This is a genomic window from Streptomyces sp. NPDC056224 (assembly GCF_042267665.1).
Lineage (GTDB): Bacteria > Actinomycetota > Actinomycetes > Streptomycetales > Streptomycetaceae > Streptomyces.
The window spans coordinates 1-55,699 of record NZ_JBHJTK010000039.1 but is presented as its reverse complement, the minus strand read 5'-3'; the positions used below and the strand labels follow the sequence as shown (position 1 = coordinate 55,699).

The 55,699-nt window shown below is 72.1% G+C and carries 52 protein-coding genes and 1 pseudogene (1 of these 53 cut by a window edge); 29 read left to right on the top strand and 24 right to left on the bottom strand.

All coding sequences use genetic code 11. The annotated features are described in order from the left end of the window. Positions 1-1,402, top strand: the 3' portion of a protein-coding gene (locus ACFCZ1_RS30905) for a M4 family metallopeptidase (protein WP_376681578.1). Its footprint begins 101 nt before the window's first position; 1,402 of the gene's 1,503 nt are visible here — the last part of the coding sequence; its start codon lies off the left edge, out of view; its stop codon occupies positions 1,400-1,402. Between the two features lie 73 nt (positions 1,403-1,475). Here ACFCZ1_RS30905 and ACFCZ1_RS30900 read toward each other — a convergent pair whose 3' ends face one another. From ACFCZ1_RS30900 to ACFCZ1_RS30880, 5 genes are read right to left on the bottom strand one after another with little or no spacing between them, the layout of a single operon-like run. Beyond that, positions 1,476-2,816, bottom strand: coding sequence for a lysine N(6)-hydroxylase/L-ornithine N(5)-oxygenase family protein (locus ACFCZ1_RS30900; protein ID WP_376681565.1), 1,341 nt, complete (start codon positions 2,814-2,816; stop codon positions 1,476-1,478). Beyond that, complete coding sequence (locus ACFCZ1_RS30895; RefSeq protein ID WP_376681564.1) at positions 2,813-3,427, bottom strand: GNAT family N-acetyltransferase; 615 nt, start codon at positions 3,425-3,427, stop codon at positions 2,813-2,815. Before ACFCZ1_RS30895 ends, ACFCZ1_RS30900 begins: the two co-directional genes overlap by 4 nt. Next, the gene (locus tag ACFCZ1_RS30890) at positions 3,424-5,256 is read right to left on the bottom strand and encodes an IucA/IucC family protein (protein ID WP_376681563.1); all 1,833 of its coding nucleotides are present in this window, start codon (positions 5,254-5,256) and stop codon (positions 3,424-3,426) included. Before ACFCZ1_RS30890 ends, ACFCZ1_RS30895 begins: the two co-directional genes overlap by 4 nt. Then, on the bottom strand, positions 5,253-6,809 hold the full coding sequence (locus ACFCZ1_RS30885) for a pyridoxal phosphate-dependent decarboxylase family protein (RefSeq protein ID WP_376681562.1): 1,557 nt from the start codon (positions 6,807-6,809) through the stop codon (positions 5,253-5,255). The genes ACFCZ1_RS30890 and ACFCZ1_RS30885 overlap by 4 nt, the downstream gene beginning before the upstream one ends. A 12-nt stretch (positions 6,810-6,821) precedes the next feature. Continuing rightward, positions 6,822-8,633 (bottom strand): IucA/IucC family protein, encoded by a 1,812-nt coding sequence (locus ACFCZ1_RS30880; RefSeq protein ID WP_376681561.1) that lies wholly within the window; start codon positions 8,631-8,633, stop codon positions 6,822-6,824. Positions 8,634-8,831: 198 nt separating this feature from the next. Here ACFCZ1_RS30880 and ACFCZ1_RS30875 point away from each other — a divergent pair, with 198 nt between their 5' ends. Further along, positions 8,832-10,370 (top strand): MFS transporter, encoded by a 1,539-nt coding sequence (locus ACFCZ1_RS30875; protein ID WP_376681560.1) that lies wholly within the window; start codon positions 8,832-8,834, stop codon positions 10,368-10,370. Here ACFCZ1_RS30875 and ACFCZ1_RS30870 read toward each other — a convergent pair. The 3 genes from ACFCZ1_RS30870 to ACFCZ1_RS30860 are packed head-to-tail and all read right to left on the bottom strand — an operon-like array spanning position 10,358 to position 14,292. Beyond that, positions 10,358-12,454 (bottom strand): iron ABC transporter permease, encoded by a 2,097-nt coding sequence (locus ACFCZ1_RS30870; protein WP_376681559.1) that lies wholly within the window; start codon positions 12,452-12,454, stop codon positions 10,358-10,360. The two genes, ACFCZ1_RS30875 and ACFCZ1_RS30870, sit on opposite strands and share 13 nt — an antisense overlap. Next, positions 12,454-13,449: an ABC transporter substrate-binding protein gene (locus tag ACFCZ1_RS30865; RefSeq protein ID WP_376681558.1), complete on the bottom strand. Its 996-nt coding sequence runs from the start codon at positions 13,447-13,449 to the stop codon at positions 12,454-12,456. Before ACFCZ1_RS30865 ends, ACFCZ1_RS30870 begins: the two co-directional genes overlap by 1 nt. 24 nt (positions 13,450-13,473) lie before the next feature. Beyond that, on the bottom strand, positions 13,474-14,292 hold the full coding sequence (locus tag ACFCZ1_RS30860; protein WP_376681557.1) for an ABC transporter ATP-binding protein: 819 nt from the start codon (positions 14,290-14,292) through the stop codon (positions 13,474-13,476). A 340-nt stretch (positions 14,293-14,632) separates the two neighbouring features. Here ACFCZ1_RS30860 and ACFCZ1_RS30855 point away from each other — a divergent pair, with 340 nt between their 5' ends. Then, positions 14,633-14,992, top strand: a complete 360-nt coding sequence (locus tag ACFCZ1_RS30855; RefSeq protein WP_376681556.1) for an SAV_915 family protein — start codon at positions 14,633-14,635, stop codon at positions 14,990-14,992. Positions 14,993-15,004: 12 nt separating this feature from the next. Further along, on the top strand, positions 15,005-16,339 hold the full coding sequence (lysA, locus tag ACFCZ1_RS30850; RefSeq protein WP_376681555.1) for a diaminopimelate decarboxylase: 1,335 nt from the start codon (positions 15,005-15,007) through the stop codon (positions 16,337-16,339). A gap of 147 nt (positions 16,340-16,486) precedes the next feature. On the opposite strand, the gene ACFCZ1_RS30845 is transcribed toward lysA, so the two are convergent. Then, positions 16,487-17,251 (bottom strand): alpha/beta fold hydrolase, encoded by a 765-nt coding sequence (locus ACFCZ1_RS30845; protein ID WP_376681554.1) that lies wholly within the window; start codon positions 17,249-17,251, stop codon positions 16,487-16,489. A 439-nt stretch (positions 17,252-17,690) separates the two neighbouring features. On the opposite strand from ACFCZ1_RS30845, the gene ACFCZ1_RS30840 reads away from it, so the two are divergent. Then, positions 17,691-18,086: a C40 family peptidase gene (locus tag ACFCZ1_RS30840; protein WP_376681553.1), complete on the top strand. Its 396-nt coding sequence runs from the start codon at positions 17,691-17,693 to the stop codon at positions 18,084-18,086. Between the two features lie 101 nt (positions 18,087-18,187). On the opposite strand, the gene ACFCZ1_RS30835 is transcribed toward ACFCZ1_RS30840, so the two are convergent. Next, positions 18,188-18,424: a chaplin gene (locus tag ACFCZ1_RS30835; RefSeq protein ID WP_376681552.1), complete on the bottom strand. Its 237-nt coding sequence runs from the start codon at positions 18,422-18,424 to the stop codon at positions 18,188-18,190. Between the two features lie 513 nt (positions 18,425-18,937). Here ACFCZ1_RS30835 and ACFCZ1_RS30830 point away from each other — a divergent pair. The 7 genes from ACFCZ1_RS30830 to ACFCZ1_RS30800 all read left to right on the top strand — a co-directional run bounded on the left by ACFCZ1_RS30830 (position 18,938) and on the right by ACFCZ1_RS30800 (position 28,369). Continuing rightward, complete coding sequence (locus ACFCZ1_RS30830; RefSeq protein ID WP_376681551.1) at positions 18,938-19,144, top strand: hypothetical protein; 207 nt, start codon at positions 18,938-18,940, stop codon at positions 19,142-19,144. A 415-nt stretch (positions 19,145-19,559) separates the two neighbouring features. After that, positions 19,560-20,843 carry a ClC family H(+)/Cl(-) exchange transporter gene (locus ACFCZ1_RS30825; RefSeq protein WP_376681550.1) on the top strand — a complete coding sequence of 428 codons (1,284 nt, stop codon included), beginning with the start codon at positions 19,560-19,562 and terminating at the stop codon, positions 20,841-20,843. Positions 20,844-21,013: 170 nt separating this feature from the next. After that, entirely contained in the window at positions 21,014-22,498 is a 1,485-nt protein-coding gene (locus tag ACFCZ1_RS30820; RefSeq protein WP_376681549.1) for an aldehyde dehydrogenase family protein, read from the top strand. Positions 22,499-22,517: 19 nt separating this feature from the next. Then, positions 22,518-24,113 (top strand): GMC family oxidoreductase, encoded by a 1,596-nt coding sequence (locus ACFCZ1_RS30815; RefSeq protein WP_376681548.1) that lies wholly within the window; start codon positions 22,518-22,520, stop codon positions 24,111-24,113. 56 nt (positions 24,114-24,169) lie between these two features. Further along, positions 24,170-25,222 (top strand): glycine betaine/L-proline ABC transporter ATP-binding protein, encoded by a 1,053-nt coding sequence (locus tag ACFCZ1_RS30810; protein ID WP_376681577.1) that lies wholly within the window; start codon positions 24,170-24,172, stop codon positions 25,220-25,222. A gap of 52 nt (positions 25,223-25,274) precedes the next feature. Continuing rightward, positions 25,275-27,359 (top strand): ABC transporter permease subunit, encoded by a 2,085-nt coding sequence (locus tag ACFCZ1_RS30805; protein WP_376681547.1) that lies wholly within the window; start codon positions 25,275-25,277, stop codon positions 27,357-27,359. A gap of 128 nt (positions 27,360-27,487) precedes the next feature. Further along, positions 27,488-28,369 (top strand): ABC transporter substrate-binding protein, encoded by an 882-nt coding sequence (locus ACFCZ1_RS30800; protein ID WP_376681576.1) that lies wholly within the window; start codon positions 27,488-27,490, stop codon positions 28,367-28,369. An 85-nt stretch (positions 28,370-28,454) separates the two neighbouring features. On the opposite strand, the gene ACFCZ1_RS30795 is transcribed toward ACFCZ1_RS30800, so the two are convergent. Next, positions 28,455-29,669, bottom strand: coding sequence for a S8 family serine peptidase (locus ACFCZ1_RS30795; RefSeq protein ID WP_376681546.1), 1,215 nt, complete (start codon positions 29,667-29,669; stop codon positions 28,455-28,457). Between the two features lie 342 nt (positions 29,670-30,011). Then, entirely contained in the window at positions 30,012-31,457 is a 1,446-nt protein-coding gene (locus tag ACFCZ1_RS30790; protein WP_376681545.1) for a glyceraldehyde-3-phosphate dehydrogenase, read from the bottom strand. 236 nt (positions 31,458-31,693) lie between these two features. Here ACFCZ1_RS30790 and ACFCZ1_RS30785 point away from each other — a divergent pair, with 236 nt between their 5' ends. The 9 genes from ACFCZ1_RS30785 to ACFCZ1_RS30745 all read left to right on the top strand — a co-directional run bounded on the left by ACFCZ1_RS30785 (position 31,694) and on the right by ACFCZ1_RS30745 (position 40,353). Further along, positions 31,694-33,850 (top strand): SpoIIE family protein phosphatase, encoded by a 2,157-nt coding sequence (locus tag ACFCZ1_RS30785; protein WP_376681544.1) that lies wholly within the window; start codon positions 31,694-31,696, stop codon positions 33,848-33,850. Between the two features lie 115 nt (positions 33,851-33,965). Further along, the gene (locus tag ACFCZ1_RS30780; RefSeq protein WP_376681543.1) at positions 33,966-34,241 is read left to right on the top strand and encodes an isoamylase early set domain-containing protein; all 276 of its coding nucleotides are present in this window, start codon (positions 33,966-33,968) and stop codon (positions 34,239-34,241) included. 86 nt (positions 34,242-34,327) lie between these two features. Then, positions 34,328-34,774, top strand: coding sequence for a hypothetical protein (locus ACFCZ1_RS30775; RefSeq protein ID WP_376681542.1), 447 nt, complete (start codon positions 34,328-34,330; stop codon positions 34,772-34,774). 146 nt (positions 34,775-34,920) lie between these two features. Further along, entirely contained in the window at positions 34,921-35,136 is a 216-nt protein-coding gene (locus ACFCZ1_RS30770; RefSeq protein ID WP_376681541.1) for a hypothetical protein, read from the top strand. Further along, on the top strand, positions 35,133-36,434 hold the full coding sequence (locus ACFCZ1_RS30765; RefSeq protein ID WP_376681540.1) for a hypothetical protein: 1,302 nt from the start codon (positions 35,133-35,135) through the stop codon (positions 36,432-36,434). Before ACFCZ1_RS30770 ends, ACFCZ1_RS30765 begins: the two co-directional genes overlap by 4 nt. 216 nt (positions 36,435-36,650) lie before the next feature. Continuing rightward, entirely contained in the window at positions 36,651-37,484 is an 834-nt protein-coding gene (locus ACFCZ1_RS30760; protein WP_376681539.1) for a class II glutamine amidotransferase, read from the top strand. 87 nt (positions 37,485-37,571) lie between these two features. Then, complete coding sequence (locus ACFCZ1_RS30755; protein ID WP_376681538.1) at positions 37,572-37,991, top strand: SHOCT domain-containing protein; 420 nt, start codon at positions 37,572-37,574, stop codon at positions 37,989-37,991. Between the two features lie 83 nt (positions 37,992-38,074). Continuing rightward, the gene (locus tag ACFCZ1_RS30750; RefSeq protein WP_376681537.1) at positions 38,075-39,919 is read left to right on the top strand and encodes a glycoside hydrolase family 15 protein; all 1,845 of its coding nucleotides are present in this window, start codon (positions 38,075-38,077) and stop codon (positions 39,917-39,919) included. Then, positions 39,916-40,353, top strand: a complete 438-nt coding sequence (locus ACFCZ1_RS30745) for a DUF6325 family protein (RefSeq protein WP_376681536.1) — start codon at positions 39,916-39,918, stop codon at positions 40,351-40,353. The genes ACFCZ1_RS30750 and ACFCZ1_RS30745 overlap by 4 nt, the downstream gene beginning before the upstream one ends. A 111-nt stretch (positions 40,354-40,464) precedes the next feature. Here the strand turns inward: ACFCZ1_RS30745 and ACFCZ1_RS30740 are convergent, their stop codons facing one another. The 4 genes from ACFCZ1_RS30740 to ACFCZ1_RS30725 all read right to left on the bottom strand — a co-directional run bounded on the left by ACFCZ1_RS30740 (position 40,465) and on the right by ACFCZ1_RS30725 (position 43,785). Then, a complete protein-coding gene (locus ACFCZ1_RS30740; protein ID WP_376681535.1) occupies positions 40,465-40,755 on the bottom strand; it encodes an SHOCT domain-containing protein in 291 nt (96 codons plus the stop codon). 221 nt (positions 40,756-40,976) lie between these two features. Continuing rightward, positions 40,977-41,360, bottom strand: a complete 384-nt coding sequence (locus tag ACFCZ1_RS30735; protein ID WP_376681575.1) for an ArsR/SmtB family transcription factor — start codon at positions 41,358-41,360, stop codon at positions 40,977-40,979. 187 nt (positions 41,361-41,547) lie between these two features. Beyond that, positions 41,548-41,922 carry a hypothetical protein gene (locus ACFCZ1_RS30730; RefSeq protein ID WP_376681534.1) on the bottom strand — a complete coding sequence of 125 codons (375 nt, stop codon included), beginning with the start codon at positions 41,920-41,922 and terminating at the stop codon, positions 41,548-41,550. A gap of 144 nt (positions 41,923-42,066) precedes the next feature. Beyond that, complete coding sequence (locus tag ACFCZ1_RS30725) at positions 42,067-43,785, bottom strand: alpha/beta fold hydrolase (protein WP_376681533.1); 1,719 nt, start codon at positions 43,783-43,785, stop codon at positions 42,067-42,069. A 364-nt stretch (positions 43,786-44,149) separates the two neighbouring features. On the opposite strand from ACFCZ1_RS30725, the gene abc-f reads away from it, so the two are divergent. The 4 genes from abc-f (at position 44,150) to ACFCZ1_RS30705 (ending at position 48,611) form a co-directional block, all read left to right on the top strand. Next, a complete protein-coding gene (abc-f, locus tag ACFCZ1_RS30720; RefSeq protein WP_376681532.1) occupies positions 44,150-45,832 on the top strand; it encodes a ribosomal protection-like ABC-F family protein in 1,683 nt (560 codons plus the stop codon). Between the two features lie 115 nt (positions 45,833-45,947). After that, positions 45,948-46,745, top strand: coding sequence for a VOC family protein (locus ACFCZ1_RS30715; RefSeq protein WP_376681531.1), 798 nt, complete (start codon positions 45,948-45,950; stop codon positions 46,743-46,745). A gap of 94 nt (positions 46,746-46,839) precedes the next feature. Then, positions 46,840-48,117 (top strand): molybdopterin-dependent oxidoreductase, encoded by a 1,278-nt coding sequence (locus ACFCZ1_RS30710; RefSeq protein ID WP_376681574.1) that lies wholly within the window; start codon positions 46,840-46,842, stop codon positions 48,115-48,117. Next, on the top strand, positions 48,114-48,611 hold the full coding sequence (locus ACFCZ1_RS30705; RefSeq protein WP_376681530.1) for a hypothetical protein: 498 nt from the start codon (positions 48,114-48,116) through the stop codon (positions 48,609-48,611). Before ACFCZ1_RS30710 ends, ACFCZ1_RS30705 begins: the two co-directional genes overlap by 4 nt. 352 nt (positions 48,612-48,963) lie before the next feature. Here ACFCZ1_RS30705 and ACFCZ1_RS30700 read toward each other — a convergent pair whose 3' ends face one another. Beyond that, complete coding sequence (locus ACFCZ1_RS30700; RefSeq protein WP_376681529.1) at positions 48,964-49,365, bottom strand: SsgA family sporulation/cell division regulator; 402 nt, start codon at positions 49,363-49,365, stop codon at positions 48,964-48,966. Positions 49,366-49,730: 365 nt separating this feature from the next. Between ACFCZ1_RS30700 and ACFCZ1_RS30695 the strand changes: the two genes are divergently transcribed. Beyond that, entirely contained in the window at positions 49,731-50,138 is a 408-nt protein-coding gene (locus ACFCZ1_RS30695; protein ID WP_376681573.1) for a hypothetical protein, read from the top strand. Between the two features lie 27 nt (positions 50,139-50,165). On the opposite strand, the pseudogene ACFCZ1_RS30690 reads toward ACFCZ1_RS30695, so the two are convergent. Then, positions 50,166-50,325, bottom strand: a pseudogene (locus ACFCZ1_RS30690) (IS110 family transposase); the annotation flags it as partial. Between the two features lie 156 nt (positions 50,326-50,481). Then, positions 50,482-50,676, bottom strand: coding sequence for a hypothetical protein (locus ACFCZ1_RS30685; protein WP_376681528.1), 195 nt, complete (start codon positions 50,674-50,676; stop codon positions 50,482-50,484). Between the two features lie 207 nt (positions 50,677-50,883). Between ACFCZ1_RS30685 and ACFCZ1_RS30680 the strand changes: the two genes are divergently transcribed. Further along, the gene (locus ACFCZ1_RS30680) at positions 50,884-51,159 is read left to right on the top strand and encodes an isoamylase early set domain-containing protein (protein WP_376681527.1); all 276 of its coding nucleotides are present in this window, start codon (positions 50,884-50,886) and stop codon (positions 51,157-51,159) included. A 176-nt stretch (positions 51,160-51,335) separates the two neighbouring features. On the opposite strand, the gene ACFCZ1_RS30675 is transcribed toward ACFCZ1_RS30680, so the two are convergent. The 5 genes from ACFCZ1_RS30675 to corA form a co-directional block, all read right to left on the bottom strand. Continuing rightward, the gene (locus ACFCZ1_RS30675) at positions 51,336-51,602 is read right to left on the bottom strand and encodes a DUF4235 domain-containing protein (protein WP_376681526.1); all 267 of its coding nucleotides are present in this window, start codon (positions 51,600-51,602) and stop codon (positions 51,336-51,338) included. Further along, positions 51,599-51,973, bottom strand: coding sequence for a DUF3618 domain-containing protein (locus tag ACFCZ1_RS30670; RefSeq protein WP_376681525.1), 375 nt, complete (start codon positions 51,971-51,973; stop codon positions 51,599-51,601). Before ACFCZ1_RS30670 ends, ACFCZ1_RS30675 begins: the two co-directional genes overlap by 4 nt. Beyond that, the gene (locus tag ACFCZ1_RS30665) at positions 51,970-52,392 is read right to left on the bottom strand and encodes a phage holin family protein (protein WP_376681524.1); all 423 of its coding nucleotides are present in this window, start codon (positions 52,390-52,392) and stop codon (positions 51,970-51,972) included. The genes ACFCZ1_RS30670 and ACFCZ1_RS30665 overlap by 4 nt, the downstream gene beginning before the upstream one ends. 175 nt (positions 52,393-52,567) lie before the next feature. Continuing rightward, the gene (locus tag ACFCZ1_RS30660; RefSeq protein ID WP_376681523.1) at positions 52,568-53,614 is read right to left on the bottom strand and encodes a YihY/virulence factor BrkB family protein; all 1,047 of its coding nucleotides are present in this window, start codon (positions 53,612-53,614) and stop codon (positions 52,568-52,570) included. A 92-nt stretch (positions 53,615-53,706) separates the two neighbouring features. Beyond that, on the bottom strand, positions 53,707-54,702 hold the full coding sequence (corA, locus tag ACFCZ1_RS30655) for a magnesium/cobalt transporter CorA (protein WP_376681522.1): 996 nt from the start codon (positions 54,700-54,702) through the stop codon (positions 53,707-53,709). Positions 54,703-54,925: 223 nt separating this feature from the next. Between corA and ACFCZ1_RS30650 the strand changes: the two genes are divergently transcribed. Both ACFCZ1_RS30650 and ACFCZ1_RS30645 read left to right on the top strand, forming a co-directional pair. Further along, the gene (locus ACFCZ1_RS30650; protein WP_376681521.1) at positions 54,926-55,087 is read left to right on the top strand and encodes a hydrophobic protein; all 162 of its coding nucleotides are present in this window, start codon (positions 54,926-54,928) and stop codon (positions 55,085-55,087) included. 198 nt (positions 55,088-55,285) lie between these two features. After that, a complete protein-coding gene (locus tag ACFCZ1_RS30645) occupies positions 55,286-55,654 on the top strand; it encodes a PRC-barrel domain-containing protein (RefSeq protein ID WP_376681520.1) in 369 nt (122 codons plus the stop codon). Positions 55,655-55,699: the final 45 nt, after the last annotated feature.

Sequence of the window (55,699 nt, the reverse complement as noted above, 5' to 3'; positions counted from 1 at the left end):
GATCTCGGCGGCCCAGAGCACGGCGGCCGACACCGCGCGGGCCATCGGCCTGGCGGACGAGGAGCGCCTCGTGGCCCGCGATGTGATCAAGGACGCCGACGGCACGGTGCACACGCGCTACGAGCGCACCTACTCCGGGCTGCCGGTCCTCGGCGGCGATCTGGTGGTCCACCAGAAGAAGGACGGCAGCCGCAAGACCACCAAGGGCATCGAGGCCCGAATAGCCCCGGCCGCCGCCCGCGCCTCCCTGAAGGCAGCGCCCGCCGGCGCCCGTCAGGTCGTCTGGGCCGCGAGCGGCAACCCGGTCTTCGCGTACGAGGCCGTCGTCACCGGCACCCAGCCCGACGGCACGCCCAGCGAGCGCCACGTCATCACGGACGCCGCCACCGGCGCCGAGCTGTACTCCTACGAGGCCATCGACACCGGCACCGGCACGAGCCAGTACTCCGGCAGCGTCACGGTCGGCTCCACGCCGAGCGGCTCGGGGTACAGCCTGACCGACGGCGGCCGCGGCGGCCACAAGACCTACGACCTGAACGGCGGCACCACCGGCACCGGAAGCCTCTTCACCGACGCCGACGACCAGTGGGGCGACGGACTGGTGTCGAACCGCCAGACCGCCGCGGTCGACGCCCACTACGGCGCTGCCGTGACCTGGGACTTCTACAAGTCCGAGCTCGGCCGCAACGGCATCGCCGGGGACGGCAAGGCCGCGTACTCCCGCGTTCACTACGGCAACGCCTACGTCAATGCCTTCTGGTCCGACAGCTGCTTCTGCATGACCTACGGCGACGGCGCCGCCAACCAGAAGCCGCTCACCTCCCTGGACGTCGCGGGCCACGAGATGAGCCACGGCCTCACCGCCTCCACGGCGAAGCTGAACTACAGCCGCGAGTCGGGCGGTCTCAACGAGGCCACCAGCGACATCTTCGGCACCTCGGTGGAGTTCTTCGCGAACAACTCCGCCGACGCCGGTGACTACCTCATCGGCGAGAAGATCGACATCCGCGGCAACGGCACGCCGCTGCGCTACATGGACAAGCCCAGCAAGGACGGCGCCTCGGCCGACTACTGGTCCAAGAGCGTGGGCCGGCTCGACGTGCACAACTCCTCGGGCGTCGGGAACCACTTCTTCTACCTGCTGTCCGAGGGCAGCGGCGCGAAGACGGTCAACGGCGTCTCCTACGATTCGCCCACGTACGACGGCTCGACGGTCACCGGCATCGGCCGGACCAAGGCCTACAAGATCTGGTACAAGGCGCTCTCGACCTACATGACGTCCACCACCACCTACGCGGGGGCGCGGACCGCGACCCTGCAGGCGACGGCCGACCTGTACGGCTCGACCGGCGTCGAGTACCAGCAGGTGGCGGCCGCCTGGAAGGCCGTCAACGTCAACTGACGCACACCGTCGGCCACCGCCCCGGACTGCCACTGCGGCGTCCGGGGCGGTGGCGCGCCCGCTCCGGGCGCGTTCAGCGCGCCTCGTCCGGCCCCGCCCGGAGCGTCCGTCGCGGGGCCTCGAACGTCGTGAACGCGCTCCGTTTCGGCAGCCGGTAGACCTCCCGGCCCGTGATCGCGTTCAGGATCGTGGCGTTGCGCACCGCGCCGATGTCCAGGTTGGGCGAGGAGACGCCGTGGCTGTGGGTCCCGGCGTTGGCCACGAAGACGCGGCCGGTCACCCCCTCCGCGAGCTCTACGGAGTGGTCCAGGCGTACCCGGTGGCGCCCGCGCCCGTCCCGTAGCAGCAGGTCCTCGACCGGTTTCAGGAACGCGGGCGGGCGACTGCGGTAGCCGGTGGCGGCCACCACGAGGTCGGTGGTGTGCTCGAAGGCCAGGCCCGTGTCGCGGTGCCGACAGGTCAGCACCGCCCGGCCCGCCGGATCCGTGGCGGCCGACTCCACCGTGATGCCGAACCGCAGTTCCGCCTCGGCCAGCCCGTGCTCCAGCTGGCGGCGGTAGAGCAGTTCGTGGATCTCTTCGAGGGTGTCGGTGGAGATCCCCTTGTAGAACTGCCACTGCTCGCGGGTCAGCCGGTCCCGGACCTCCTCCGGCAGGGAGTGGAAGTACTCCATGTACGCCGGGGTGGTCATCTCCAGGACCATCTTGGTGTAGTCCAGCGGGGCGAAGGAGGACGTGCGCGTCAGCCAGCTCACCGCCGGTCCACCCGCGAGGTTGCGCCCCAGCAGGTCGGCCGTGACCTCGGCCCCGGACTGGCCCGAACCGATCACCGTGACCTTCGCGGCGCCGTCCACGTCGGACCCCCGGTACAGGTAGTCGGCGGTGTGCAGCAGCCGTTCGGGCGGCAGGCCCGTCAGGGCGTCCGGCACGTACGGGGCGGTGCCGGTGCCCAGGACGAGGTTGCGGGCGCGCAGCCGCAGGCGGGTGCCGTCGCCGCGCACGGCGTGCACGGTGAAGGTCTCGGCGGCGTCGTCCCAGTGGACCTCCACGGCGCGGTGCGAGAAGCGCACCGAGGTGAGTCTCGCCGCCGCCCAGCGCAGGTAGTCCTCGTACTCGCGGCGGGAGGGGAAGAAGTTCTCGCGCACGGTGAAGGTGTAGAGCCGGTCCATGTCGTGGAGGTAGGTGAGGAACGACAGGGGATGGCCCGGCGCGACCAGGGTGACGAGGTCGGCCAGGAAGTTCACCTGCATCGAGGCGTCGCCGAACATCATCCCCCGGTGCCAGGTGAGCTCGGGCTGCTCCTCCAGTACGACCAGGTCCAGGCCGTCCACGGTCGAGGCGAGGGCGGCGAGGCCCAGGTTGAAGGGGCCGCAGCCGACGGCCACCACGTCGTGCTCGCCGGTGGGTGCGCTCATCGGGGCATGTCCTCCTCCCGGCGCGGGCGCACGAGCAGGGCGGCGGTCTTGTCGGGGAGGGTGACCTCCCCGGCGTGGCGGAATCCGGCCGCGGCGAACGCCTTCAGCGAGGGGGCGTTGGTCACGTCCGGCTCGGCGACCACCCGCGTGCACGCGGGGTCGGCGGTGAGCAGGCACTCGGCGAGCTCGCGCAGCAGTGTCCGGCCCAGACCGTGGCCGGTGCGGCTCGCCTCGCCGATGGCGATGTGCAGGCCCAGGTCGTGGGGCAGGTGCGGGTAGTGGGCGGCGAGGCGGTCCCGTGCCACCCGGTACACCTCGACGTACGCGAACGGCCGGCCGTCCCGTCCGATCAGGACGGGCAGGACGGCGTCGCCCGCGAGGTGTCCCGCCAGCTCCTGCTCCCAGCGTTCGCGGGGCCATGCCTGGTGCCAGAAGGCCTCGACGTGCGGGGACCGCATCCAGCCCCGCACGAGGTCCGGATCGCTTCCCCGGGCCTGCGCCACCCGTGCCGACCAGGGATCGCCCAGGCGCGGGAGCGGCGGCCCGGGGACGGCGGCGCCTACGGCGCCGGGCTGGTCCTCGTCCTGGCGTAACGGCTGCGCCGGGGTCATGCCGTGGCCTCCTGGAGGGGGTTGGGTGCGTCGAGGTACACGGACTGGGCGTCGAGGGGGGCGAGGACCTCGTCGATGCCGTGCAGCCGCGTGAGCAGGTTGGCCTTGCAGGGCAGGGTGTCGGCCTCCAGCCAGCGGCGGGCGAGGCGGTCGCCGTCGGGTCCGGCCGCGGCGAGGGCGGGCAGCGCGGCGCGCAGCCGGCCGGCGAGTACGGCGAGCAGCTCGCGCTCGTCGGCGAGAGCGTCGACGGCGAGGCAGCCGATGACCGACAGGGCCTGGTTGCGCAGCAGGTAGTACGACAGCCGGTCGTCGACGAGGGCGTCGTCGACGACGGCCAGGGTGGACGAGCCGGCGCCGAGCCGCCCGAGCAGACCGGGCAGATAGGAGGCGGCCAGGTAGTAGCCCTGGTTGTCGCGGAAGGCGGCGCCGGTCACCCGGCCCCGGCCGTCCAGCCGGACGAGGGTGTTCTGCTGGTGGGCCTCCAGGCCGATCCCGGTGGCGGCGTACAGGTGCAGCATGGGGACCAGTACCCGGTCGGTGTAATCGGCGGTCCACCGCTCGGCGGCTCCGGGGCCGAGGCCGGACACGAGCTCTCCCAGCCTGCTGCGGCCCAGACCCGGGCGGGGTGCGACCAGGCCGACCAGGCAGCGCAGGTCCGCGATGCCGCGGGGCACTTCGCGTACGGCGACGTCGAGGCCGGTCACCTCGGGCCCGTCCGGGCGCCCCGGCTCGTCCACCGCGAGCCAGGCGGGGTCCCGGGTGATGGTGAAGCCGGGGTGGGCGCGGAAGGTGCCGTCCGCGTACCCGGCGTCGAGGAGCCGGTTGACCTCCGGGCCGCGGCGCAGCTCCGTACGGGTGGACTCGCGGCGGGAGTTGGTCAGGCGCAGGCCGAGCGAGAGCTTGAGCATCACCGCGGTGTCCGGCCGGTACACGGTGCGCACGCTGGAGGTCGGCCACCACTCGGGACCCAGTTCGCCGAGCGGTTCGAGCGCGCCGGAGGCGATGAGGGCGGCGGTGCGCGGGCGGTGCGGCAGGTCGCGGGCCTGCCACGGGTGGGCGGGGACCAGGACCCGGCCGTCGTCCAGGCGGCGCCCGGCCAGGTCGGCGAGGAGGGCGACGGTGTCCTGTCCGCCCAGGGACGGGGCCTTGTCCACCGCGTCGTGCGAGACCACCGACTCGTCGGCGGCGAACCAGTGGAGCCGGAAGGAGCCGCGCAGCTCGGGCGAGAAGGCGGCCGCGTCGTTGTCCGAGATGCCGTCGCGGCTCTTGGGTGCGGGGTGGTTCAAGTGGCCGAGCAACAGGGCCTGTTCGGAGTCGAGGAAGCCGTCCACCCCGGCGGGCGGCTGCGGGTGCGCACGCCGGTCGGAGATGAAGGAGGCGACGCGGCGTACGGATTCGGCGGTGCGTTCCACCAGGTCGGCGACCTCACCGGCCGGGACGCCGCCCGGGCCGGCCGCGCCGCGTGCGGCCGCCTCGGTGGAGAGCAGGGCGACGGCGGTGACGGGATCGGCGCCCGCGCCGAGCGGGCCGCCGGGTCCCTCCAGGCGGACGGGGGCGAAGCGGTGCCGGCCGGTCGGCGAGCGGTGGGTCACCTCGGTGACGAGTGCCAGTCCGCAGGCGGGGAGTTCGACCCGCAGCGGGCCGGCGGCGACCGGTGTTCCGGTCTCCAGCAGCCAGCAGCGCAACAGGGCCTCGATGTGGGCGTGTTCGGCGGCGCGGCGGGCGTCGGGTCCGTGCAGCGGATCGGCGGGGGCGGCCGGGGCGGCCGCCGGGACAGGGGCGGAGGCGGGGACGGGGGCGGGGGCGGAAGCCGCGGCGGTGGTGCTCATGCGGCGCTCTCCTCTAGGAGTCGTTCACAGGTGCGGCCGGCGTCGAGGACGAGGTCCACGAGGCCGTCGATGTCGTCCGTGGTGGCAGTGGGGTTGAGCAGGGTGAACTTCAGGCACACCCGCGCCGGGGAGCCCGGTCCGTTGGTGCGGACCTCGGTGCGCCCGATGAGGGCGCTGCCCGTTTCCAGGAGCCGTCTGCGCAGGTCGCCGTTGAGGCGGTCGGCGGCGCCGGGGTCGGGGTCGGCGCCCCGGTAGCGGAAGACGACGGTGGTCAGTTCGGCGGGCGAGACCAGGTCGAGTCCCGGTTCGGCGAGGATGCGTCGCTCGGCGTGCCGGGCGAGGCCGTGGCAAACGTCGACCATGCGGCCCATTCCGCTCCGGCCGTACGCCAGCAGGGTGGCGGCCGCCTTCACGGCGTCGGGCCTGCGGGTGGTCTGCAGGCTGCGGCCGAGCAGGCCGTCGTAGCCCGCGTCGCAGTCGTCGGCCGGATTGAGGTAGGCGACCTCCCGGTCGAGGGCGGTGAAGGCGGTCGTGTCGGACACGAGCAGCGCGCTGGTGGCGGCGGGCTGCCAGCCGATCTTGTGCAGGTCGAGGGTGACGGAGTCGGCCAGTTCCAGTCCGGCCAGGCGGCAGGCCAGCCGCTCGGAGAACAGGGCGCCGAATCCGTACGCGGCGTCCACGTGCATCCAGACGCCGTGCCCCGCGGCGATCTCGGCGAGCTCCGGTAGCGGGTCCACGGATCCGAAGTCCGTGGTGCCGGCGGTCGCGACGACCGCGAGCGGCGTGCGGCCGGGGCCGAGTCCGTCCAGGGCGGCGGCCAGCGCCGCGGGCCGCATCCGCCGGCGCCCGTCGGTGGGTACCGGGTGTACGGCCCGCTCGCCCAGCCCGAGGGCCGCGCAGGCCCGTTGCACCGAGAAGTGGGCGAGCTCCGAGCACAGGACGACCGGTCCGGGCAGGGCGGCCACCCCGTCCTCCCGGACGTCGACACCGAGCCGGAGGGCGGCGGCGTCCCTGGCCAGCAGCAGGCCCAGCAGGTTGGACAGCGAGCCGCCGGGGGTGAGGACGCCGTCGGCCCGCTCCCCCAGTCCGGCGAGGCGGGTCAGGACGCCGATCAGCCAGCGTTCGACGGCCAGGGCCGACGGGCCGGAATCGTACGTGTCCAGCGAGGCGTTGGCCGCGCTCGCCAGGGTGTCCGCGGCGACCGCGACCGCCAGCGGGGGCGGCTGCAGGTGGGCCGCGGCCCGGGGGTGGGCAAGATCGATGCCGTGCTCGGCCAGCACGGTGGCCAGCAGCCGGAGTGCGGCTTCGGCGCCGAGCCCCTCGGTGGGAAGCCGGGCCGGTCCCAGTGTCCGGGCCGCCGCCGCGAGGACGTCGCGGGGGTTGCCGGCCGGTACCGGTCCGGCGGGACGGCGGGATGCGCGCAGGGTGTCGACCGCGTCGGCCAGCGCGGCGGAGACCTCGGCCAGGCCCTCACGGGACCCGGCGAGCAGGGAGGGCGGGAAGGAGGGGCGCAGGGGGAACGGCGCGGGTGGAGCCTCGGTGAGCGGGATCACGCCGTGGCCTCCTCAGGCTTCTGCCAGCGGGTTGGGGTGCGTGCCGTTCGGGAACAGCGCATGGCGCAGGGCGCGGTCGCCGTACCGGGTGACCACGATGCGGTCGCGGTTGAGGCCGTACCGGGGGATCTGGGGGGTGAGCAGGTCGTACTCGGCGAACCGGTCGGCCAGTTCGGGGAAGCGGCTCTGGAAGTCGAGGACGGTCTGGCGGACCGTGCGCCAGAACGTCCGCTCCGGCACGCCGAGCTGTTCGGCGCAGAGCGGGGCGAGGTAGCGGAAGTGGCCGACGAAGATCTGGTCCATGACGTGCTGCTTGATGACGGAGGGGTGCTTGCGGGGCAGGACGTGGTCGTGGCCGTCCGGCTCCGGTCCGCGTTCGGGCACGTCGGTGAAGGACACGCACACGTCGTCGACGAAGTCCTTCAGGTACAGGCGGACCGGGACGTCGTTCTCGTCGTAGCCGATCAGCGTGTTCTGGCCGTGCGGGTTGAAGGTGACTCCGTACCGGTAGAGCACGTGCAGGATCGGGACGAGCAGCGTGTCGAAGAGCCGGCGCAGCCATTCCTGCGGTGGGAGGCCGCAGGCGCGGACGAGTTCGGCCACGAACGCGTCGCCGTGCTGGTCGACGTGGAGCAGCGAGGCGAAGGTGCGGACCCGCTCGCCCGGGTCCTTGCGGACGCCGACCGGCTCGCGCCAGATGCAGCCCAGGGTCTCCAGGTGCTGGTAGGGCGCGCCCGCCAGCGTGGACAGGTAGGGGTGGCGGACGGTGACGGAGGCGACCTCGCCGAGGAAGACGGTCCGGCACTCGCGGCTGAGGAACGCGTCCCGCTCCACGAGTCCGCGCAGCCACTGGGTGACGACGGGGGCGCCCATGGTGCAGTGCGGCGGGATACCGCGCCAGACGAGGGTGTTGAGGATCTTCAGCGGGAGTTTGACGTCGTACCGGTCGGGGGTGGTGGTGTTGGCCATGGTGCGGATGGACTGGCCCGGCAGGTACGTGTCCGTGCTGTCGCCCAGCGGGATGACGCGGCGCTGCGCCACGTCGGCCGCGTGCAGGATCTGGACGGCGTGGTCCCACTGCCAGGGGTGCACGGGCATCCACACGTAGCCGTGCGGGTCGACTCCGGCCGTCTCCAGGACCGCCGTGAAGCGGGTGCGCGTCTCCTCGTCCAGCTCGCGGGCCAGGACCTCCTGTTCGGACAGCTCCGACGTGCCGCGGAACTCGGCGAGACCGCGGTGCACGGCCAGCCACCGGAGCCTGAGCGGCCGGGCCGACTCGGGGGCGTATGCCCGTACGTCGGTGGCCGAGAAGCCGATGCGGCCCTTGTTCGCGACGAGGAGGTTGTGCCCCGTCATCCGGCACTCCAGCTCGGTGTGGCCGAGGGTGCGCAGCTCGGCCACGGTCTCGCCGCCGTGCGTGATGCGCGCGGCGTCGACCGCGAGCGTGGCGGACAGCTCGGTGAAGTAGGTGGCGATCGTGGAGGCGTCGCTGCCCAGGGTCGATGCCGCTTCGAGGAGGAACTGCTGGGCGTCCCAGGCCGGTTCGGCCACCGTGTTGCCGAGCATGCTGGTGGCGGTGCGGGTGATCGAGCCCGCGTCCACCCGCAGCCACCCGAACGCACCGGGCGTGGCGCTGAACGCGTAGGTGGTACCGCTGTCGAGATCGACGCGGTAGCCGCCGTCTCCGGTTTCCCGCGCCTTGAGCATGTCCTCGAAACACCACTCGCCCAGCGCCTTGGCGAGGAGCCGGCGGTTGGCTTCCCGCCAGGCCTCGGGGGCCACTTCGGCGAGGGCGGGGACGGGATGGTCGGGGGGGATGGGCATCAAAGGACTCCGTGGTCGCTGTATCGACTCGCCCGGGCAAGCGAGACCCGGGGCAGGGGTCAGATTAGGTAAGCCTCACCTAACCAACAAGCTCAGTATCCGGCCATAGCGCACGCGTGACGTATCGTCAGCAAGTCAATTAGGTTAGCCTAACCAAACTCTGCATATTTTCAGGATCCTTCTTCGAGGTGATCAGCGGTGCCCTCCTGCCGTCGCACTCCCCGATGGACATTCGCCCTGGTCAGTGCCGGTGGCGTGGTCATGACCCTGGACGTGACCGTCGTCAACGTCGCCATCTCGGACATCGCCCGGGAGCTGGATGCCGGGCTCGGCCGGGTGCAGTGGACGGTGTCGGCGTACTCGCTGGCCTTCGGGGCCCTGCTGCTCACCGCGGGGGCGCTCTCCGACCGCGTGGGGCGGCGGACCGTGTTCGCCGCCGGAATGGCCCTGTTCACCCTCGCCTCGGCCGGATGCGGACTGGCGCCCGGCGCCGGCACGCTCATCGCCGCCCGGGCGGCCCAAGGCCTGGGCGGCGCGCTGGTGTTCGCACCGACGCTCGCACTGCTGGCGGCCGCGTACGAAGGCGTCCGCCGCCAGCGCGCGATCGCCGCGTTCGCGGCGGTCGCCTCCGCCGCGGGGGCACTGGGGCCGGTGGTGGGCGGTCTGTTCGTGCAGACGCTCGGGTGGCGGTGGATCTTCCTCGTCAACGTCCCGATCGGGGTGCTCGTCGTGGCGGGCGCGCTGGCCCGTATGCCGGAGTCCGCCGCGCCGCGTGCGACGCGCAGGCGCCTGGATCCGGTGGGCGCGGTACTCGGGGTGGCCACGCTCCTGGCTCTGCACTATCCCCTGGTCACCGGACCGGAGGCGGGCTGGACGGCGCCGCAGGTGCTCGGCTGCGCCTCGCTCGGCGTCGTGCTCGCCGGCGCCCTGGTCGCCAGCCAGCGCCGTGGCGACGGGCTGATCGACATGGCGCTGCTGCGGATCCGCGCCTTCTCCGGGGCGGCCGTACTGGGATTCCTCGCCCGGATGTCCGGTCTGGGGGTACTCGCCTTCACCACGCTCTGGCTGCGGAGCGCCCATGGCCTGTCGGCACTCGAAGTCGGCCTGTACCTGCTGCCGCTGACGGGCAGCCTGCTGATGACGGGCCTGTTCGTCGTGCGGCTGCAGAAGGCCTTCGCTCCCGGACAGCTGGTCGCCGCGGGCTTCGCCCTCCAGGGGCTCGGCCTCCTCGTGCTCGCCGTCGCCGCGGGGGCGGACGCCGGGCCGGCCACGACGGCCGGCGGACTGGTGCTGCTCGGCGTCGGCGGGGCGGTCATCTTCCCGCCGCTGATGGGGGTGGCGGTGGGCGCGGTGCCCGCCGAGCGGGCCGGGATGGCGTCCGGACTGACCAACGCCTGCTACCCGCTCGGCACCGCGGCCGGCGTCGCCGTCTTCGGGGCCCTGTTCTCGGCCCGTCTGGAGTCCGGGCTGGGGAGCGGCCCGTGGTCCGGGCCGGTGGCCGGTCCCGACGGCCCCGTACCGTTGCGGGCGGCCGTGGAGACCGGGCGGTTCGAACTCCTCGAACCCGCCCTGCGGCCGCTCGCCCGGTCGGCCTTCTCCGGCGCCTTCACCGTCGTCTGCCTGGCCTCCGCCCTCGTCTGCCTGCTCGGCGTGCTCGCGGCGCGCACGCTCGGGGCCGAGTCCCGCGGCCTCGGCTCCTGCGGGCGCCGCTCGCCCTCGGCGGCTCAGACCTCCTGAGTCCGGCGCAGCAGCCACACCAGGTACGGGGCGCCTACCAGCGCGGTGACGATCCCCACGGGAATCTCGGTCGGCGCGAGCAGCCAGCGGCCGAGCGCGTCCGAGGAGACGACCAGGACGGCGCCCAGCACCGCCGCCATCGGCACCATCCGCGCCGTGCTGTTGCCGACGATGCGCCGGGCCAGGTGAGGGGCGACCAGCCCGACGAAACCCACCGCTCCCACCGCCGCGGCCGTTCCGGAAGCCAGTACGGCTCCCGCGCCCAGCACGAGCAACCGGGCCCGCCCCAGGTCCAGACCCAGCGCGCGCGGCAGTTCGTCACCGAGGGCCAGCAGGTTCACCGGCCTCGCCGCGATCACCAGCAGCACCGCGACCAGCGCCGGCAGGGCGAGCCAGCCGAGGGCGGTGACGTCACGGGCGTAGGTACTGCCGGCGAGCCAGCCGAGCGCGGCCGAGATGTTCATCTGGGCCCCGACCACCATGATGTTGACCAGGGCCATCGAGGTGGCGGCGGCCCCGAGCCCGACCAGGACCACGCGGGTCGGGTCCAGACCGGCGCGTCCCCCCTCCCCGCTCCCCCGGGCGACGAGGAGCACGAGGGCGAGCATCAGCACTCCCCCGGTTCCCGCGGCGGCGGGCAGGGCGGCCGCCGGCGCCGAGGGCACGACGAGGATGACCAGGACGGCGCCGAGGGAGGCCCCGCCGGTGACGCCGACGAGCCCGGGCTCGGCGAGGGGGTTGCGCACGACCGCCTGCACGGCCGCACCCGCCACCGCCAGGCAGGCACCCGCCAGGGCTGCCACCAGCACGCGCGGCAGCCGGTACGAGACCACCGCTTCGGTGATCTGGCCGGCCGATCCGGACAGGGCCGCGCCGAGCTCGCTCCAGCCGATCTCGACGTCGCCGACCCGCAGGGACAGCGCCATCGCGACCCCCAGCGCGACCAGTCCGCTCCCGATCGCCACGGTGCAGGCGGGGGTCCGGCGGCCGTCCGGGACCGTGACCGCGGCGCCGGTGTCGGCGTCGCCCGTGCTCACGCGGCGCGCGAGCAGCATGAAGACCGGGCCTCCGAGCAGCGCGGTCACCACCCCGACCGGGATCTCCGAGGTGTAGACGGCGGACGGCGGCACGGCCAGTTGCGCGGCCGCGTCCGCCGCCAGCAGCACCGTGGCCGCCAGCACCGCCGCCATCGGGATGAGCAGCGCGTGCCTGCGGATCCCCAGCTGCCGCACCATGACGGGCGCGATGAGTCCGGCGAAGCCGATCGGTCCGGCCAGCGACACCGCGGACGCGGACAGCAGTACGGCGACGAGGAAGGCGGCGGGACGGATCCGCTCCACCCGCACGCCCATCGCCTCGGCCGTCTCGTCGCCCAGCGCCAGCAGGTCCAGCGGGCGGGCCAGCAGCGGCGCCGTCAGCGCGCCCAGGGCGACGACCGCGCCGAGCGTCAGCGGCCGTGCGAGCCCGGACTGCATCAGGGTGCCGTTGCCCCAGAAGAACAGTCCGCGGGTCGCCTGGAGGTCGAGCATCTGCAGGAACTCGGCGGCCGCCGTCCCGGCGAGGGCGACGGTCGCCCCGGCGAGCAGGACCCGTCCCGGTGTGAGCACCCCCCTGCTGCTGAGCAGATGGACGAGGGCGACCGCGAGGAGGCCGCCGAGGAAGGCGGCGGCTCCGGCGGGCAGCGGGCCCAGGCTCACCCCGGTGAACGCCACCAGCACGACGGCGAAGTAGGCACCGGCGTTGACGCCCAGGGTGTCGGGCGCGGCCAGCGGATTGCGGGTCGCGCCCTGGACGAGGACCCCGGAGACACCGAGCGCGACGCCGACGACCAGGCCGGTCAGTGTGCGCGGCAGACGGCTGCCGACCAGGACGTCACGGGTGCGGGGCTCGCCGTGGCCCGCGAGCAGGTCCACGATGTCGCCGATGCCCACCCCGGAGGCCCCCAGGCCGAGGTGGACGACGGTGACCAGGCACAGGGCGAGTGACAGGGCGCAGCCCACGAGCACGGCGCGCGGGCTGCGGGCGGGCGCACGTGCGGGGGCGAGCGGACGGGCAGGGCCGAGTGTGCGGGCGGGGGAGGTCATCAGACCTTCAGAGCCTTGCCGGTCTCGTCGAGGATGTGCAGCGCCGACAGCGGGCCGCCGAAGAGCCAGGTCCCTGGGTCGAGCGGGAGGACCTTGTCGTTCTTCACGAACTCCAGCCCCTTCCACACCGCGTTGCCCGCGAGGTCGCCGGTGAACGGGTCGTCCTTCCGGCTGGCGACGTACAGGAAGGTCGCGTCCTGCTCGGCCCTGGTCAGGCCCTCGACGCCGACGGTGGTCATGCCCCACGCGTCGGGCTCGCCCTTCCAGCCGTTCTTCAGTCCCGCGAGGTTCAGCACCTGGGGCGCGATGGCGTCGTCGGTGAGCATCCGGATCGAGGCGGTGCCGTTGGCCGTGAAACCCTGCGCGAGGGCGTACTTGAGGCCGCCCTTGCCCGCCTTGTCCAGCCGCCCCTTGAGGTCGGCGGCCTTGGCGTCGATCTGCCGGGTGACCTCGGCCGCCTCGTCCGCCTTGCCCAGCGCCTTGGCCAGTTCGGTGAAGTTCTTCTTCATCGTGTCGAGTTGGGGCCTGGTCGTGTAGGTGAACGACACGACCGGGGCGATGTCCTGGAGCGCCTTGAGGTTCGCCTTCGAGCGGTCGTCGTCGATCACGATGAGATCGGGCTGGAGCGCCCGGATCTTCTCCAGGCTCGGCTCGTTGCGGCTGCCGACGTCGGTGACGGATTCCGCGAGGCCGGCGCCCTGCGCGGTGATCCAGGTGCCGTAGCCCTTGTTGTCGGCGTTGCCCACCGGGGTGACGCCGAGGGCGATCAGCTCCTCGGCGTACGTCCACTCCAGCGTCACCACTTTCGTCGCGGGCCCGGCCAGGGCGACCTGGCCCCGCGCCGTGTCGACGGTGATCCCGCCGATCGCCGGCTCGGCCCCGGCCGGCTTGCCGCCCGCCGCGTCACCGGCCGTACCGGAACCGCAGCCGGTGGCCGACAGCATGAGCGCCGCGGCCGTACCGCCCGTCGCGAGGGCGCGCAGGATCCTCTGCATGGTGGACTCTCCTTGTGTGCGGGTTCAGGACGACGTGGCGGCGGACCCGGCGCCGGCGTTCGCGCCGCCTCCGGCGCCGGGGCGCTGCGGGAAGCAGGCGAGGTAGCCGGTCCGCGGATCGCGGACGACGGTGACGTGCAGGCCGAAGGCGTGGTGGATGACGTCCGGGGTCAGGACGTCGTCCGGCGCCCCGGACGCGGCGACCGTCCCGTCCGCGACGACGACCACCTCGTCCGCGTAGGCCGCCGCCTGCATCAGGTCGTGCAGCACCACCCCGCAGGCGATGCCGTGTTCCCGGGCCAGTCGCCGTACCACGTCGAGCACTTCGAACTGGTGGCGCATGTCGAGGTAGGTGGTGGGCTCGTCCAGCAGCAGGACCCCCGCGCGCTGCGCCAGCACCATGGCCAGCCAGGCCCGTTGGCGCTCACCGCCCGACAACTCGTCGAGCCGCCGTTCCATCAGGGGGGCCGCGTCGGTGACGTCGAGCGCCCACGCGATGGATTCGGCGTCCTCGCCGGTGTGCCGGGCGAGCGCTCCGCGATGGGCGTACCGGCCGTGGCGCACGAGCTCACGTACCGTCACGCCGGCCGGGGTGTGCGAGGTCTGCGGGAGGAACGCGAGGCGCTGGGACAGCGTGCGCCGGGCGAGCCGGCGAAGGGGTTCGCCGTCGATGCGCACGTCGCCGCCGAGCGGCGGCAGGAGACCGGCGACCGTGCGCAACAGGGTCGATTTGCCACAGCCGTTGGGGCCGACCAGCACGGTGATCGCGCCGGCCCGCAGCGACAGGTCCACCTGTTTCAGGACCGGGCGCCCCGCGTGCCCGACGTCCAGATCGTCCGCCACCAGACGGACGTCACCTAAGGACACCACTTGCCTCCCGATCGCCGATCCGACCGCGTCACCATACAACTTAGGTAAGGCACACCTAAAAGGAATGGTCCCGGCCGGACGCCTTGTGATCAGGTCGAGATGTCACGCACCACCACGCGCCCCCCTGGCCGCACTCACGCCCCCTTGCGCGGGCGTCAACGATGCGTCAGGACTCGGCCAGTCGCCGTATGGGGCGTGTTACCGGGTGACCGCGGACGCGCGGATACCGGGATAACTTCGACTATGCGTCCCGGACCGCCTCCCCGCGCCCGGGGCACCAGTCGCCACTCGTGGTTCCTCAGGGAGGGCCCCCATGTGTTTATTCCTGTACGACGACGACCCCGAGCCCGAAGAACGGACCCCGGCCGGGCCCCTTTACGTGCCTGCCCGGCCGGGAGGAGCGCACCTGGTGGTGCAGTTGTTCCGCACCCCGCTGGGAACGCGCACCGCCGTCGGCTTCACGAGCCCCGACCGGCTCACCGCCGCGCTCGGCGCGGACCAGCCCTGGATCCGGCTCTCCGAGGCCGCCCTCCGGGCGATGGCCGAACCGCTCGGCGTGCGCCTGCTGACCGTCGACCCGGCCCTCACCGCTCCCCCGGTCGCCGCGGCGACCGCCATCGCGGTCGGCGCACCGGTCCCGCAGGCACCCGAGACCACGGCCCGGACGGCCTGAAGGGGATCACACATGACCATCGCCGTCCTCTCCGAGATGCCGGCCGGTGCCGGTGAACTGTCCGTCTGGCCCGCATCCACGACCCCGCTCCCGCACGGCGGCCTGGCCGTCGGCGGAGTCGCCCTCACCGAGATCGCCGACCGGTTCGACACACCGGCCTACGTACTGGACGAGGGTGAGGTGCGCGGGCGCTGCCGGACCTACCGGGCCGCCTTCCCCGACGCCGAGGTGCTGTACGCCGCCAAGGCGTTCCTGTCGCGCGCCATGGTGCGCTGGGTCCAGGAGGAAGGGCTGGGCCTGGACGTGTGCTCGGCCGGAGAGCTGGAGCTCGCCGTCACCGCCGGTTTCCCGCCCGAGCGCATCGTGCTGCACGGCAACGCCAAATCGCCCCGCGACCTGGAGGCGGCGCTCCGCCTCGGCGTGGGGCGGATCGTCATCGACAGTCCGTCCGAGATCGCCAGGATCGCGGCCGCCGTAGGCCTGGGCGGGCACCAGAAGGTCATGGTGCGGGTGGTACCGGGAGTCTCGGCCGGTGGCCACGACAAGATCCGCACCGGTACGGACGACCAGAAGTTCGGCCTTTCCCTCACCGACGGGGGCGCGCAGCACGCCGTCAAGCGGATCCTCGGCCAGCCGCAGCTCGAACTGACCGGCCTGCACTGTCACATCGGCTCGCAGATCACCGACGTCAAGCCCTACCAGGTGGCCCTGCGCCGGATGGTGGGGCTGATGGCGCGCATCCGCGACACGCACGGGATCTGCCTGCCCGAGCTGGACATGGGCGGCGGCCACGGCGTGGCCTACCGGGCGGGCGAGCCCGTCCTCGACGTCACCGCGCTCGCCGGAAGGCTGCGTACCGAGCTCGTCAGGGGCTGCGCCGCCGCAGGACTGGCCGTCCCCCGGCTCCTCATCGAGCCCGGGCGGGCCGTGGCCGGTCCGGCCGGAGTCGCGCTGTACCGGGTGCTCGCCGTCAAGCACACCGGCGAGAGGGTCTTCGTCGCCGTCGACGGCGGGATGAGCGACAACCCCCGGCCCGCCCTGTACGGGGTGCGCTACGCGCCCCGCCTGATCGGCCGCGGCTCGACGGCCACGCCGTGCACGGCCACCGTCGTCGGCCGGCACTGCGAGGCCGGCGACATCCTCGCCGCCGACGTGGAACTGCCCGGCGACATCCACCCGGGCGATCTGCTCGCCGTACCGGTGGCGGGCGCCTACCAGCTGTCGATGGCGTCCGGCTACAACCTCGTGGGCCGCCCCGCGGTCATCGCGGTCCACGAGGGCACGGCCCGGCTCATCGTCCGGCGCGAGACGCTGGAGGACTTGCGCAGCCGGGACGTCGGCGACTGAGACGCGGTCCGCGGCGGGCTCCCCGAGCCCGCCGCGGCCGTGCGGACACGCGGACACGCGGACACACGGACACACGAGCGGGGACCGGTCGCGATCCGGTTCGGCCCCGCCGATCGGTTCGGCCCCGCCGATCCCTCGCTCCGGTCCTCAGCGGCCGAGGAACTCCTCCACGAGCGCGGCGAGCGCCTCGGGGCTCTCCTCCGGCGCGTAGTGGCCCGCGTCCGGGAGCACTTCGAGCTCGGCTTTGGGGTACCACCGCAGCCAGGTGGCCCGCATGGCCTCGGCTCCCAGCGCCGGGTCGTTCGCACCGGCGACGAGGAGGACGGGGACGGGGTTTCCCTTCACGTGTTCGTGGAAGTCGTCACGGGCCCAGGAGTCCAGGTACGCGCGGAAGGCCGTCGCCGAGGAGTTGCCCACCGAGCGGCCCACCATCGCGTCCAGCCAGGCGTCGTCGCGCATTCCGCCGGTGGTGTTGTCGATGATCGCCCTGCGGTTGCCGGGGTTCTTCGCCGCTCCGGCGAACAGCTCCCACGTCTCCCCTTCGAGCGGGAAGCCGGACGCGGGCACGGGCGAGACGGCGATGATCGAGCGGACGCGCGCCGGCGCGTCCAGCAGCATCAGCTGGGCCGCCTTGGCGCCCATGGAGTGGCCGATGACGGAGAAGGTCTCCCAGCCCAGGTGGTCGGCCACGGCGAGGGCGTCCCCGGCGACCTCCTCCATGGTGAAGGCGCCCTCGGTGTCGATGGCCTCTCCGTAGCCCCGGCAGTCCAGGAAGGCGTACCCGAACGCGTCGTCGTCCAGGTACGCGCGCACGGGGTCGAAGCTCGACCGGTCACCGAACCAGTTGTGGAGCACGAGCGCGCGCCGGGAGCCGCTGCCCTGCACCTCGTGCGGAAGTACCTGTCCAGTCACAACGTCCCCTGCTCGTGAGGTGGTCGCCCGGTCGGGATGCCGGAGGTCACAGGCGATCGAGTCTGGCGATGTCCGCCGGGCCCGGTCAACCGCACCACGCGAACTACCCGGCGCCGCACCGCACGTCGGACCCGTCTGCCGGATATGTTTTCCATAATTTCGCGGATTTGTTGCAGAACCGATACAACTCAACCCATGTCGCGAGTGAATTGCGGGCGGCATCGGAGAAAACTTGTCGGCCGTCACCCGCCAGGAACTGCGTCACCGAAAGCAGGACTTCGACGTATTCGACCGACCGTCATCTGCACCCGAACGCGGAGGTATCTCGATGTCCGTCTCAAGGACCGGCTCCCGTAAGGCCCGACAGGTTCAGAACCCTGCTCGCCGCGCCACAAGGTTCCCCCTCCCCCGCGCTTTCCTGCTCCTCTTCCTCCTGACCATGGCCACGTCGGCCGGCCCCGCCTCGCCCGCCGACGCGGCCGCTCCGTACGGGGTCAGGGCATTGGCCGTGGCCGCTTCCAAAGAGGGTGCCCCGTATGCCCGCGGCGCCACCGGGCCCAAACGGTTCGACTGTTCGGGCCTGACGCTCTATTCATTCAGGAAAGCCGGCAGACGACTTCCGCGCACCGCGGACCAGCAGTACGAGCACACCTCGCACATTTCCCGGCGAAACCGCACGCCCGGCGATCTGGTGTTCTTCCCCAGGGGCTCGACCATGGAACACGTTGGCATTTACGCCGGTAACGACAAGATCTGGCACGCCCCCCGCCCGGGCACCCGCGTACGGCTCGAAAGGATCTGGAGCGGGAACGTCCGCTACGCCCGGGCCTCTTGATCCCGCAGGGAGGAGTGGCCGCGGTCAAGGCCGCGGCCCGATACGACTTCGTCCCGCCCCGGCTGCGAGCGCCGGGACGGGACGAGTGGGGATCAGGAACCTCAGGTGTTGACGCAGACGTTGCCGGCGGCCGGGTTCAGCGCACCGATCACGTTCACGCTGTTACCGCAGACGTTGATCGGGATGTGAATCGGGATCTGGATCAGGTTGCCCGACAGGACACCGGGCGAGCCCGCCGCGATCCCGTGAGCCTCGGCGTCCGCCGAGGCCGAGGACGCACCGCCGAGGACCGCCAGACCGACCGCCAGGGCAAGGCCCGCACTCTTCCACACACGCATCACGTGTACATCTCCTCGCAACTGTCAGCGACACCGCGGTGCCGCACAGCCCCGGCTGGGGCCGACACAGTCTCTTCGGCAGCCGAGTGCCCCACCGACTGGCTCCGACCGCCCGGTTCCCTCGAAGGAGTGCCCTTCCCGCCTCTGATCGGCCGTACCGAACCCCTCCACCGCCCGGGTCCGCCGCGGCCGCCCCGACTGACCGCCCGTGGTTCGCCCGTGGTTCGCCCGCACTTCGGCCCGCGCTTCGGCCGCGCTCGTGTCCCGTATCGCCGGACAGGGCCGCCCCGCCCCCTTGGCCTGATGGCCGAGCCCAACTCCCCTCATTTCAGGGAGTATCCGGCGCGAGGGGCCAGGCCAGACATGAGCTCCATCCCCGACCGGTACACGCGCCCGAGCAGCACGGCGCCCGGATCAACCTCCGGGTCCGCGCGGGCGGCCTGGGCGGACCGCTGACACGTCTGCCCGGAGACCCGCGCGGCCGAGGAAGACGTACGCCGGTTCGACCGCGGGATGCTCCCCGATTCCGTACGCACGGAGTTCGAGGCCCTGCGCGACGCCCCGCCGCTGCCGCCGCCCAGGAAGGGTGGGCACGCGATGTACCGGCCCGCCGCCTTCAAGCCCTACCCGTACGGCGCCGAGTACCTGCTCGGACGCCCCGTGGAGGGCGACTGGCTCGGCCCCGGCCTGCCCCCGCCCTCGGAAGGGGGGACGACATGACCGGTCAGGGTGGGGCGGACGCCGGACGGGAGCTGGGGGGGGCGCCCGGCGGGGGCGACGCGTTCCGTCGGCCGGCGCGCGCCGGTCCAGGCCGGCACCTCGCCGGTTTCCGGCTGCGGCTGCGCCGGCCCCCTGCGCGCTGCCGTGGCGGAAGTCCCGGAGCGGCGCGCGGAGTCGGGCGGTGCCCGGGCGGAGGCCGTCGGCGTGTACCGGCGCCTCTCGGACGCGGACCGGCGGCAGGCCGGGGCGCCGATCGGCCGGAAGGCGCTGAACGGTCCGGCCGGTTCCGGTCCGCCGCCGCCCGTTGGCCCAGTCGGGGCCGGTTTCGGCGCGGCTGCGCCGACGTCCGAAACGGCCCGGCGGCGGCGGGCCACGCTCTGACCGACGCGAACCACGGCTCGGTGGAGGTCTGTGCATGCCCGGTGCTCTCCGTGGCGGGCCGGCCGCCTACCTCGTCGCGGCGGTCGCGGGCTGCCTCGTCGGGCTGGTCGGGGCCGGTTTCCGCTGGTGCCTCGTACGGGCCCAGGAGCTGCACGCCTCACTGCTGAGCGCCTCGGAGCGCCTGGGCGGGCCCGGCTGGCTGATCCCGGTCCTGACCACGGCGGCGGGGGCCGCCGTCGCGTGCGCGGTGGCGCTGCGGGTGCCGCTGGCCGCCGGCAGCGGCATCCAGGACGTCGAGGCCGTGTGGCGCGGCGAGCGGGAGCCCCGGCCCCTGTGGCTCCTGCCGGCCAAGTTCGTGGGCGGCGTGATCGCCATGGGTTCGGGCCTGGTGCTCGGCCGGGAGGGCCCGACGGTGCACATGGGCGCGGCGATCGGGGCGGAGGCGGGGCGGCGCACGCGGATGAGCCCGGGGGACGTCACACTGCTGCACACCTCACTCGCCGGTGCCGGGCTCGCGGTGGCCTTCACCGCGCCCCTCAGCGGGGTGGTGTTCGTGTGCGAGGAAGTGACCAAGGCGGTCAGCACGCGCGTGGTCCTGCTCACGCTCGTCGGGACCGCCACGGCCGTCGGATGCTCCGAGCTCATCGTGGGCGACCGGCCCGTCTTCCGGGTCCCGGGCACCGTGGCCGGCCCGCCGTTCGCGCTGCTGCCCGCCGTCCTCCTGTTCGGCGCGGCCACGGGCGTCCTGGGCGTGGCGTACAACCGGCTCGTCGTCGGCTGCCTGGAGCTCACCGATCGCGTCACCCGGGTGGGGCCGGTGGCCCGGGCGGCCCTGATCGGGGCCGTCGTGGGGCTCCTGCTCGGCATCGACCCGCTGCTGGCCGGCGGCGGGGACGAACTGAGCGTACGCCTGCTGGGCGGCGACATGCCCGTGGGCGCCGTACTGGCGGGGTACCTCGCCGTACGGTTCCTGGCGGGCCCGCTCAGCTACTCGGCCGGCACCCCGGGCGGGCTGTTCGCTCCCCTGCTGGCGCTGGGCGCCCTGTGGGGGGCTCTCGTACACGGCCTCGCGCTGCCCGTCCTCCCGGGCGACGGCTCCGGGGCCGTGCCGTTCGCGATCGTGGGCATGGCCGCGTTGTTCTCCGCGGTGGTCCGCGCGCCCGTGACGGGCATCACGCTCGTCGTCGAGATGACGGGGACCACCTCGCTGCTCGTTCCGCTGCTCGCCGCGTGCTTCGCCGCGACGCTGACCGCCGACCGGATGGGGAGCATGCCCATCTACGACAGCCTGCGCCTGCGCATGGCGAAATCGGTCTGAGGCGCACGGCGTCCACCGTTCCCCAAGCCCCATGTGGCCCGCGGGTCCTGCGTGACTCCGGTCACTTCAAGTGACGGTAGGGACATGACTTCCGGGACGGGGGGCAAGCGCGGTGATTGCCAGCTCGCCGCGGGTTCACCGCGGTGTCGAAACCGGAGGTACAGCGCGTCGTGTCGGAGCAAAAGACCATCTACACAGCCGGGACTTGGCGGTCCGCGGCATCGGGAGCCACCAGGGAAATCCTGGATCCCGTGGACGCCACCGTCCTCGCCGTGGTCGCGGAGGGCGCCACCGCCGACACCAACACGGCGGTCGGCGCCGCACGGGCCGCGTTCGACGGCGGGCCCTGGCCGGGCACCCCGGTCGCCGATCGTGCGGCACTGCTGCGCCGTACGGCCGACCTGCTCCAGCGCGACCGTGAGCGCATCGGCCTCCTGGAGAGCCGGGACGCGGGCAAGACCCTCGAAGAGGGCCGCGTGGACGTGGACTGCGTCGGCGACGCCTTCCGCTACTTCGCCGACCTCGTCACGCAGCAGAGCGCGGGCCGGGTCGTGGACGCCGGATCCCCCGACATCCGCAGCGTCGTGGTGCACGAGCCGGTCGGGGTGTGCGCCCTGATCACCCCGTGGAACTACCCCTTGCTCCAGGCCAGCTGGAAGATCGCCCCGGCCCTGGCGGCGGGCAACACCTTCGTGATCAAGCCGAGCGAGCTCACCCCGCTGACCACGGTGGCCCTCATCGAGCTGCTGGCCGAGGCGGGCCTGCCGGCCGGGGTCGCCAATCTGGTCACCGGGGCCGGCGATCCGGTCGGCGCCCGCCTCGCCGCCCATCCCGACGTCGACCTGGTCTCCTTCACCGGCGGACTGGCCAGCGGCACGAAGGTCATGCGCGCGGCCGCCGATACGGTCAAGAAGGTCGCCCTCGAACTCGGCGGCAAGAACCCCAATGTCGTCTTCGCCGACGCCTGCGCCACCGAGGACGGCTTCGACACCGCCGTCGACCAGGCCCTCAACGCGGCCTTCATGCACAGCGGCCAGGTGTGCTCGGCCGGCTCGCGCCTGATCCTCGAGGAGTCCCTGCGCGAGCGCTTCGTCGCCGAACTCGCCCGCCGCGCCGAGAAGATCCGCATCGGCCGCGGCACCGACCCGGGCATCGAATGCGGCCCCCTGGTCTCCGCCGCCCAGCTGGCGCGGACCGAGTCGTACGTCGCCTCCGCGCTCGCCGAGGGCGCCGTACTGCGCGCCGGGGGCGAACGGCCCGCAGGCCCGGGCTACTTCTACCGGCCCACCGTCCTCGACCGCTGCCACCGCGGCATGCGCGTCGTGCGCGAGGAGGTCTTCGGTCCGGTCCTGACCGTGGAGACCTTCCGCACGGAGGAACAGGCCGTCGCGCTCGCCAACGACACCGAATACGGCCTCGCGGGCGCCGTCTGGTCGTCGGACCGGGACCGCGCCCGCCGGGTGGCCGGCCGGCTGCGCCACGGCACCGTCTGGATCAACGACTTCCACCCCTACCTGCCGCAGGCCGAGTGGGGTGGCTTCGGGAAGTCCGGCATCGGCCGCGAGCTCGGCCCGTCGGGCCTGGCCGAGTACCAGGAGACCAAGCACGTGTACGAGAACCTCGCTCCGCGCCCCGTGCGCTGGTTCGCGGGCTGACGGGGGGGGCAGGAGAGACATGACCACGACCACCACGCACCACGACGAGCGCGAACACGAGCACGAGCACGACCGGAATCAGAACCACGGCCACGGCCTGGAATTCGACTACGTCATCGTCGGCGGCGGCACCGCCGGCTCGGTGATCGCCTCCCGCCTGACCGAGGACCCCGACGTCACCGTCGCCGTCATCGAGGGCGGACCGAGCGACGTCGACCGCCCCGACGTGCTCACCCTGCGCCGCTGGATGGGCCTGCTCGGCGGTGAGCTCGACTACGACTACCCCACCACCGAGCAGCCTCGCGGCAACTCGCACATCCGCCACAGCCGGGCCCGCGTCCTGGGCGGCTGCTCCTCGCACAACACCCTGATCTCCTTCAAGCCGCTCCCCTCCGACTGGGACGAATGGTCGCAGGCGGGCGCCGAGGGCTGGCACGCGGCCGCCATGGACCCGTACTTCGAGCGGCTCCTCAACAACATCGTTCCGGTCGGCGAGGCGGACCGCAACGCCATCGCCCGCGACTTCGTGGACGCGGCCCGGGGCGCGCTGGGGGTGCCCCTCGTCGAGGGCTTCAACCGCAAGCCCTTCCACGAGGGCGTCGGGTTCTTCGACCTCGCCTACCACCCCGAGGACAACAAGCGCTCGTCGGCCTCGGTCGCCTACCTCCACCCGGTGATGGACGAACGGCCCAACCTGCGGATCCTGCTGGAGACCTGGGCGTACCGCCTGGAGCTGGAGGGCACCCGGGCGCGCGGGGTCCGCGTCCGCGCCGCGGACGGCACGCGGTCGCTGGTCCGCGCCCGTCGCGAGGTGCTGGTGTGCGCGGGCGCCGTGGACACCCCGCGCCTGCTGCTGCACTCCGGCATCGGTCCCGCCGCGGACCTGGAGGCGCTCGGCATCCCCGTCGTCCACGACCTGCCGGGGGTCGGCGAAAATCTGCTCGACCACCCGGAGTCCGTGATCGTCTGGGAGACGGACGGTCCGATCCCCGAGAACTCGGCGATGGACAGCGACGCGGGACTGTTCGTCCGGCGCGACCCGGACTCCCCCGGGCCCGACCTGATGTTCCACTTCTACCAGATCCCGTTCACCGACAACCCGGAGCGCCTCGGCTACGAACGCCCCGCGCACGGCGTCTCGTTGACCCCCAACATCCCCAAGCCGCGCAGCCGCGGACGTCTCTACCTCACGAGCGCCGATCCCGAGGTCAAGCCCGCCCTCGACTTCCGCTACTTCACGGACGAGGACGACTACGACGCCAGGACGCTGGTGGACGGCATCAGACTGGCCCGCGAGATCGCCGCGACCGAGCCGCTGGCCGGATGGCTGGGGCGCGAGGTGTGCCCGGGCCCGGAGATCACGGACGACGAGGCGCTGAGCGCGTACGCCCGCTCGGTGGCGCACACCGTCTACCACCCGGCGGGCACCTGCAAGATGGGCGCCGCCGACGACGAACGGGCAGTAGTGGGACCTGACTTGAAGGTACGCGGCCTCGACGGCATCCGCATCGCGGACGCCTCCGTCTTCCCGACGATGCCCGCCGTGAACCCGATGATCGGCGTGCTGATGGTCGGCGAGAAGGCCGCCGAGCTGCTGGGCGGTGAGGTCCGGTGACCGCGGTTCATACCGGCTCCGCCGTTCCCGGTGCGGGCGGCGGCCCCGACGCCGGCGTGCCTCCCGTGTTCTCCGTCCAGGGCCTGTGGAAGGTCTTCGGTCCGTCGCGCAAGGCCGCCCGCGTGCCGGGCTCCGACCACGCCGCGCTGCCGGCCGCCGAACTGCGGGAGCGGACGGGGTGCACCGCCGCCGTCCGCGACGTCTCGTTCGACGTCCGCAAGGGGGAGGTCTTCGTCGTCATGGGCCTGTCCGGCTCGGGCAAGTCCACCCTGGTGCGTTGCCTGACCCGGCTGATCGAACCCACCGCCGGGTCCCTCGCCATCGACGGTGAGGACGTCCTCGCCATGGACGCGGCCCGGCTGCGCGAGCTGCGCCGCCACCGTGCCGCCATGGTCTTCCAGCACTTCGGACTGCTGCCGCACCGCACCGTGCTGGACAACGTCGCCTACGGTCTGGAGATCCAGGGCATGAGCCGGCCCGACCGGCGCGCCAAGGCCGCCGAGATGATCACCAAGGTCGGTCTCGAAGGCCTTGGGGACCGCCGTCCCGGCCAGCTGTCCGGCGGTCAGCAGCAGCGGGTCGGTCTCGCGCGCGCCCTGGCCGCCGATCCGGAAGTGCTCCTGTTCGACGAGCCGTTCAGCGCGCTCGATCCGCTGATCCGCCGCGAGATGCAGGACGAGGTGGCCCGGCTCCATCACGAGGAGGGCCGCACGATGGTCTTCATCACCCACGACCTGTCCGAGGCGCTGCGCCTCGGTGACCGGATCGCGCTGATGCGCGACGGCCGGATCGTGCAGCTCGGCACCCCCGAGGAGATCGTGGGCTCGCCCGCCGACGACTACGTACGGGACTTCGTCCGCGATGTGCCGCGCGAGCAGGTGCTCACGGTACGCAGCGCGATGCGCCCCGCGACGGCCGCCGAGGCCGGCCAGGGCCCCGCGCTCACCCCCGCCACCACCGTGGTGGAAGCCATCGAGGCGGTCGCCCGCAGCGGCGGTCCGGCGCGGATCGTCGACGACGGCCGGTGCCTCGGCGTCGTCGACGACGCGGGGCTGCTCGCCGTGGTGGCCGGTCTGCCGGCCGCGCCCGATCGGGGGGTGGCGGCATGACGCGCCGTACCCGCCGCGCGGTGCCCGCCCCCGTCCCCGGGAGGTGGCGCGGATGACCGCGACGACCACACCCGTGCGGAAGCCGGGAGAGCAGGACCGGTCCGGACGGTCCGAAGGATCCGGCCGCGGCCCTGCCCGGCCGGGCGCGGCCAGACGGCCCGATCGCCCCGGGTCCGCGGCCGCCGGCGCACCCGGCGGCCGCCTGAAGGCCCTGCTGTCGCACCACCGGATCGGCCGCGGGCTCCTGCCCCTCGCCGTCCTCGCCGTGGTGCTGCTCCCGCTCGCGATGGCGTTCCCGGGCGCCGGCGGCTGGCCGGCCGCCCTCTCCGTCGACGTCTCCGGGCCGCTCGGCCGGGCCGGGGACTGGATCATCGACAACCGCGACGGCCATCCGCTCTTCCTCTACTTCTTCGGGCACGTGAGCAACGCCGTGGTGGTGTCCGTCCGCGCGGTGTACGTCGTCCTGCTCGCCGCGGGCTGGACCGGCGTCACCGCCCTGGCGGGCCTCGTCGCCCTGCGCCTGGCCGGCGTGCGGCTCGCCGTCACGTGCGTGGCGGCCTTCGCCGCCTGCGGACTGCTCGGCATGTGGGTGCCGACGATGCAGACCCTGGCCCTGATGGTCGTGGCCGTCGCCGCCTCCGTCGCGGTCGGTGCGCTGCTGGGCCTCGCCGCCGGGTTGTCGCGGCGCGCGGACCGGGCGCTGCGCCCGGTCCTCGACACCATGCAGGTACTCCCCGCCTTCGCGTACCTGCTGCCGATGGTGCTGGTCTTCGGCATCGGCGTACCGGCCGCCGTGCTCGCCACGGTGGTGTACGCGGCCCCGCCGATGGCCCGGCTCACCGCGCTGGGCCTGCGCGAGGCCGACGCCGGGGTGCTGGAGGCCGCGTCCTCGCTCGGCGCGACCCGGTGCCAGCGCCTGCTCACCGCGCGGCTGCCGCTGGCCGTCCGGCAGCTGCTGCTCGGTGTCAACCAGTCGGTCATGATGGCGCTGTCGATGGCCGTCATCGCCTCCGTGATCGGTGCGGGCGGTCTCGGGGACCGGGTCTACCAGGCCCTCGCCTCGGTCGACGTGGGTGCGGCGCTCGCCGCCGGCGTCCCCATCGTGCTGCTCGCCGTGGTGCTGGACCGCACCACCGAAGCGGCGGGTACCCGGCTGAGCGTCCCGCCGGTGCCGCCCGCGGAACAGCCGCTGCTGAGAAGGGTGTTCTCGGGCTGGTACGGACGGCTGCTCACCGTCCTCGCGGGCGTCGCCGCGGCGGTCGCGGGCCGGATGGCGGACACCTCGCTGTGGCCCGGGTCCTGGACCGTGCCGATCGCGGAGCCCGTGAACCGGGCGGTGGCCTGGATGACCGCTCACCTCTACTCCGGGGTTCCCGTGGTCGGCGGTACCGCCGACTGGGCGGCGCGCTTCACCGGCTGGATCCTCGATCCGCTGCGCGCCGGGCTGCAGGCCGCGCCCTGGTGGCTGCTGCTGTTCCTGGTCGCCGCGCTGGGCCTGATCGTCGGCACTCGGCGCACGGCGCTGACCGCCGTGCTCGCCCTGGCCGCCATCGGGGTCCTGGGTGTGTGGGAGCCGTCCCTCGACACGCTCTCCCAGGTGCTGGCCGCGGTCGCCGTCACCCTCGTCCTCGGATTCGCGATCGGTATCGGCGCCGCCCGCAGCGCCCGCGCCCAGCGGCTGCTGCGCCCGGTGCTCGACGTGTGCCAGACCATGCCCCAGTTCGTCTACCTGATCCCCGTGGTCGCCCTGTTCGGCGTGGGCCGCGCTCCGGCGGCGGCCGCCGCCGTCGTGTACGCGCTGCCCGCCGTCGTCCGCATCACCACCGAGGGCCTGGGCGGGGTGAACCCGGCGGCCATGGAGTCGGCCCGTTCGCTGGGCGCCACCGCCTCGCAGCAACTGCGCCAGGTCCAGCTGCCGCTGGCCCGGCCCGCGCTGCTGCTGGCCGTGAACCAGGCGGTGGTGCTGGTCCTCGCCGTCGTCATCATCGGCGGCCTGGTCGGCGGCGGCGCGCTCGGTTACGACGTCGTACTCGGCCTCGCCCAGGGCGATCTGGCCACCGGCCTGGTCGCCGGCGCCGCGATCGTCTGCCTCGGCCTGATGCTCGACCGCGTCACCCAGCCCGCGAAGGAGGCCTGACCATGCCGATCCGACACCACACGCCCGGCCGCCCGGGCCGACGGGCCCGACGGGTCCGCGCCGTGCTCCCCGCCGCGGTCGCCACCGGCACGGCCCTCGCCGTGCTCACCGGCTGCGGCGCGGCCGACATGACCCGCCAGACCTCCCCGTACGCCGCAGCGCAGGGCGCGAAGACCGTCACCCTGTCCGTCCAGTCCTGGGTCGGCGCCCAGGCGAACACCGCCGTCGCCGCCTACCTCCTCGAACACGAGCTGGGCTACCGCGTCGACACCGTCCAGGTGGACGAGGTCCCCGCGTGGGACGCACTCAGCCAGGGCCGGGTCGACGCGATCCTGGAGGACTGGGGCCACCCGGAGCAGGAGAAGCGGTACGTCGAGGACAAGAAGACCATCACCCGGGGTGGCGAGCTGGGGGTGACCGGGCACATCGGCTGGTTCGTCCCCACGTACTTCGCCGAGGCGCATCCGGACGTCACCGACTGGAAGAACCTCGACAAGTACGCCGACCAGCTGCGCACCGCCGAGAGCCGCGGAAAGGGCCAGCTGCTGGACGGCTCCCCGTCGTACGTCACGAACGACAAGGCGCTGGTGAAGAACCTGGACCTGGACCTCGAGGTCGTCTTCGCCGGTTCCGAGGCCGCGCAGATCACCCAGATCCGGCAGTTCGCGAAGGAGCACAAGCCCTTCCTCACCTACTGGTACAAGCCGCAGTGGCTGTTCGAACGGGTCCCGATGACGGAGGTGAAGCTGCCCGAGTACCAGGAGGGCTGCGACGCCGACCCGCGGAAGGTGGCCTGCGCCTATCCCCACACGCCGCTGCAGAAGTACCTGAACACGCGCTTCGCGGAGTCGGGCGGGCAGGCTGCCGCGTTCCTGAAGAAGTTCCGCTGGAGCGTCGAGGAGCAGAACGAGGTGGCCTTGATGATCGCCGAGGAGAAGCTGCCGCCGGAGCAGGCGGCCGAGAAGTGGGTGGAGCGCAACGAGCAGGTGTGGAAGCCGTGGGTGCGCTGACGCGCTCGCCCCGCTGACACGCGCCGGGGCCGCCGCATCCCCCCTCGGGTGCGGCGGCCCCGGTGTTCCTATGGGGCGGGTCCGCTTACTTCTCGGACACCTTCAGCAGCTTGTTCGGCGTTCCGCTGCTCGGGTTGGTGATCTTCCCCGCGGTCGCCCCGCCGGTCAGGGCCTGCGCGACCTGCGCGGGCGACGCGTCCTTGTGTCCGGCCAGGTAGAGGGCCGCCGCCCCGACCACGTGCGGGGTCGCCATCGAGGTGCCGGAGATGGTCTTCGTGCCGGTGTCACTGTCGTTCCAGGCGGAGGTGATGTCCGATCCCGGCGCGTAGAGGTCCACGACGGAACCGAAGTTGGAGAACGAGGACTGGGCGTCGTCGGCCGTGCTGGAAGCCACCGTGACGGCCTCCGGGACCCGCGAGGGAGAGCCCTGTCCGGCGTCGGAGGACTCGTTGCCCGCCGCGACGGCGAACGTGACGCCGGAGGCTATCGACCGGCGCACCGCCTCGTCGAGCGCCTCGTCGGCGCCGCCGCCGAGGCTCATGTTGGCCACCGAGGGCCCGCTGTGATGCTGCGTCACCCAGTCGATGCCCGCCACGACCTGCTCGGTGGTGCCCGACCCGTTGTCGTCGAGCACCCGGACGGCGACGACCTTGGCCTTCTTGGCCACCCCGTGGGAGGTGCCCGCGATGGTCCCGGCGACGTGCGTGCCGTGCCCGTTGCCGTCGTCGGCGCTCTGGTCGTTGTCCACGGCGTCGAAGCCGTGCTGGGCGCGCCCGCCGAAGTCCTTGTGGGTGATCCGCACGCCGGTGTCGATGACGTACGCGGTGACCCCCTCGCCGCCCGCGTCGGGGTACGTGTACTTCTTGTCCCCCGCCGTCTCCTTCTGGTCGATGCGGTCGAGGCCCCAGGACGGGGGGTTGTCCTGGGTGCTGTTGATGGAGAACTTCTTGTTCTGGACGACCTTGCCCACGGCCGGATCGGCCGCGAGCCGCTTGGCGCCGGTCTCCGAAAGTCCGGACGCGGAGAAGCCGTTGACCGCGGACGTGTAGGTCCGCTTCAGCTCGCCGCCGTACTTCTTGGCGAGAGCCTGCTTGTCGGCGTTCTTGTCGAGGATGACGATGTAGCTGCCGCTCAGCGCTCCGGGTGCGCCGAGCCCGTACACCGTTCCCTCGGCGGGTGCGCTTGCGCCGGCGAAGGGGGACAGCATCATGCAGACACCGGTTGCAGTGGCGACTCCCGTGGCCACTGCAAGAATCCGGAAGCCGTGCGAACGGGTGCGTGCGTGCAGTCGAGTTGACATGAAGAGAGTGCTCCTCGTGTTGACGTGTGGGGCGTCAATGCGTGTTGCGCGACCCCTCCGGACCCGGAAGATCTCCGGGGGCCGCCTCGAAACCCTGACCGATTACCGGAGTTGATTCAAGGCCGCCCCGGCCGTCAGCGTTGTTCAACAAGCTTTCTTAAAGAGACCTCCCCCCGAGCCCCTCACAATGACCACACTCTTCGAACTACCCACACATAGAAGACACTTGTCGATGCATTAGCGAATGCGCCCGCCTAGCAAGTCATGTCCATGACATCTCGGCACCAAAAAGCAAACCGCCGACCGCCGCTCCGGGCGGCAGTCGGCGGTCGGCTGTGCGGATCAGACCAGCGGGACCGGGTAGGTCGGGTACTCCACCCCGGAGACGTGCTGGACGACGCGGATCACCTGGCACGAGTAGCCGAACTCGTTGTCGTACCACAGGTAGAGGATCGCGTTGTCGCCGTCGACCTTGGTGGCGCCCGCGTCGACGATCGAGGCGTGGCGCGAGCCGACGAAGTCCATGGAGACGGCGTCGGGAGCGGTGGTGAAGTCGATCTGGCGCTTCAGCGGCGAGTGCAGCGAAACGTCGCGGAGGTAGTCGAGGACCTCCGCGCGCGTGGTCTCGCGGCCCAGGCGCAGGCTGAGGATGGCGATCGAGACGTCCGGGACGGGGACGCGGATCGAGCTGCCGGTGATGGGCGCCTTGAGGTCGGGCAGCGCCTTGGCGACCGCGGAGGCGGCACCGGTCTCGGTGATGACCATGTTCAGCGGCGCGGAGCGGCCGCGACGGTCCGCCTTGTGGTAGTTGTCCAGGAGGTTCTGGTCATTGGTGAACGAGTGGACGGTCTCGACGTGGCCGCGCAGGACGCCGTACTCGTCGTCCATGGCCTTCAGCGGCGGGACGATCGCGTTGGTCGTGCAGGAGGCGCAGGACAGGATCTGCTCGTCCGGCTTGATCGTGTCGTGGTTGACGCCGTGCACGATGTTCGGGACGTCGCCCTTGCCCGGAGCGGTCAGGACGACCTTGTCGACACCCGGACGCAGGTGCTTCGACAGGCCCTCGCGGTCCCGCCACTTGCCCGTGTTGTCGATGAGGATGGCGTCCTTGATGCCGTACGCCGTGTAGTCGACCTCGGACGGGTCGTTGGCGTAGATCACCTTGATCGCGTTGCCGTTGGCGATGATCGTGCTCGTCGCCTCGTCCACGGTGATGGTGCCCTGGAACTGGCCGTGGATGGAGTCGCGCCGCAGCAGCGAGGCGCGCTTGACCAGGTCCTGGTCACCGCCGCCGCGCACGACGATGGCGCGCAGGCGCAGGCCGTTGCCCGAGCCGGCCTTCTCGATGAGGAGGCGGGCGACGAGGCGGCCGATGCGGCCGAAGCCGTAGAGGACCACGTCGCGGCCCTCGCGGCGCTCGATCTTGTTGTCGCCGGTGGCGCCGGCGACGGCGGAGGCGGTGAACTCCTGCACCGACAGGCCGCGGTCGTCGCTCTTGTACGTCGCGGCGAGCATGCCGATGTCGATCTGGGAAGGGCCGAGATCGAGGGTGGTGAGCGCCTGCAGGAACGGCAGGGTCTCGGTGACCGAGAGCTCCTCGCCTGCTATCTGGCGGGCGAAGCGGTGGGTCTTGAGGATGCTGACCACCGACTTGTTCACCAAGGAGCGGCTGTGCAGCAGGACCGTGACGTCCCGCTCACGGTGCAGCTTCCCGATGATCGGGATCATCGACTCCGCGATCTCCTCGCGGTTCTTCCAATTGGTGAACGAGTCGTCTTTGACAGTCACAGGTTTATCTTTCGAGCTAGGCGGCGCTCATATGCTACCTCGCCGCCTTTTTGATCTCTCACGGGGTGCCGTCCGCCCGCCCCCACTGCCCACGTCCGCCACGAAATCCCTGATCAGCGCGCCCTTCGCCGATGGCTCCAGCCGGGTCCCGGATGGAGCTGATCGAGGTACGCCCCCGGTAGCGCGCGGGGCCGCAGGCTGCTCCGTCGGGCAGGCTGGTACCGGAGGTGATTTCCGTGACCCACCATGATCCGTTCCGGCGGCTGCCGCAGGGCGCTCCGGAGGACCTGGGGCCGGCGGTTCTGGACGCCCTGTTCACCCAGTCACCGGTGGGCCTGCACGTTCTGGACGCGGACCTGAGGGTGGTGCGGATCAACACCGCCACCCGGGCCATGCACGAGGTGCCTGCCGAGCGGATCATCGGCCGGCACTTCATCGACGCGTTCGCGGACCTCTCCTCCCCGGAGATCGCCGATCCCTCCTCACCCCGGTTCGCGCGCGACTCCTCGCCCGAGGAGGTGGAGGCGATGGTCCGCGGTGTGCTGGACAGCGGGGTGGCCGTGCGCGAGCGGCTGGTGCGCTCGCGGCTCGAGGCCGATCAGGGCCGGGAGAGGACGTACTCGGTGTCGGTGTTCCGCCTGCAGAGCCCGCAGGGTGCGGTCCTGGGGGCCGTCGTCGCGGTGGTCGACGTCACGGACCGGGAAGAGGAGCTGGCCCGGATGCGCGTGCGGGACAGTGTCCGTGAGCAGGTGGGAAGGACCCTCGATGTGATCGCCACCTGCGAGGAGCTGGTGGACACCCTGGTGCCGGCCTTCGCCGATGTCGCCGCCGTCGACGTCGTGGACGCCGTGGTGCGCGGTGAGGAGCCGCCGGCCGGGCCGTTCGCCCGGGACGTGCCGTTGCGCCGTGCGGCCTTCCGCGCCCGCGAGGGCGTGCACCGGGCTCAGGCGCACCCCGTGGGCGACGTCCGGAGCCTCCACTCCCCCACTCCCTTCACGCAGACCCTGACCGATCTCGTGCCCCGGCTCGTGCCGCTGGGCGACGCCGGCCTGTGGATGGGGAACGACCCGCCGAGGGCCGCCGCGATCCGCGCCTCCGGAGCCCACACCCTGCTGGTGGCCCCCCTGGCCCTGCGCGGGGCGGCCCTGGGTCTCGTGAGCCTCTACCGCACCGGATCGTCCGATCCGTACGACGAGGGCGACATCGAGCTCGCCCGCGACCTGACCGCCCACACCGCCCTGTGCATCGACAACGCCCGCCGCTTCACCCGCGAGCACACCATCGCCGCGACGGTCCAGCGGCATCTGCTGGCCGGCCATGCCTCCCCGCAGAGCACCCTCGAGACCGCCCACCTCCACGTGCCGGGCACCGACGGCGGGGGAGGCTGGTTCGACGCGATCCCCCTGTCAGGCGCCCGCACGGCCCTGGTCGTCGGCAACGTCACCGGCCACGGCATCCAGAGCGCCACCACGATGGGGCAGCTGCGCACCGTCATCCACTCCCTCGCGGCACTGGAGCTGGATCCGGACGAGCTCCTCGCACGCCTCAACGACACGGCCGCCTTCCTGGCAGGAGAACGCGCGGCCCTGCCCACCGGTGACCCCATGTACCGGCAGCCGCTCTCCGCGAGCTGCGTCTACACGGTGTACGACCCCGTCACCCGCACGTGCACCTTCGCCTCGGCCGGCCACCCCACGCCGCCGGTGATCGTCCACGCGGACGGGACGACCGAGACCGCGGACATCACCGTCGGACCGGACCTGGGCAGTATGGAGGGCTCGCCCTTCGCCACCACCACCGCCGAACTCACCGACGGCAGCATCCTCGCCCTGTACACCCCCTCGCTCCACTCCGCGGGCGGTGACGGCACCGAGGACGACATCGCCCTGCTCCGTGACGTCCTCACCCAGCCCCGCCGGACCCTCCAGGACATGTGCGACGACGCGCTCTACGCCCGCCGCGGCAGCAGCCCCGGTGACGCGGTCCTCCTGCTCGCCCGCACCCACGCGTTCCCCGCCCACGCCACGGTCACCTGGTTCCTCGGTGACGACCCCGCCGGGGTGGCCACCGCCCGCAGGCACGTCCGGAACAAGCTCGCGGACTGGAACGTGGACGAGGACACCGCCGCCGCCACCGAACTGATCGTCAGCGAACTGGTCACCAACGCGCTGCGCTACGGGACTCCGCCCCTGCGGCTGCGGCTCATCAAGGACCGCACCCTCACCTGCGAAGTCCACGACACGAGTACCGCCACCCCTCGTCTTCGCCATGCCCGCACGGTCGACGAGGGAGGGCGGGGCCTGTTCATCGTCGCCCAACTCGCCCGGAGGTGGGGCACCCGGTACACGGCCGAGGGAAAGACGGTCTGGACCGAACAGGCCCTCGCCCCCTGACAGCAGCAGGATGCGGCAGAAGGGTGACGCGGCGGTTGCGCCGGAATGCGGATCGGTCGTCCCGTACCGAGGATGGTCTCGATCCCCACCCGTCACGACGTCTGGAGTCGATTCCATGCTGGAGCGCAAGCCGCGCAAGGGCCGCACCGAGGTCACCTTCGTCCTCCCCGCCGACGCCCCGCCCGGGCCGGTCAGTGTGGTGGGCGACTTCAACGACTGGCAGCCCGGCACCCACACGCTCGAAGCCCGCAGCGACGGCACCCGGGCGGTCACGGTCACCCTGCCCGGCAAGAGCGAACACTCCTTCCGGTACCTGGCAGCCGGCGACTACTGGTTCGACGACGAGGGCGCGGACACCCACGACGGGGTCAACAGCCGCCTGCACACCTGACAGGGCTGCCGGCCCGTGCGGTCGACCCCCCACCTCCTCATATCCACGCCCGCTTGCGGGCGCACAGTCCGATGAAGGAGCTCCTCATGGCACAGCCTTCGACCCCCGCCGCCCCGCGCGTTCCCGGCGGGCAGCACGACAGCCGCAGCGCCTGGGCGGCGGGCGGCACCATGTTCGCCGGAGTCCTGCTCCTGGTGGACGGCGCCTTCGCCATCATCAAGGGCATCACCAGCATCGCCGAGGACGAGGTCTACACCCGACTGGGTGCCTACGTCTTCAAGTTCGACGTCACGGCCTGGGGCTGGATCCACCTCATCCTCGGCATCATCCTCGTCGTCGTCGGCATCGGCGTCCTCAAGGAAGCGGGCTGGGCGCGGGCGCTGGGTGTGGCGTTCGCCGCCTGCAGCATCGTCCTCAACTTCATGTGGCTGCCCTACACGCCGTTCTGGGCGATCCTCTCGATCGCCATCGACGTCTTCATCATCTGGGCGCTGTGCACCGACACCGATCGCTACCCCACCCCCGCGGTCTGACCCTCCGCAGGACCCGAAAGGCCGGGAGACCCTCCTCCGGGCGGGGCCGCGTCACCCGAACGGCCGCTCACAACCCGCACCCCGGCCGGTGCGATGGCCTATTGGGAGTACGCCCAGCAGCCCCGCTCCGGCGTGAGGAGGCAGCCATGTACGAGATGCGTATAGGTCCCGCGTACACCGTCACCGGCTTCGGCTGGCACGTCATCCCCAGAGCTCAGCACGTCGCCCTGTGCGGCCAGGCCGTCCCCGGCCCGGCCCCCGACCCGGAGACCAGGGAGGAAGGGCACTGCACGGCCTGCATGGAAGCGGTGCGGCAGGTCATGAGCGCCCCTGCCTCGCCACCGCCCTTTGGAGCGCCATGAGCCTGCCGCCCGAACCGCCCGACGAGGCACCCGCACCACGCGGGGGGACGGCGTCCTCCCGGGCCGGCAGGACCGTGAAGAGCATCGCCTCGGCCGTGCTGATCACACTCACGTGCATCCTCGTGCCGGTCTCCCTCCTCACCGTCTGGGTCCACGACATCGTGCTGGACACCGACCGGTACGTCTCCACCGTGTCCCCGCTCGCCTCGAACCCGGCGATCGAGGAAGCCGCCGTCCACCGCATCACGGAGGCGGCGGACGTACGGGTCGACGGCGCGAAGGTCACCGCCGACCTGGCGAAGTGGCTGGAGGCCCAGGGGTTGCCGCCCCGGGTCGGTACGGCCGTCAAGGCGCTGGGTCCGCAGCTGGACTCGGCCGCGGACGCGGCGGTCTCGAAGGTGGCGACCCGGTTCGTGGAGAGCGACCGGTTCGAGAGGGTCTGGACCGGGGCGAACCGTGCCGCCCACGCCGCGGTGGTGAGCGCGCTGACCGGTCAGGGCCGCGGCGCGGTCGAGGTCGAGGGCGGCACCGTGACCCTCGACGTGGGCGTCGCCGTGGAGAACGTCAAGGAGGACCTCGTCAGGGCGGGGATCTCCCCGGCCGAGAAGATTCCCGACGTCAAGAAGCAGATGGTGCTCTTCCAGTCCGACAAGCTGGAGAAGATCAGAGGAGGGGTCCACCTCCTGGACGTCGTCGGGAACTGGCTTCCCGTGCTCACGGTCGTCCTCGGCGCGGCCGGAGTGCTGCTCGCGCGGCGCCGGCGGCGTGCCCTCGTCACCACCATGCTGTGCGCGGCGGCCGCCTGCCTCGTCGTCGCCATCGCCCTGGTCATCGCCCGCCGCTACTACCTCGACCACCTCCCGCAGCAGGTCCAGTCGCCTGCGGCGGCAGCGGCGGTCTTCGACACCCTGGTGCGGTTCCTGCGGGTCAGCCTCAGGACCGCGATGGTCCTCGGCGTCGTCGTGGCGCTCGGCGCCTACCTGTCCGGCGCCGGCCGGCTGCCGCGCGGCCTGCGCGGCCGGGCCGAGCGCGCGGCCGACTCCGCCGCGCACTGGGGCGCCGGTCACGGGGTCCGCACCGGCGGCGTCGGCACCTGGGTCGAGGCCCACCGGCGCGCACTCACCGTGGGCGCGCTCGTCGTCCTCGCGCTCGTGTTCGCCCTGTGGAACCACCCCACGGTGCTCACGGTCCTGCTGCTGGTCCTCATCCTGCTCGCCGTGCTCGCCGTGCTCTCCCTGCTGGCGGCCAGTGGCCGCGAGGGATCCGATGACGAGTCACTTCAACGGCCGGCCGGGTGAGTTGGGCCGGCCCGTCCCCGTGCCGGTTCGCCGGGCGGACCCGGGCGCCCGGCGCCGGCCGGCGGCCGTCGGCCGCCCGGATGGCGATACCCGGTGTGCCCGACGAGAATGAGATGGCCGGATGAAAGGCGCCCGGTAGCAAACGGCGCCGCCCGCAGCACGGACGGGAAGGCACGTGGCATTCCCTCGGTGCCGTAGGAACACAGGTGATCGCGTATGTGCCGATGGCTCGCCTACTCGGGAACACCCATGCTGCTCGACACCATCCTGTACAAACCCACCCACTCGCTGATCGACCAGAGCCTGCACTCGAAGCTGGGCGTGGAGACGACGAACGGCGACGGGTTCGGCATCGGGTGGTACACGCAAGAGGACATCACTCCGGCGCTCCTCAAAGACGTCGGACCGGCGTGGAACAACCGAAACCTGCGGGAAATCGCGGATCATGTCCGCTCCCCGCTGCTCTTCGCCCACATCCGGGCGTCGACCGGTACGGCGGTGCAGCAGTCGAACTGCCACCCCTTCCGGCACGGCCGCTGGATGTTCATGCACAACGGCTCCATCGCCGGTTTCCACCTCATGCGCCGGGATCTCTGCCTGCTCGTCGACCCCGCCCAGTTCACCGACATCGAGGGAACGACGGACTCCGAGGTGATGTTCCACCTCGCCCTCACCTTCGGCCTGGACCAGGACCCGCCGACCGCCGTGGCCCGGATGGCCGGGGTGGTGGAGCGCGTGGGGCGCGAACACGGCGTGGAGTTCCCGCTCCAGATGACGGTCGCGGTGACCGACGGCGAAAGCGTGTGGGCCTTCCGCTACTCCACCCAGGGCGCTTCCCGGTCGCTGTTCTACAGCAGCAGTGTGGACTCGCTGCGCAGGCTCCACCCCGACATCGGCTTCCTGCAGGAAGTCTCCGACGAGACCCGGCTCATCGTGTCCGAACCCCTCGGCGACCTGCCGGGCGTCTGGAACGAGGTACCGGAGAGCAGCTACGGCCTCGTACGGCCCGGGGCGGACGCGCTGCACTCCTTCGCCCCGATACCCGCGTGACGCGGTGAACGATCCCCGGGCGCGGCCGTCGCAGGCACCGATGGGACAGCGGCGCCCAGCCCGTCACAAACGACAGGAGACCAAGCCATGCGGGACCCCGTGCTCAACCTGGCAGAGAGCTACGACTACCCCCTGCTGAACGCCTTCTGGACCATGATGATCTTCTTCTTGTGGGTCCTCTGGTTCATGCTGCTCTTCCGCGTCATCGGTGACATCTTCCGCGACGACGGGCTGGGCGGCTGGGGCAAGGCGGGATGGACCGTCCTCGTCATCCTGGTGCCCTTCCTCGGCATCCTCATCTATCTGATCGCCCGGGGACGCGGCATGGGCGAACGCGAGCTGATGCGGGCCCAGCAGAACGAGCAGGCCTTCCGGTCCTACGTGCGCGAGAGCGCCGCGCCCCCCAGCCATGCCGAGGAGCTGTCCAAGCTGGCCGAGCTCAAGAACCGCGGCGACATCACCGCGGCCGAGTACGAGACCGCCAAGGCGAAGGTCCTCTCGGCCTGAGAGCCGGTCCCGCCGCGGCGGTCGCCGCCGCGATCCCTGTCGCCGCCCGGCCGGGCGGCGACAGCGCCCACCCCGGAGGACCGATGCGCGTGTATCCGCCGATCGCCGAGCACGGCCTGGTCGGAGACCTGCAGACCTGTGCGCTCGTATCGTCCGACGGCGTGCTCGACTGGTTGTGCTCACCCCGGTTCGACTCGCCCAGCATCTTCGCCGGCCTGCTCGACCACGGCCGCGGCGGATACTTCGCGGTCACCGCGGACGCGCACGACGGCGTCGTCAACCGCCAGCTCTACCTCGCCGACACCGCCGTCCTCATCACCCGTTTCCTCACCCCCGAAGGCGTCGGCGAGGTCGTCGACTTCATGCCCGTCCACGAACCGAAGGCCGCCACCGACCGGCACCAGGTGGTGCGCGTCCTGCGTGTGGTGCGCGGGACGGTGCGCTTCACGCTGGAGTGCCGGCCGCGCTTCGACTACGGCAGGGCGCCGCACGGCCTGACGTCCGACGGCACCACCGCCCGGTTCGACGGACCCGGCATCACCGCCCACCTGCAAGCCATCGGCCCCGTGGCCCTGGAGTCCGACGGGACGGACGTACGGGCGGCCGTGACCCTGGTCCACGGTGAACGCGCTGCCGTCGTCCTGACGGTCCACGACACCGGCGGCCCCGCCCCACCGCCGCTGAGCCTGGCCGGTATGGCGGAGGAGTTCAGCTCCGTGTGCGGCTTCTGGCACGACTGGATCGGAAAGTGCACCTACCGCGGCCGCTGGCAGGAGACGGTCAACCGCTCCGCGATCACCCTCAAGCTCATGACGTACGCGCCCACGGGCGCGCCGATCGCCGCCGCGACCATGGGGCTGCCCGAGCAGGTGGGCGGCGAGCGCAACTGGGACTACCGCTACACCTGGGTCCGTGACGCCTCCCTCGCGGTGCGCGCCATGATCGAGCTCGGCTTCACCGAAGAGGCGAGCGCCTTCCGCGGCTGGCTCGGAGGCCGCCTGGGGGCCGGCGGCGCGCCCAACGGCGAACCCCTGCAGATCATGTACCGCATCGACGGCGACCCGGACCTGCCCGAAGAGGTCCTCGGCCACCTGGAGGGCTGGCAGGCATCCGCCCCGGTGCGTACGGGCAACGGCGCGGCCGGCCAGCTGCAGATGGACATCTACGGCGAGGCCGTCTTCGCCCTGGCCCAGACCGGCCAGGTCAGCAGTGTCCTCGGCTACGACGACTGGCGGCGCTGCGCCGCCATGCTGGACTGGCTCTGCGACACGTGGGACCGCCCGGACGAGGGGATCTGGGAGACCCGCGGCGGCCAGAAGGACTTCACCTACAGCCGGCTCATGTGCTGGGTCGCCTTCGACCGCGGCATCCGCCAGGCCGGGGCCCACGCCCGCCCGGGCGACGTGCCCCGCTGGACGGCGGCGCGCGACGCGGTCATGGAGCAGATCATGACCCGCGGCTGGAGCGAGGAACGCCGGGCCTTCGTCCAGCATTACGGCAGCGCCGTCCTGGACGCCTCCCTGCTGCTGATGCCGCTCGTCGGCTTCATCGCGCCCAGGGACCCGCGGTGGCTGTCCACCCTCGACGCCATGGACCGGGAGCTCGTCTCCGACAGCCTCGTCTACCGCTACGACCCCGCCGCCTCCCCCGACGGCCTGCAGGGGTCCGAGGGCACCTTCTCCCTGTGCAGCTTCCTGTACGTCTACGCCCTCGCCCGGGCCGGCCGCGTCCATCAGGCGCGCTACGCCTTCGACAAGATGCTCACCTACGCCAACCACGTCGGGCTCTTCGCCGAGGAGGTCGGCCTCACCGGCGAGCAGCTCGGCAACTTCCCGCAGGCCTTCACCCACCTCGCCCTCATCACCGCGGCACTCGCACTCGACACCGCACTCGACCAGACCGCAATCACCGCTTTGGAGCGCTCATGAGCGACAACATCGAAGAGATGGGCCCCGTCGACTACCTGGTCGTCGAGTTCCCCGGCAACAAGATGACGGGTGAGGCACTCCCCCTGCTGGTCGACCTCGTGGACAGGGGCGTCATCCGTATCCTCGACCTCCGCTTCGTACGGAAGGACGCCGACGGAACCGTGACCGCCATGGAGATCTCGGAAGCGGACGACGGAGAGGGCACGCTCAGCCTGTCCGTCTTCGAAGGCGCGTCGTCCGAGCTGCTGGGCCAGGACGACCTCGAAGAGGCGGGCAACGCCCTGCAGCCGGGCAACGCGGCCGCCATCCTGGTGTACGAGAACCGCTGGGCGGCGCCCTTCGCCGCAGCCCTGCGGCGCAGTGGCGCTCAGATGGTGGCGAGCGGCCGCATTCCCGTGCAGGCCCTGCTGGCCTCCATCGACGCGGACGAATGACCGGGAGGCCGAGCAGACGGACCCGCAGACGGAGGCCGGGACGCTGTCCCGGCCTCCGTCTGCGGGCTTCGCGGTCCAGCCCACCGGCCGACCGGCCGGTGGGCCGGAGGGTCAAGCGCCGAGGATCTTGCTCTTCTGCGCCGCGAACTCCGCCTCGGTCAGGATTCCCTGCTCTTTCAGCGCTCCGAGTTCCTTGAGCTGATCGATCTTGCTGGTCATGTCATCGGCCATCGGTACCGCAGCAGCGGGCGCGGCTGCGGGCGCGGCGTACTGCTGCTCAGGGGCTGGAGCTTCCTGCTGGGCCCACCGGCCGGCCTGGCGCCGCGAGACCCGGTTGGAAACCGCCGTCGCCGTACCGGCCACCACTGCGGTGCGCGCTACTCCTCGAAGAAGACCGGGCACGTCGTTCCTCCCTTGCTGACGGGGCGGACCGGACAGCTCGGCTGCCGGTCCTGCGCTTACCTTCCAGCATCGCACCGCCGGAAGGCTTCGCGCGCTCCGGGGAACCCGGCGGCCGCGGCGGCGTACGGCGTACGGGCCCCTCCGCCGGGCGGCCCGTCCTCGCACGGCCCCTGCGGCCCGGCTCTCCTTCCTGCCGCCCGCCCGCCGCCGTGCGCGGCGGTTCAGCGGCCCGAGTGCGCGGCCGTACCGCTGTCCACCCCGCTGGAGGCCGGGGTCGGTTCCACCTGCCGGAGTTCGGCCAGGAGCTGGCTCTGCCCGGCCAGCAGTTCGGTCAGGATGCGCCGGGCCGCGCGCAGGAGGTCCGCGACGTCACCGCCGGCGAGGGCGTAGCTGACCGTGGCCCCCTCACGGGTGGAGACGACGATGCCCGAACGGCGCAGCACCGCCAGCTGCTGGGAGAGGTTGGACGGCTCGATGTCGATCTCCGCCAGCAAGTCCCTTACGGGCATGGGTCCGTGCTGCAAGAGCTCCAGGACCCGGATGCGAACCGGATGACCGAGCATCCGGAAGAACTCGGCTTTGGCCTGGTACAGCGGTACTTGCACTCCCACGAACACTCCTGCTGCGTTGCTGGGACCGCGGCCGCGGCTGCGGGGCATCGAGTCGGCCGGTCTTCGGTATCCATCGTCGCGTCCGCCGGGGCCACGCATGCCCGAACTTGACCGGTTTCGGATGTGCCCAGTTGAAGAAGACTTCAACTTGTGGGCATGCGTGGGCCCTGACGATGCGGTGCTACAACTCCAGGGCGGACTCGATGCGCTTGAGCTGGTGACGCGCCATGGCCAGGTTGGAGTTGTTCTTGTCCAGCACCACGTACAGGAACAGTCCGTTGCCCCCGCGGCTCCTGAGCAGCCGGATCAGGTGGTACTGGGACCCCAGCGTGATCAGCAGGTCCTCGATCTCGTCCTTCATGCCCAGCAGTTCCATGGTGCGGACCTTCGCCCGGATCACATCGGTGTTGCCCGCCGCGGCGACCGTCAGATCGAGGTCCTTACCACCGCCGAGGGTGCCCAGGGCCATGCCGCTGGCGTAGTCCACCAGCGCAGCACCCAGCGCGCCCTCGATCGAGGTCATCGTCTCCTTCAACGAGACTTCCACATTCGCCATCGCCGTCCGCTCCCTCACTGCTCTCTGTTCACGCCCGGCCCTCGGTTCCACCGGGGCACCGGACCTCTGTCAGGTAGAAGCTACTGAGCGTGCAGCGCCCTGCACTCGGAATGACGGATTCGGCGGAAAGCAGCCCCTGCCCGGCTATGATCCGCCCGGCACCACGGGCCCGGTCCATCCGGGACGGGCCGGAAAGAGTCCCAGCGGCCGCTCCAGCCAGAACGCGACGGGTGCGGCGTCCCGTCCGCGCGCGGTGCCCGGACGGACCGGCGCGGCTGCCGAAGACCTCTGAGGCGGGGAACCGAACGGCGGGGTGTCCTGCGCGCACCGCGCCCCCGCCGGCGGCAGCGCGCCGGTCACGACGTACCGGACCACGTGCCGCTTCACGCAGGCGCTCGGATTGTCCAACGCGGTGTGCCCGTAGCCGTCGAGCGTCAGCAGCCGGGCTCCGGCGAGCTCCGCGGCCATCGACTGCCCCGCCCGGTAGGGCGTGGAGGGGTCGTACACGGGGTTGACCACCAGCACCGGGTGCGCGGTGGTACGGTCCCACGGGCCCGTGTACGGGTCGGCCGCCCGGGCCGCCCACGCGGAGCAGGGCTCGTTGGCCCACACCCACCACCGGGCGAGCGCGCCGGCCTGCTGCACGGCCCGCTCCTCCAGCGCGGGGTAGCGGCCGGGCGAACCGGGGTTGGGGCTTTCGGCGCACAGCACCGCGAGCGGCTGCTCGAACCCCGGATAGCGGGCGGGCCCGGCCGGCGCCGCGGGCTCCGCCGGCGCCCGTCCCTGCCACAGCGACTGCAGCGTCGAGGCCGTTCCGGTCCAGCCCGGGTGCACGGTGTAGAGCCCGCCGCGGACCTCGCTCACCGCGCGCGCGTACGTCCAGCTCCCCACCGGCCGCTCGGCGAGGCGCTCCAGCAGCCTGCCGTACTTGGCCCGGGTCGCCGCCGGGCTCCCGGCGGAGAAGGCACAGCGGGACACCGGCGCGCGGCCGCAGTGGTCGAGGAACCGGCCGAGGGTGTCGGCGGAGCCGAGGGGCGAGCCGAGGCGCAGGAAGGTGTTCAGACCGGGCTCGCCGCCGACGCCGCGGTTCACCCAGGCCTGCGGGTCGACGTTCCCGTCGACCACGAGCCGTCCGACCCGGTCGGGGAACAGGTTCGCGTACGTCGCGCCGAGCAGTGTGCCGTACGAGATGCCCCAGTAGCGCAGCCGGTCCTCACCCGCCGCCCGGCGCAGCAGGTCCAGATCGCGCGCGGTGTCGGCGGTCGAGATGTGCCGCAGCAGCTGCGGATCACGGCGCTCGCAGCGCTTCGCCAGGTCGGCGTACGCGGCGACGTACGCACGCCGCTGCTCCTCGCCCACCGGGAACTGCGGGACGTCTTCGTGCCACGCGGTGGCCTCCGCGGCTGTGCCGAAGCAGCGCACCGCCGTGCTCTCGCCGACGCCGCGCGGGTCCCAGCTGACGATGTCGAAGCGGTCCTTCAGCTCCTGCGGGAACTTGCGGTACAGCTCGGGCAGTCCGAGGGTGCCGGGGCCGCCGGGCCCGCCCGGATTGAAGAACAACGAGCCGGCGCGCTGTGCCGGGGCGGCCGCCCGGTGGCGGATCACCGCCAGGTCGACGGTGCGGCCCGAGGGATCGGCGTGGTTCAGTGGCACCTTCGCGACCGCGCACTCGAAGCCCGCCTGTGCCGCCTGCGAGCACGGACGCCACCGCAGGACGACGGCGTCGCCGCCGCCACCGCCGTCGCCGCCGCCGTTCGGACCGCCTGCCGACGCCGGACCGGCCGCCGACACCAGCGCCAGGAGGAGGCCGGCCGCCACGGCCGCGACGCCTCGCAGCGGTGTCGACACGCCGGTGCTTCGCATCGCCGGCCCCTTCCGTTCGTACGAGGAGGGCCCGCGCGTGACGCCGGGCCCCGCCCCCATGACAGCGGCGGCCTGCGGACCGGGCAACCGGCCCGCGTCCGAACGTGTCGCGCGGGCCGGGGCGGGTGCGGGGAACGGCGGTTGAACCGGTCGCGCCTGTGCCGCGGGCCGCTGCCCGGGCGTCGCGCGGGCGGGTCTTGCCGAAATCGACAAGACGAGACGGTTCGCACCGCAGTAGGCTTTTCCCATGTGCGTGCACTACCTGTTCCCCTGACCTCGCCGCGCGATCCGGACACGGCCACCGCGTAGCCGGTTCGCGCTGCCCTTCGCCAGGAAGCAGGTACCACGTCCGCAGAGGATTCCCATGCGCTCCACCAGTCCCGCCGCTCCCACATCGGCCGCCTCCACCGCACCGGTCTCGCAGCTCGCCCTCACCGACGTCTCCAAGGCCTACGGCGACCGCGTCGTGCTCGACCAGGTGTCCTTCACCCTGCGCCCCGGCGAGAAGGCGGCCGTCATCGGCGAGAACGGTTCCGGCAAGTCGACCCTCATGCGACTGATCGCCGGGGTCGAGGCGCCCGACCACGGCCAGATCACCCGCAGCTTCCCCGGCGGCACCGGCCACCTGGGGCAGACCCTCGATCTCGGGCCGGACCGCACCGTGCGGGACGCCGTCGACTCCGCCCTGCACGAGCTGCGGACCCTGGAGGCCGACATCCGGGCCGCCGAGGCCGCGCTCGCCCACGCCGGGCCCGCCGAGCTCGACGCGTACGGTGACCTGCTCACCGCGTACGAGGCCCGTGACGGCTACACGGCCGACGCCCGCACCGACGCGGCCCTGCACGTGCTCGGCATCGGCCACATCGGCCGCGAGCGGACCCTCGGCTCGCTGTCCGGCGGCGAGCAGTCCCGGCTCGCCCTCGCCTGCGTGCTCGGCGCGTCCCCCGAACTGCTGCTGCTGGACGAGCCGACCAACCACCTCGACGAACCGGCCGTGGCGTGGCTGGCGGACCGGCTCCGCGCACACCGGGGCACGCTGGTCGTGATCACCCACGACCGCGCGTTCGTGGACGCCGTGGCGACGACCGTGCTGGAGGTCGACCGCGATCTGCGGACCGTCACGCGGTACGGGGACGGCTGGGCGGGCTACCGGGCCGCCCGGGCCGCGGCCCGCCGGGGACGCGAGCAGCGCCACCAGGAGTACCTCGGCGAACTCGCCCGTACGCGGAGCCTGGTCGACGCCGCCGGGCACCGGCTGGCCACCACGGGCAAAGACCCGCGGGAGGGCTTCGGCAAGCACCGGCGCTCACACGAGGCCAAGCTGTCCGGGCAGGTCCGGGCGGCGCGGCGGCATCTGGACCAGCTGCTGCGTGAGCCGGTCGCGGCGCCGCCCGATCCGCTCCGGTTCAGCGCGCGGATCGACGAGGACGGCGGCGCCCTGCCGGAGGACACCCCGTACGTGGCGGAACTGGCCTCGGTCCGGGTCGGCGGGCGGTTGGACGTACCGGAGTTGGCGATCGGCCCGGGGGCCCGGCTGCTGGTCTCGGGTCCCAACGGGGCCGGCAAGTCCACGCTGCTGCGGGTGCTCGCCGGTGACCTGACCCCGGATCAGGGCACGGTGCGGTGCGGGACGTCGGTCGGCTACCTCCCGCAGGAGGTCGCCTTCGAACCGGGCCGGCACCCGCTGCTGCACGGCTTCGCGGCCGGGCGCCCCGGCGATCCGGAGGAGTACGCCGAGGAGCTCCTCGGCCTCGGCCTGTTCCGCGCGGAGGACCTGCGCGTGCCCGTGGCCTCCCTCTCGGTCGGCCAGCGCCGCCGGCTGGAGCTGGCCCGGCTCGTGACCCGGCCCGCCGGACTGCTCGTACTGGACGAGCCGACCAACCACGTGTCCCCGGCGCTGGTCGAGGAGTTGGAGGAGGCCCTGGCCGCCTTCCGCGGCGCGGTGGTCGCGGTCTCCCACGACCGCCGCTTCCGCTCCGCCTTCGCCGGCCCCGGCCTGGAGCTCTGCGCGGGCTCCCCGGTGGCGGGGTCGGTACGGCACGTCTGACCGCGCGCGCCGCCCGCGCGGAATCGGGAGCGGTCGGCCGGTCGGCCGGCCGAGGGGCGAGTGTCAGTGTCCGGTGTCACGCTGAGGTACACACGGCCCACGAAAGGTAATCGCGATGATCACCACCGACTTCGTCCCCGGCTCCCCCTGCTGGCTCGACCTCGGCGCCCCGGACGTCCGCGCCGCCGCGGCCTTCTACGGCGCCGTTCTCGGGTGGGACTACGAGTCCATGGGCGAGGGAGAGGACATGGAGGGCGGGATGTTCCGGAAGGACGGCAAGGTCGTCGCCGGGCTCGGCAAGCTCACCGAGGAGGGTGCCCGCCCCGCCTGGATGATCTACTACAGCGTCGCCGACGCAGACGCCACGACGCAGGCCGTCGAGCGCGCGGGCGGCGCCGTGCGGGTGGCCCCCAGGGACCTCGACGAGTGGGGCCGGATGGCGCAGTACAGCGACCCGCTGGGAGGCCAGTTCGCCGTCTGGCAGCCGGGTACGAACAAGGGCGCCGACCTGGTGGACGAGCCGGGCTCGCTGTCGTGGACCGAGTTGTACACGAGCGACGCCGCGGCCGCGAAGGAGTTCTACGGCGGCGTCTTCGGCTGGCAGTTCAGTGAGATGCCGCTGCCGGGCGGCGGGGGCGCGTACTCCCTCATCACCCCCGCCGGACTGCCCGCGGAGCGCATGCACGGCGGCCTGATGGAACTTCCCGAGGAGAACCTCGCCCTGTCGAACGGACGGCCGTACTGGCACCCGGTCTTCCACGTCGCCGACTGCGACGCCGCGGTCGCCAGGGTCACCGAGAACGGCGGCAGCGTACAGATGGGGCCCGAGGACGCCGAGGGCGTCGGCCGGCTGGCCGTCTGCCTCGACCCGTCGAACGCGGACTTCGTGCTGCTCACCCCCGCCCGGACCTGAGCCCGTCGAGAAGCCACCCGTGAGTGCTGCGAAGAGTGGCGTCGGACGGGAGGAGCCGGGCCGCAGGAAATCCGGGCCGGGTCCACGGGCACGGCTGCGGAAGGCCGTGGAGTCGGCCGCGGGGGCGGGCCCTCCCCCGGGGCCGTCGCGTCCGGAGTTCTGGCGCAGTCCGCTGCGGGGTCCCCGGTTCACGGCGGTGTTCGGGCTCGTCCTGCTGTTCGGGATCACGGTGCTGTTCGTGACGGGCCTGCTGTCGTACGCGGCGTACAACCCCGATCTGGCGGCGGTCAACGACCAGACGCCGGGCAAGGGGTGGCTCGGCTTCTACCTGTTCTCCTGGCCGACCTCGCCGTACTGGCTCTACCGGCTGACCCAGGGCGTCCACGTGACGCTGGGGATCGTGCTGGTACCCGTGCTGCTGGCGAAGCTGTGGTCGGTCATTCCGAAGCTGTTCGAGTGGCCCCCGATCCGCTCGGTGAGCCACGCCCTCGACCGTCTGTCGCTGCTCCTGCTGGTCGGCGGCGCCGGGTTCGAGTTCGTCACCGGCATCCTCAACGTCCAGTTGCACTACGTCTTCCCCGGCTCCTTCTACACGCTGCACTTCTACGGGGCCTGGGTGTTCACCGGCGCCTTCGTGGTGCACGTGGCGTTCCGGCTGCCCAGGGCCCTGCGCGCTGTCAGGCACCGGCGCGGGGAGCCTGCCGCAGGCACCGAGGAGGCCGCCGGGCTGGTCTCGCCGCGGCCCACCGCGCCGACCATCTCGCGCCGGGGTGCCGCGGCGATGGTCGGCCTCGGGTCGGTGGCCCTGCTGGTGGTCACGGCGGGTCAGAGCCTCGGCGGATGGTGGCGGCAGACGGCGTTGCTGGCACCGCACGGCCGGGACCCGGGACCGGGCCCGAACGGCTTCCAGATCAACAAGACCGCCGCCTCGGTCGGCATCCGGCCCAGCGACATCGGTCCCGCCTGGCGGCTGACCGTACGCGGCGCCGGACATCAGGTCGACCTGACGTACGAGCAGCTGCTGGCCATGCCGCAGCGCGAGGCGGCCCTGCCGATCGCCTGCGTGGAAGGCTGGTCGACCCCCGACCAGCTGTGGAGCGGGGTCCGGCTCACCGATCTGGCGGCCGTCGTCGGGCACGGCGTGGACGCGCCCGAGGTCCTGGTGGAGTCGGTGCAGCGCGGCGGCTCGTTCCGTTCGGCCGTGCTGCGCGACAACCAGGTCCGTGACGGCCGCTCGCTCCTGGCCGTCCGGGTCAACGGAGCGGCCCTCTCCCCGGACCACGGCTATCCGGCGCGGATCATCGTCCCCGGGGCTCCCGGGGTCCACAACACCAAGTGGGTCACCCGTCTGACGTTCGGAGAGCCGGCATGAGCGCTCCGACCGCCTTCCGCCGCCGCTACGGCGCCTCCCCGCTGCACCTGCTCCTCGTGCTGGCCTCCTTCGCCCTCGCGGTCTACGCCGGCCTGCGCCTGTTCGAGGGGGACGCGCGCGGCGTGGCCCTGTGGTTCGTCGGGGCGGCCCTCCTGCACGACCTGGTACTGCTGCCCCTGTACGCGGTGACCGACCGGGCGGCGCAGGCCCTGTTCCCCCAGGGCCCCGATGACGGTCGGCCCGCGCCCCGGGTGAGCGTGAACCACGTCCGTGTGCCCGCGTTCGTCTCCGGTGTCCTGCTACTGGTCTGGTGGCCGCTGGTCTTCCGCCAGGTCGGGCACTACACCGCCGGGACCGCTCTCCCGGCGGACGGCTTCCTGGCCCGGTGGCTGCTGATCACCGCGGGGCTGTTCGCGGCCTCGGCAGTGGTTCTGGGCGTACGGACCTGGCACCGGAGCCGGGCCCGGCGCCGGGGGCGAAGCGCGACGAAGTGATGGTCTGCGTCACTGGCCCACCGCTCGGCCCCGGTCCGCCCCGACGGGATGCCGTGGAGCCGTGACACCGTGGCACCGTGGAGCCGTGGCGCGCCGGTCCTCGTCCGCGGCGGCGGTCTCCGCCAGGAGAGGGCACCCCGGTGTACGAGGTCCCGGACCCGGCTGACCAGCGGCCGGGGGGTCACCGCCGATGCCGGTGTTCCGTCGCCCCGTCGATCAGCGGCGCCGTTCCCCACCGGCCCCCGTCGGGAGCGCGTCGAAGACCGGCCTGCTCAGGGCGCCTGCGCGGCACACCGTCGTGACCACGGCAGTGGATGGCGGGGGATGGCGGGGCGCCCTCACGGACTACATGTCAGCGTGCCAGCAACTCGTCGAGGAACGTGTCGACGTCGAGGAACTCCTCCCCGGCGCCGGTGACGGCGTACGTCTGCTCCAGGAAGCCTGTGAGCGCGCGGGCCTCCACGAAGAGGACGGCGTTCCCTTCCCCCTCGACGCCGGGACCCCGCAGGGCGACGCGGACCTCGTCCACGCCTGCTGCCCTGTGGGGGCTGAAGGTGACGTCTCCCTCACCCACCGCCCGGTGGAGTCCCTCGGCGAGCATCGGCCGGTCGAAGCTCCAACGGGCCAGGACTGCCGGCCCGTCGAGGAACGTGGCCTGAACCACGTACGGGTCCGCGCCGTCATACGAGAAACGGGCGAGGAGCGGCACGCGGCCCCTCGCCACGTCGAGGCTGACGGTGATCGGAGCAGACACGCAGGACATCAACAGGCCTCCGGGATGGGCTTCACGGTTGTGCTCGCCTGCCCCGCTTCGCCCTTGCCACACGGGTGTGATCGATGGAACACCCGGGAAGGTCGCACGATCCGAAGGCCTGCGATGCGCCGACCGGCCGGTCCGTCAGGCCGTGATGTGGAGGTACGCGCACACGTCCGCTCGGTGGAAGGCCGCCCGGCCGGAACGGCGGGCCCGCACCGGCACGGGTACGGGTACGGGTACGGGTACGGGTACGGACGCTGCCGCACGGGGGGGTGCCCATGTTCTTCGTCAAGCGTGTGGGCAGCTTCTGCCCGGGGTTCGATCTTCTCTGTGGGGCATGAGACTGTCTGATCGTGCCAGAGATGACGAGAGGATTGGAGGAGACCTTGGCTGAGGCGTCGTCTCCTTCGTGGACGCAGCGTGTTCGTGCCGGGCGGGACCTTGCTTCCTTCGCTGATGTTCCTGAGGCTGCGGAAGCGCTGGTGGGGCTGCTGCTGGACGTCGAGGACACTGCGGTGACCCGGCAGACGGCGGAGGCCTTGGCCCGGGTAGGGACGGTGGGCGCCATAAGGCTTGTCGCTCTCGCGGTTGCCGAGGCTGACGACAACCAGGCCGACTGGCTGCAGACCGGCGTGCATGACGCGCTCGTGGGACTGGGCGGTGCGCCGGACGTCGCAGCGGCCTGCGGGAAGCTCGCCCGGGATCCGGAAGAAGCCGTCCGTCGGGGGGCCGCAGAAATCTCGGCATGGGCAGACGACACAAGATGTTGATCTGCATCGACTTGCCTGTGGGCTGGTTCATGCTGCCGTTGCCTGAGGGACGCGGGGTTCGGGGAAGATGCCGTCGCGGAGCATGGCGAACAGGACGCTGATGCGTTGGCGGGCGAGGGAGGTGGGCCTGGGTGTGGGTCTTTCCCCGGGCTCGGCATTTGTCGTAGTGAGTGCCGGAGGCGGGGTCGTGCAGGGCGGCGCCCCCGAAGGCCGAAGGCCCCATTGCGGAGCCACGAAAGGGGTAACGGGGGGCCACGACCGGTGCCGTCCGGGACGTGACAGAGCCCGACCGGGGTGACTACGGGCTCCGGCCGGGCTCTGCGTGCGTGGGGTGGTGCTCGCGTCAGATCTTCTCGTCGCGCAGGTCCTCTACGCGCAGGACGTCCTCTTCGCGACGGCGCCCCTTCTCCTCGCGGCCCGGCTGACGGGACGGCTGGCCGGGTTCGGGGTGCACCGGGTTGCGACCGGGGCGCTGCGGGTGCTGCTGCTCCTCGCGGCCCTTGCCCGGCTCCTGGCGCTTGTCCTGCATACCGCCCATGACGGCAACTCCTTCTGGTGAGGGGAGGTAAGGATTCCTCCCCCATCACGCTGACATACGTGGTTACATTTCGCACTATTTCGACTACAGAGTGTGGTGGGTGGGTGATCTGCGGGGTCACGTGGCTGCGTCGGAATGCAGGGGGGACGGTCCGGTGCCGAGGATGGTCCGGTCACGCCCACTCCCCAACTGCCAAGGAGCCCCACCATGCTGGAACGGACGCCGCGCAAGGACCACACCGAGGTCACCTTCGTCCTCCCCGCCGACAGTCCGCCCGGCCCGGTCAGCGTGGTGGGCGACTTCAACCACTGGCAGCCCGGCGCCCACCCCCTGCTTCCCCGCACGGACGGCACCCGCGCGGTCACCGTGACCCTTCCGGGCACGGGCGAGCACTCCTTCCGCTACCTGGCCGCCGGCGACTACTGGTTCGACGACGAGAACGCCGACGGCCACGACGGCGTCAACAGCCGGCTTCGGACCTGAGACGCACGAGCGGGTCCGGGTCGTACCCCGGGACGCCTCCGCCGATGACACCGGCGAGCCAACGGATTCGGCACCTTGCGGGCGTCCTCATGCCGGGCCCCGGCCGTACTCGGACTCGGCCGTTCTCGGACTCGGCCGTGCCGGTCGGATCGGGAGCGGTCCTGCATCGCGGCGGGTCAGCCCGGCCAGGTGCCCGTCATACGGCGGGTGGCCACGGCGCCCGAGCGGTCGACAGCGGCCTTGACCACGGAGAAGATCGCGCCCTGGATGGCGGCGGCGATAAGGATCTGCCGCCAGGAGCGGTCTTCGTCCGTGGCGCTGGGAGCGTCCCCTTCGCCTTCGACGATCTTCCAGACCTGTTTGAACGCGGCACCCGCGACCATGCCGCTGACGGCACCCAGGGCCAGCCCGACCGGCCTGTACGCGATTTTGGACGCTTTCATCGGCATCCCCTGCTACGCCGCACCAGCAGGAAGACGGCCAGGGCAACGCCGGCCACCAGCAGCGGCTTGCGGTGGGCGCGTGCCGCCCTCGCGACCTGGCCGGCCTTGTCGAGAACCGGCTCGGGTGTCGTGTCCTTCACCAGCTGCGCGGCATGCCGGGTCTTCCCGCGGATCCGGCCGGCCACCAGGGCGGTCTTCTCGGCCGCCTGTTCCCTGACAGCAGCCGCCTTCTCCTTCGCCTGTGCCCTGATGTCGACCTTGCCCGCCAGTGCCTCGACGGTCTGCCCCAGTTCGTCACGCGAGCGTTCGACCAGCTCGCGCAGCTCCTCGGGAGTGGGTGTGCCGATATGGGTTCGGGATTCGTCGCTCATCGCTGCGCTTTCTCCTTGATCTCGGCCAGGTCGGCCTTGACGCTGTCGATGGTCTTCTCCGGGACGGGGGCACCGGCACGGGCGATCTGCTTCTTCCCGGCCGTGGCAGTCACTGCGGCAACCGCCGCCAGCGCCGCCGTAACGATCAGAGCCGACGCCCACACCGGGAGTACCAACGCGAGGGCTGCGATGCAGGTTGCGACCAGGGCCTGAGCTGCCAGGATTCCGATCAGGCCCGCCGCGCCGAACAGGCCGCCGCCCTTCCCGAAGCGTTTCCCCTTCTGAGCCATCTCTGCCCGGGCCAGCTGCATCTCCTCGCGGACCAGCTCCGAAATCTGCCGGGAAGCGCGCGAGACCAGGACGCTTACGGATTCAACGGATTCATCGGTGCTGTGGGTCTGCCGCTCTATCGTGCTCATACGGATCTCCCCTCTGCGATGCGCACGCCGTTGTCGTGGGGCGCCTACCCAGTACGCGACCGAGCACCCGCGCCGCAAACAGATGCTGCGCCCATAGCGGCACAAGCGAAGGCGGGGCCGCCGGACCAGGACGGCGATCCGTTCACCTTGCCGACCGACCGGCGCCCGTATGCGATCACTGCTCCATGCGGCGCCGCTCCCGGTCGCTCCAGGCGCGGGTTTCGCGGGGCCGGACATAGGGTTCCTCGTCCTCGGGCAGTCCGCCTGCGATCGCCCGCTGGCGGGACAGCTCCGCATCGAACTCGAGCCCGAGGAGGATCGCGAGGTTGGTGATCCACAGCCAGACCAGGAAGACGATCACACCGGCGACCGTGCCGTAGGTCTTGTTGTAGGAGGCGAAGTTCGCGACGTAGAACGCGAAGCCGGCCGAGGCGATCATCCAGATCAGCAGGGCCAGGAAACTGCCCGGCGTCACCCAGGTGAATCCGCGGCCCTCGGCGTTGGGTGCGGCCCAGTACAGGAGCGCGATCATGATCGTGACGAGGAGGACCAGGACCGGCCATTTCGCGATCGACCACACCGTCAGGGCGCTGTCGCCTATCCCCAGGGCGGAGCCCAGCTGCCGTGCCAGGCCGCCGGTGAAGACGACGATCAGCGCGCCGGCACAGGCGAGGACCATCAGTGTGACGGTGAGCGCCAGGCGCAGCGGCAGCACTTTCCACACCGGGCGGCCTTCGGGCACGTCGTAGACGGCGTTCGCGGAGCGGATGAACGCGGCCACGTAGCCGGAGGCGGACCACAACGCGACGACGAGTCCGACGACCGCCATCAGCGACCCGACGCCGCTGCGGCCCTGCAGCTGCTGGACCGCGTCCGTGATCACGTCCCGGGCGGAGCCGGGAGTCAGCTGCTGAAGGTTGTCCAACAGCCGCTCGGTCGTCGACTCCCCGGCCAGGCCCAGCAGGGACACGAGAACCAGGAGGGCGGGGAAGAGCGCCAGTACCCCGTAGTAGGTCAGGGCCGCGGCGCGATCGGCCAGCTCGTCGTCCCGGAACTCCTTGACCGTGCCGCGCAGGACTGCTCTCCAGGAGCGTGCGGGCAGGTCCGAGGGCTGATCCGGGGCCCGCTCCTCGACCAGTTCGCTCGGCCCCGCGACGGCGTTCCGCTCGGTGTCGGCAGGCTCACGGCCGCTGCCACGGCCGCGGTTCGGTAGGGGCGTCATGTCCAGCGGCTTTCCAGCCCAGCGCCACTCATGCCGGTTCGGCGCGCGCAAACACATTCCTCCATACGGGGTGCGGATCCGGGTGCGGATCCCTAGAGCCAGCCGTTGCGGCGGAAGGAGCGGTAGAGGAAGCCTGACGCCACCGCCATCAGGCCGACGGCGAGTGGGTAGCCGTAGCTCCAGCCGAGCTCCGGCATGTGCTCGAAGTTCATTCCGTAGACACCGGCAACCATGGTGGGGACCGCGAAGATCGCCGCCCAGGCCGAGATCCGCCGCATGTCGTCGTTCTGCCAGGTGCCCACCCGGGCCTGCTGAGCATCGAGAACCGAATTCAGCAGCTCATCGAGCGTCCGCACCTCGGTGTCGGTGCGGTGCAGGTGATCCGCCACGTCGCGGAAGTAGGGCAGGACCTTTGCCGGACGCTCTTCCTCGGCCAGGCCGCTCAGCAGGCCGGACAGGACCGGGACCAGCGGCTGGACGGCGTCCCGGAACTCGCGGACCTCTCGTTTCAGGGAGTAGATGTCCTCGGTGTGGTCGATGCGGGAGGACGAAAAGACGCGGTCCTCCAGCCGGTTGAGCGCGGCGCGCACCGTCTCGGCGGCCTCGCTGTAGGCGTCGACGACGACGTCCAGGACCGCATGCAGAACCGACAGGGGACCGGAGCGCAGCATGGAGGGGTCGGCTTCCAGTCTGCGGGCTGCCTCGGCCGCCGGATCCACCTCTCCGTGACGGACGGTGAGTACGTAGCGCGGGCCGACGAAGAGCATCAACTCGCCCGTCTCGACCGCCGCCTCCTCCTCCACGTACCAGAGGGTCTTCAGCGCGACGGCCAGCACGTCGCCGAAGCGCTCCCGCTTGGGTCGCTGGCGCGCCTGAACCGCGTCCTCGACCGCCAGGGGGTGCAGGCCCAGCTCCTCGGCCAATTGCACGAGCTCCTCCTCGGCCGGATCGGCCACACGCACCCAGCCGAATTCGCCGTCGCCCAGCCCGCGCAACCGTTTCAGCACCAGTCGGCACGCCTCGTCGTCAAGGCCGCACTCCACCGTCTCCGACCGGCCCGACCGCTCGTCGTACACCACGCATTCCATACGTCGCGCATGCTTCGGAACCCCGGTTTCATGCGCGCCCGAGCATCGAGCCTGGCACCGGTTCCCCGGCGCCTGCGTGCCGGGGAACTGAAGGACCGTCACGGACCGTCGACGAAGGGTGCGGGCGGCCTCTCCTGCCCGGCTGCCGGAATTGGAAACGAATACGAATCGAATGCATGCCCTGCATTCAATCGGGCACACGGTGTTCCGGAGGTTGATAACTATGGTTCCCCTGCTTCTCGTTCTTCTGCTGGCCCTGATCCTCTTCGGCGCGGGTTTCGCGGTGAAGATTCTCTGGTGGGTGGCTATCGCCGTCCTGGTCCTGTGGCTGGTCGGATTCGTCGCCCGCCCGAAGGGCGGCAGCAGCCGCTGGTATCGCTGGTAGTCGGCCGTTCCACAAGAGCGCAGTGCAGACACATGACTGCCGTCCCGGTCCGCATGCGATCCGGGTGCGTGAAGCAGTGAAAGGCGGGAAGGCGAAATCCAGCGGAACGCAGGACCCGCCGCGCAACGTACGGAACAAGAAGGATGGGCGGAGAGGCAATTCCCCGCCGTCTCCCATTGACCGAGGAGTTGTTTTCGCGTGACTGAACATGTGTGGAGTTACCAGCCGACCGCGGGCCACCTGGCCGGTACGGTGTTGACCGGCTACAAGGTCGAGGCGACCGACGGGACCATCGGCAAGGTCGACAAGCACTCCGACGAGGTCGGTGACGCCTACCTGGTCGTGGACACCGGCGTATGGATCTTCGGCAAGGAGGTCCTGCTGCCGGCGAGCACGGTCGGCAGGATCGACCCGGAGGAGCGGAAGATCTTCGTCGACCGGACCAAGGAGCAGATCAAGAACGCCCCCGAGTTCCACCGGGACAAGCACCTCGGCGACGCCGGGTACCGGGCGGAGCTGGGGACGTACTACGGCACGGGCGCCCCCTTCGGCGGCCGCCCCGCCTGATCGCATCGGGTCCACATGCTGACGCCGGTCCCGGCACCCAGGGGG

Bases quoted from the DNA above. Each gene is read 5' to 3' on its own strand.
- ACFCZ1_RS30900 (WP_376681565.1), bottom strand. From the start codon at position 2,816: ATGAGCGCACCCACCGGCGAGCACGACGTGGTGGCCGTCGGCTGCGGC.
- ACFCZ1_RS30895 (WP_376681564.1), bottom strand. From the start codon at position 3,427: ATGACCCCGGCGCAGCCGTTACGCCAGGACGAGGACCAGCCCGGCGCC.
- ACFCZ1_RS30890 (WP_376681563.1), bottom strand. From the start codon at position 5,256: ATGAGCACCACCGCCGCGGCTTCCGCCCCCGCCCCCGTCCCCGCCTCC.
- ACFCZ1_RS30880 (WP_376681561.1), bottom strand. From the start codon at position 8,633: ATGCCCATCCCCCCCGACCATCCCGTCCCCGCCCTCGCCGAAGTGGCC.
- ACFCZ1_RS30870 (WP_376681559.1), bottom strand. From the start codon at position 12,454: ATGACCTCCCCCGCCCGCACACTCGGCCCTGCCCGTCCGCTCGCCCCC.
- ACFCZ1_RS30865 (WP_376681558.1), bottom strand. From the start codon at position 13,449: ATGCAGAGGATCCTGCGCGCCCTCGCGACGGGCGGTACGGCCGCGGCG.
- ACFCZ1_RS30855 (WP_376681556.1), top strand. From the start codon at position 14,633: ATGTGTTTATTCCTGTACGACGACGACCCCGAGCCCGAAGAACGGACC.
- lysA (WP_376681555.1), top strand. From the start codon at position 15,005: ATGACCATCGCCGTCCTCTCCGAGATGCCGGCCGGTGCCGGTGAACTG.
- ACFCZ1_RS30840 (WP_376681553.1), top strand. From the start codon at position 17,691: ATGGCCACGTCGGCCGGCCCCGCCTCGCCCGCCGACGCGGCCGCTCCG.
- ACFCZ1_RS30835 (WP_376681552.1), bottom strand. From the start codon at position 18,424: ATGCGTGTGTGGAAGAGTGCGGGCCTTGCCCTGGCGGTCGGTCTGGCG.
- ACFCZ1_RS30830 (WP_376681551.1), top strand. From the start codon at position 18,938: ATGCTCCCCGATTCCGTACGCACGGAGTTCGAGGCCCTGCGCGACGCC.
- ACFCZ1_RS30825 (WP_376681550.1), top strand. From the start codon at position 19,560: ATGCCCGGTGCTCTCCGTGGCGGGCCGGCCGCCTACCTCGTCGCGGCG.
- ACFCZ1_RS30815 (WP_376681548.1), top strand. From the start codon at position 22,518: ATGACCACGACCACCACGCACCACGACGAGCGCGAACACGAGCACGAG.
- ACFCZ1_RS30805 (WP_376681547.1), top strand. From the start codon at position 25,275: ATGACCGCGACGACCACACCCGTGCGGAAGCCGGGAGAGCAGGACCGG.
- ACFCZ1_RS30800 (WP_376681576.1), top strand. From the start codon at position 27,488: ATGACCCGCCAGACCTCCCCGTACGCCGCAGCGCAGGGCGCGAAGACC.
- ACFCZ1_RS30795 (WP_376681546.1), bottom strand. From the start codon at position 29,669: ATGTCAACTCGACTGCACGCACGCACCCGTTCGCACGGCTTCCGGATT.
- ACFCZ1_RS30780 (WP_376681543.1), top strand. From the start codon at position 33,966: ATGCTGGAGCGCAAGCCGCGCAAGGGCCGCACCGAGGTCACCTTCGTC.
- ACFCZ1_RS30775 (WP_376681542.1), top strand. From the start codon at position 34,328: ATGGCACAGCCTTCGACCCCCGCCGCCCCGCGCGTTCCCGGCGGGCAG.
- ACFCZ1_RS30770 (WP_376681541.1), top strand. From the start codon at position 34,921: ATGTACGAGATGCGTATAGGTCCCGCGTACACCGTCACCGGCTTCGGC.
- ACFCZ1_RS30765 (WP_376681540.1), top strand. From the start codon at position 35,133: ATGAGCCTGCCGCCCGAACCGCCCGACGAGGCACCCGCACCACGCGGG.
- ACFCZ1_RS30760 (WP_376681539.1), top strand. From the start codon at position 36,651: ATGTGCCGATGGCTCGCCTACTCGGGAACACCCATGCTGCTCGACACC.
- ACFCZ1_RS30755 (WP_376681538.1), top strand. From the start codon at position 37,572: ATGCGGGACCCCGTGCTCAACCTGGCAGAGAGCTACGACTACCCCCTG.
- ACFCZ1_RS30750 (WP_376681537.1), top strand. From the start codon at position 38,075: ATGCGCGTGTATCCGCCGATCGCCGAGCACGGCCTGGTCGGAGACCTG.
- ACFCZ1_RS30745 (WP_376681536.1), top strand. From the start codon at position 39,916: ATGAGCGACAACATCGAAGAGATGGGCCCCGTCGACTACCTGGTCGTC.
- ACFCZ1_RS30730 (WP_376681534.1), bottom strand. From the start codon at position 41,922: ATGGCGAATGTGGAAGTCTCGTTGAAGGAGACGATGACCTCGATCGAG.
- ACFCZ1_RS30725 (WP_376681533.1), bottom strand. From the start codon at position 43,785: ATGCGAAGCACCGGCGTGTCGACACCGCTGCGAGGCGTCGCGGCCGTG.
- abc-f (WP_376681532.1), top strand. From the start codon at position 44,150: ATGCGCTCCACCAGTCCCGCCGCTCCCACATCGGCCGCCTCCACCGCA.
- ACFCZ1_RS30715 (WP_376681531.1), top strand. From the start codon at position 45,948: ATGATCACCACCGACTTCGTCCCCGGCTCCCCCTGCTGGCTCGACCTC.
- ACFCZ1_RS30705 (WP_376681530.1), top strand. From the start codon at position 48,114: ATGAGCGCTCCGACCGCCTTCCGCCGCCGCTACGGCGCCTCCCCGCTG.
- ACFCZ1_RS30695 (WP_376681573.1), top strand. From the start codon at position 49,731: ATGACGAGAGGATTGGAGGAGACCTTGGCTGAGGCGTCGTCTCCTTCG.
- ACFCZ1_RS30685 (WP_376681528.1), bottom strand. From the start codon at position 50,676: ATGGGCGGTATGCAGGACAAGCGCCAGGAGCCGGGCAAGGGCCGCGAG.
- ACFCZ1_RS30680 (WP_376681527.1), top strand. From the start codon at position 50,884: ATGCTGGAACGGACGCCGCGCAAGGACCACACCGAGGTCACCTTCGTC.
- ACFCZ1_RS30675 (WP_376681526.1), bottom strand. From the start codon at position 51,602: ATGAAAGCGTCCAAAATCGCGTACAGGCCGGTCGGGCTGGCCCTGGGT.
- ACFCZ1_RS30670 (WP_376681525.1), bottom strand. From the start codon at position 51,973: ATGAGCGACGAATCCCGAACCCATATCGGCACACCCACTCCCGAGGAG.
- ACFCZ1_RS30665 (WP_376681524.1), bottom strand. From the start codon at position 52,392: ATGAGCACGATAGAGCGGCAGACCCACAGCACCGATGAATCCGTTGAA.
- ACFCZ1_RS30660 (WP_376681523.1), bottom strand. From the start codon at position 53,614: ATGACGCCCCTACCGAACCGCGGCCGTGGCAGCGGCCGTGAGCCTGCC.
- corA (WP_376681522.1), bottom strand. From the start codon at position 54,702: ATGGAATGCGTGGTGTACGACGAGCGGTCGGGCCGGTCGGAGACGGTG.
- ACFCZ1_RS30650 (WP_376681521.1), top strand. From the start codon at position 54,926: ATGGTTCCCCTGCTTCTCGTTCTTCTGCTGGCCCTGATCCTCTTCGGC.